General features: G+C 71.9%; 49 protein-coding genes (2 of these 49 only partly in view). 34 read left to right on the top strand and 15 right to left on the bottom strand.

Annotated elements, in window-relative coordinates:
- From AB0F88_RS05675 to AB0F88_RS05660, 4 genes are all read left to right on the top strand, one after another.
- Positions 1-244, top strand: partial view of an SDR family oxidoreductase gene (locus AB0F88_RS05675; RefSeq protein WP_362677710.1) — the end only. Its footprint begins 509 nt before the window's first position; the window shows 244 of its 753 coding nt (coding positions 510-753); its start codon lies off the left edge, out of view; the stop codon is at positions 242-244.
- Positions 245-253: 9 nt separating this feature from the next.
- Positions 254-664, top strand: a complete 411-nt coding sequence (locus tag AB0F88_RS05670; RefSeq protein ID WP_362677708.1) for a cupin domain-containing protein — start codon at positions 254-256, stop codon at positions 662-664.
- A gap of 131 nt (positions 665-795) precedes the next feature.
- Positions 796-1,815 (top strand): ferritin-like protein, encoded by a 1,020-nt coding sequence (locus tag AB0F88_RS05665; RefSeq protein WP_362677706.1) that lies wholly within the window; start codon positions 796-798, stop codon positions 1,813-1,815.
- Positions 1,816-2,066: 251 nt separating this feature from the next.
- Positions 2,067-2,900, top strand: coding sequence for a hypothetical protein (locus tag AB0F88_RS05660; protein WP_362677704.1), 834 nt, complete (start codon positions 2,067-2,069; stop codon positions 2,898-2,900).
- An 89-nt stretch (positions 2,901-2,989) separates the two neighbouring features.
- Here AB0F88_RS05660 and AB0F88_RS05655 read toward each other — a convergent pair whose 3' ends face one another.
- Together AB0F88_RS05655 and AB0F88_RS05650 are read right to left on the bottom strand one after the other, a co-directional pair.
- The gene (locus AB0F88_RS05655; protein WP_362677702.1) at positions 2,990-5,521 is read right to left on the bottom strand and encodes a M14 family zinc carboxypeptidase; all 2,532 of its coding nucleotides are present in this window, start codon (positions 5,519-5,521) and stop codon (positions 2,990-2,992) included.
- A gap of 196 nt (positions 5,522-5,717) precedes the next feature.
- Positions 5,718-6,479, bottom strand: coding sequence for an SDR family oxidoreductase (locus AB0F88_RS05650; RefSeq protein ID WP_362677700.1), 762 nt, complete (start codon positions 6,477-6,479; stop codon positions 5,718-5,720).
- A gap of 239 nt (positions 6,480-6,718) precedes the next feature.
- Between AB0F88_RS05650 and AB0F88_RS05645 the strand changes: the two genes are divergently transcribed.
- From AB0F88_RS05645 to AB0F88_RS05625, 5 genes are all read left to right on the top strand, one after another.
- Positions 6,719-8,623, top strand: a complete 1,905-nt coding sequence (locus AB0F88_RS05645) for an ABC transporter substrate-binding protein (RefSeq protein WP_362677698.1) — start codon at positions 6,719-6,721, stop codon at positions 8,621-8,623.
- Between the two features lie 6 nt (positions 8,624-8,629).
- Entirely contained in the window at positions 8,630-9,679 is a 1,050-nt protein-coding gene (locus AB0F88_RS05640; protein ID WP_362677696.1) for an ABC transporter permease, read from the top strand.
- Positions 9,680-9,786: 107 nt separating this feature from the next.
- Positions 9,787-10,692: an ABC transporter permease gene (locus tag AB0F88_RS05635; RefSeq protein WP_362677969.1), complete on the top strand. Its 906-nt coding sequence runs from the start codon at positions 9,787-9,789 to the stop codon at positions 10,690-10,692.
- Between the two features lie 99 nt (positions 10,693-10,791).
- Positions 10,792-11,805, top strand: coding sequence for an ABC transporter ATP-binding protein (locus tag AB0F88_RS05630; protein WP_362677694.1), 1,014 nt, complete (start codon positions 10,792-10,794; stop codon positions 11,803-11,805).
- On the top strand, positions 11,802-12,797 hold the full coding sequence (locus AB0F88_RS05625) for an ABC transporter ATP-binding protein (RefSeq protein WP_362677692.1): 996 nt from the start codon (positions 11,802-11,804) through the stop codon (positions 12,795-12,797). The genes AB0F88_RS05630 and AB0F88_RS05625 overlap by 4 nt, the downstream gene beginning before the upstream one ends.
- Before the next feature lie 72 nt (positions 12,798-12,869).
- On the opposite strand, the gene AB0F88_RS05620 is transcribed toward AB0F88_RS05625, so the two are convergent.
- Positions 12,870-14,168 carry a DUF2252 domain-containing protein gene (locus AB0F88_RS05620; protein WP_362677690.1) on the bottom strand — a complete coding sequence of 433 codons (1,299 nt, stop codon included), beginning with the start codon at positions 14,166-14,168 and terminating at the stop codon, positions 12,870-12,872.
- A gap of 326 nt (positions 14,169-14,494) precedes the next feature.
- Between AB0F88_RS05620 and AB0F88_RS05615 the strand changes: the two genes are divergently transcribed.
- Positions 14,495-15,238 (top strand): SDR family oxidoreductase, encoded by a 744-nt coding sequence (locus tag AB0F88_RS05615; RefSeq protein ID WP_362677688.1) that lies wholly within the window; start codon positions 14,495-14,497, stop codon positions 15,236-15,238.
- An 81-nt stretch (positions 15,239-15,319) separates the two neighbouring features.
- Here the strand turns inward: AB0F88_RS05615 and AB0F88_RS05610 are convergent, their stop codons facing one another.
- Together AB0F88_RS05610 and AB0F88_RS05605 are read right to left on the bottom strand one after the other, a co-directional pair.
- A complete protein-coding gene (locus AB0F88_RS05610; RefSeq protein ID WP_362677686.1) occupies positions 15,320-16,357 on the bottom strand; it encodes a 1-aminocyclopropane-1-carboxylate deaminase in 1,038 nt (345 codons plus the stop codon).
- Between the two features lie 2 nt (positions 16,358-16,359).
- Entirely contained in the window at positions 16,360-17,010 is a 651-nt protein-coding gene (locus AB0F88_RS05605) for a GntR family transcriptional regulator (RefSeq protein ID WP_362677684.1), read from the bottom strand.
- Between the two features lie 125 nt (positions 17,011-17,135).
- On the opposite strand from AB0F88_RS05605, the gene AB0F88_RS05600 reads away from it, so the two are divergent.
- The 3 genes from AB0F88_RS05600 to AB0F88_RS05590 all read left to right on the top strand — a co-directional run bounded on the left by AB0F88_RS05600 (position 17,136) and on the right by AB0F88_RS05590 (position 19,835).
- Positions 17,136-17,879 (top strand): alpha/beta hydrolase, encoded by a 744-nt coding sequence (locus AB0F88_RS05600; protein ID WP_362677682.1) that lies wholly within the window; start codon positions 17,136-17,138, stop codon positions 17,877-17,879.
- 32 nt (positions 17,880-17,911) lie between these two features.
- On the top strand, positions 17,912-18,721 hold the full coding sequence (locus tag AB0F88_RS05595; RefSeq protein ID WP_362677680.1) for an alpha/beta hydrolase: 810 nt from the start codon (positions 17,912-17,914) through the stop codon (positions 18,719-18,721).
- A gap of 322 nt (positions 18,722-19,043) precedes the next feature.
- Positions 19,044-19,835: an MBL fold metallo-hydrolase gene (locus AB0F88_RS05590; RefSeq protein ID WP_362677678.1), complete on the top strand. Its 792-nt coding sequence runs from the start codon at positions 19,044-19,046 to the stop codon at positions 19,833-19,835.
- Here AB0F88_RS05590 and AB0F88_RS05585 read toward each other — a convergent pair.
- From AB0F88_RS05585 to AB0F88_RS05575, 3 genes are all read right to left on the bottom strand, one after another.
- Complete coding sequence (locus AB0F88_RS05585) at positions 19,786-21,075, bottom strand: FAD-dependent monooxygenase (RefSeq protein WP_362677675.1); 1,290 nt, start codon at positions 21,073-21,075, stop codon at positions 19,786-19,788. The genes AB0F88_RS05590 and AB0F88_RS05585 overlap by 50 nt on opposite strands.
- A gap of 129 nt (positions 21,076-21,204) precedes the next feature.
- Positions 21,205-24,408, bottom strand: coding sequence for a BTAD domain-containing putative transcriptional regulator (locus tag AB0F88_RS05580; RefSeq protein WP_362677673.1), 3,204 nt, complete (start codon positions 24,406-24,408; stop codon positions 21,205-21,207).
- A 231-nt stretch (positions 24,409-24,639) separates the two neighbouring features.
- Entirely contained in the window at positions 24,640-24,993 is a 354-nt protein-coding gene (locus AB0F88_RS05575) for a hypothetical protein (RefSeq protein ID WP_362677671.1), read from the bottom strand.
- A 136-nt stretch (positions 24,994-25,129) separates the two neighbouring features.
- Between AB0F88_RS05575 and AB0F88_RS05570 the strand changes: the two genes are divergently transcribed.
- The 3 genes from AB0F88_RS05570 (at position 25,130) to AB0F88_RS05560 (ending at position 27,580) form a co-directional block, all read left to right on the top strand.
- On the top strand, positions 25,130-25,876 hold the full coding sequence (locus AB0F88_RS05570) for a GntR family transcriptional regulator (protein ID WP_362677669.1): 747 nt from the start codon (positions 25,130-25,132) through the stop codon (positions 25,874-25,876).
- 353 nt (positions 25,877-26,229) lie between these two features.
- Positions 26,230-26,862, top strand: coding sequence for a GNAT family N-acetyltransferase (locus tag AB0F88_RS05565; protein ID WP_362677667.1), 633 nt, complete (start codon positions 26,230-26,232; stop codon positions 26,860-26,862).
- Between the two features lie 43 nt (positions 26,863-26,905).
- A complete protein-coding gene (locus AB0F88_RS05560) occupies positions 26,906-27,580 on the top strand; it encodes a copper homeostasis protein CutC (protein WP_362677665.1) in 675 nt (224 codons plus the stop codon).
- 123 nt (positions 27,581-27,703) lie between these two features.
- Here AB0F88_RS05560 and AB0F88_RS05555 read toward each other — a convergent pair whose 3' ends face one another.
- The 3 genes from AB0F88_RS05555 to AB0F88_RS05545 all read right to left on the bottom strand — a co-directional run bounded on the left by AB0F88_RS05555 (position 27,704) and on the right by AB0F88_RS05545 (position 31,034).
- Positions 27,704-28,093 carry a VOC family protein gene (locus AB0F88_RS05555; RefSeq protein ID WP_362677663.1) on the bottom strand — a complete coding sequence of 130 codons (390 nt, stop codon included), beginning with the start codon at positions 28,091-28,093 and terminating at the stop codon, positions 27,704-27,706.
- Positions 28,094-28,305: 212 nt separating this feature from the next.
- Entirely contained in the window at positions 28,306-29,541 is a 1,236-nt protein-coding gene (locus AB0F88_RS05550; RefSeq protein WP_362677661.1) for an aldolase, read from the bottom strand.
- A 161-nt stretch (positions 29,542-29,702) separates the two neighbouring features.
- Complete coding sequence (locus AB0F88_RS05545; RefSeq protein ID WP_362677659.1) at positions 29,703-31,034, bottom strand: FAD-dependent oxidoreductase; 1,332 nt, start codon at positions 31,032-31,034, stop codon at positions 29,703-29,705.
- A gap of 327 nt (positions 31,035-31,361) precedes the next feature.
- Between AB0F88_RS05545 and AB0F88_RS05540 the strand changes: the two genes are divergently transcribed.
- The 7 genes from AB0F88_RS05540 (at position 31,362) to AB0F88_RS05510 (ending at position 44,464) form a co-directional block, all read left to right on the top strand.
- Complete coding sequence (locus AB0F88_RS05540) at positions 31,362-31,727, top strand: hypothetical protein (RefSeq protein WP_362677657.1); 366 nt, start codon at positions 31,362-31,364, stop codon at positions 31,725-31,727.
- Between the two features lie 101 nt (positions 31,728-31,828).
- Positions 31,829-32,749, top strand: a complete 921-nt coding sequence (locus AB0F88_RS05535; protein WP_362677655.1) for a pyridoxal-phosphate dependent enzyme — start codon at positions 31,829-31,831, stop codon at positions 32,747-32,749.
- A 34-nt stretch (positions 32,750-32,783) separates the two neighbouring features.
- Positions 32,784-33,710 (top strand): fatty acid desaturase, encoded by a 927-nt coding sequence (locus AB0F88_RS05530; RefSeq protein WP_362677653.1) that lies wholly within the window; start codon positions 32,784-32,786, stop codon positions 33,708-33,710.
- Positions 33,707-40,999, top strand: coding sequence for an amino acid adenylation domain-containing protein (locus AB0F88_RS05525; protein WP_362677651.1), 7,293 nt, complete (start codon positions 33,707-33,709; stop codon positions 40,997-40,999). The genes AB0F88_RS05530 and AB0F88_RS05525 overlap by 4 nt, the downstream gene beginning before the upstream one ends.
- A 217-nt stretch (positions 41,000-41,216) precedes the next feature.
- On the top strand, positions 41,217-41,651 hold the full coding sequence (locus AB0F88_RS05520; protein ID WP_362677649.1) for a hypothetical protein: 435 nt from the start codon (positions 41,217-41,219) through the stop codon (positions 41,649-41,651).
- A 405-nt stretch (positions 41,652-42,056) separates the two neighbouring features.
- Positions 42,057-42,623 (top strand): hypothetical protein, encoded by a 567-nt coding sequence (locus AB0F88_RS05515; protein ID WP_362677647.1) that lies wholly within the window; start codon positions 42,057-42,059, stop codon positions 42,621-42,623.
- A gap of 98 nt (positions 42,624-42,721) precedes the next feature.
- Positions 42,722-44,464 (top strand): proline--tRNA ligase, encoded by a 1,743-nt coding sequence (locus AB0F88_RS05510; protein WP_362677645.1) that lies wholly within the window; start codon positions 42,722-42,724, stop codon positions 44,462-44,464.
- 178 nt (positions 44,465-44,642) lie between these two features.
- Here AB0F88_RS05510 and AB0F88_RS05505 read toward each other — a convergent pair whose 3' ends face one another.
- From AB0F88_RS05505 to AB0F88_RS05490, 4 genes are all read right to left on the bottom strand, one after another.
- Positions 44,643-44,855 (bottom strand): DUF4236 domain-containing protein, encoded by a 213-nt coding sequence (locus AB0F88_RS05505; protein WP_362677643.1) that lies wholly within the window; start codon positions 44,853-44,855, stop codon positions 44,643-44,645.
- An 83-nt stretch (positions 44,856-44,938) separates the two neighbouring features.
- A complete protein-coding gene (locus AB0F88_RS05500) occupies positions 44,939-45,136 on the bottom strand; it encodes a DUF4236 domain-containing protein (RefSeq protein ID WP_329091724.1) in 198 nt (65 codons plus the stop codon).
- A gap of 190 nt (positions 45,137-45,326) precedes the next feature.
- A complete protein-coding gene (locus AB0F88_RS05495; RefSeq protein ID WP_362677640.1) occupies positions 45,327-45,803 on the bottom strand; it encodes a ferritin-like domain-containing protein in 477 nt (158 codons plus the stop codon).
- A gap of 20 nt (positions 45,804-45,823) precedes the next feature.
- Complete coding sequence (locus AB0F88_RS05490) at positions 45,824-46,327, bottom strand: hypothetical protein (RefSeq protein ID WP_362677638.1); 504 nt, start codon at positions 46,325-46,327, stop codon at positions 45,824-45,826.
- A gap of 191 nt (positions 46,328-46,518) precedes the next feature.
- On the opposite strand from AB0F88_RS05490, the gene rimP reads away from it, so the two are divergent.
- From rimP to AB0F88_RS05435, 11 genes are all read left to right on the top strand, one after another.
- The gene (gene rimP, locus AB0F88_RS05485) at positions 46,519-47,019 is read left to right on the top strand and encodes a ribosome maturation factor RimP (RefSeq protein ID WP_350972788.1); all 501 of its coding nucleotides are present in this window, start codon (positions 46,519-46,521) and stop codon (positions 47,017-47,019) included.
- 24 nt (positions 47,020-47,043) lie between these two features.
- Positions 47,044-48,039: a transcription termination factor NusA gene (gene nusA / locus AB0F88_RS05480; protein ID WP_350972934.1), complete on the top strand. Its 996-nt coding sequence runs from the start codon at positions 47,044-47,046 to the stop codon at positions 48,037-48,039.
- Positions 48,023-48,325, top strand: a complete 303-nt coding sequence (locus tag AB0F88_RS05475) for a YlxR family protein (RefSeq protein ID WP_362677636.1) — start codon at positions 48,023-48,025, stop codon at positions 48,323-48,325. The genes nusA and AB0F88_RS05475 overlap by 17 nt, the downstream gene beginning before the upstream one ends.
- 143 nt (positions 48,326-48,468) lie before the next feature.
- Positions 48,469-51,657: a translation initiation factor IF-2 gene (gene infB, locus AB0F88_RS05470; RefSeq protein WP_362677634.1), complete on the top strand. Its 3,189-nt coding sequence runs from the start codon at positions 48,469-48,471 to the stop codon at positions 51,655-51,657.
- Positions 51,658-51,778: 121 nt separating this feature from the next.
- Entirely contained in the window at positions 51,779-52,078 is a 300-nt protein-coding gene (locus AB0F88_RS05465) for a DUF503 domain-containing protein (protein ID WP_329091737.1), read from the top strand.
- A 69-nt stretch (positions 52,079-52,147) separates the two neighbouring features.
- The gene (gene rbfA / locus AB0F88_RS05460; protein WP_344745459.1) at positions 52,148-52,636 is read left to right on the top strand and encodes a 30S ribosome-binding factor RbfA; all 489 of its coding nucleotides are present in this window, start codon (positions 52,148-52,150) and stop codon (positions 52,634-52,636) included.
- On the top strand, positions 52,633-53,640 hold the full coding sequence (locus AB0F88_RS05455) for a bifunctional oligoribonuclease/PAP phosphatase NrnA (RefSeq protein ID WP_362677631.1): 1,008 nt from the start codon (positions 52,633-52,635) through the stop codon (positions 53,638-53,640). The genes rbfA and AB0F88_RS05455 overlap by 4 nt, the downstream gene beginning before the upstream one ends.
- A gap of 31 nt (positions 53,641-53,671) precedes the next feature.
- Positions 53,672-54,571, top strand: coding sequence for a tRNA pseudouridine(55) synthase TruB (gene truB / locus AB0F88_RS05450; protein WP_362677629.1), 900 nt, complete (start codon positions 53,672-53,674; stop codon positions 54,569-54,571).
- A gap of 220 nt (positions 54,572-54,791) precedes the next feature.
- Entirely contained in the window at positions 54,792-55,745 is a 954-nt protein-coding gene (locus tag AB0F88_RS05445; RefSeq protein WP_362677627.1) for a bifunctional riboflavin kinase/FAD synthetase, read from the top strand.
- A 310-nt stretch (positions 55,746-56,055) separates the two neighbouring features.
- Entirely contained in the window at positions 56,056-56,325 is a 270-nt protein-coding gene (gene rpsO / locus AB0F88_RS05440; protein ID WP_030904195.1) for a 30S ribosomal protein S15, read from the top strand.
- A 317-nt stretch (positions 56,326-56,642) separates the two neighbouring features.
- Positions 56,643-56,769: the beginning of a polyribonucleotide nucleotidyltransferase gene (locus AB0F88_RS05435; RefSeq protein WP_362677625.1), read on the top strand. 2,225 nt of this gene lie beyond the right edge of the window; only the first 127 of its 2,352 coding nucleotides appear in the window; the start codon lies at positions 56,643-56,645; the stop codon falls past the right edge of the window.

Below are 56,769 nucleotides of genomic sequence, written 5' to 3'. Positions count from 1 at the left end.
CAGGACCGCGGTGGGGACGCCGCTGAACGGCCGGGTCGAGATCGCCGGACCGACCCAGTACAGGATGGACGAGTTCTTCCGCAAGGCGCTGGCCGCCTGGGGCGACACCCGCGAGGTCGTCACCGACCCGCAGGCGCGCTACTTCGGCAGCGTGCTCGACGAGCGGTCGCTGGTGCCCGGTGACGGCGCGAAGCTCGGCACCATCACCTACAAAGACTGGCTCGACCAGTCCACCGCGAAGTAGGGCCGGGCGATGGACAAGCCGCGATCGACCGCGTGGCAGACGGCGCTGACCGTGCTGCAGGAGGCGCAGCCGCCGTTCATCCCCGAGGGCGCGCAAGCGATGACGGTGGTGATCGAGTACCCGCCCGGAGACCCGGGCGCGCCTCCGCACCGCCACCCCGGTCCCGCCTTCGGCGTCGTGCTCGAGGGCGAGATGCTGATGGAGCTGGAAGGGGAGCCCGAGCGGGTGATCCGGGCCGGCGAGGCGTTCTGGGAGCCGGGTGGCGACGTCATCCACTACCAGGACGGCAACAACCGCGATGACGTCCCCCTACGGTTCACGGTCACCATGCTGTGCGAGCCGGGCAAGCCCATGTTCACACCGGTGGAAGAGGCCGAGCTGGCCCAGCGCAAGGACCGCCGCGCGCCGCGCCCGTCCTGAACCCGCGAAGTACCGGCAGCGTGACGGCACCGGCCGCCGTCATCGTTGCCTGATCCCAGGATCGAACCAGGCCGCCGGCCCACCGGCCGGCGGTCCGATCCGCCATGCCAACAACCCGAGGTATGACACGAATGAACCACGAACAACCGGTTCGGATCGACACGCTCAGCAGCCTCCGCGAGCACCTGCAGTGGGCGGTCGAGTTGGAGCACGCCACACTGCCGCCGTACCTGACGGCGCTGTACTCGCTGGATCCGGAGCGTAACCCGGCGGCGGTGGAGGCGGTGAGCGGCGTCTTCGTGGAGGAGATGCTGCATCTGGCGCTGGCGGCGAACCTGCTCAACGCCGTCGGCGGCACGCCGCGCCTGGACATGCCGCAGATGCTGCCGCCGCACCCGCGCAAGCTGCCGCACAGCGATCTGGAGGTGTCGCTGGTGCCGTTCGGGCCGGAGGCGCTGGAGATGTTCCTGCGCTTGGAGCAGCCGGCGGCGCCGAGCGCGCCGCCGGAGGACGACGGTTACGAGACGATCGGGCAGTTCTACGCGGCGATCGAGCAGGGGTTGCGCTACCTGTGCGACACGCTCGGCGAGAAGGAGGTCTTCTGCGGCGACCCGGCCCGGCAGGTGAGCGGCGCCCGCTTCCGTCACACCGCCGGATCGCTGTTCGCCGTCGAGGACCTGGAGTCCGCGCTCGGCGCGCTCAAGGAGATCGTCGAGCAGGGGGAAGGCAACGCCTCCGGCGAGGTCTGGGACGGTGACCAGGACGTCTTCCACCCCGGGCGGGACGAGGTCGCCCACTACTACCGCTTCCAGGAGCTCAAGCTCGGCCGCCGCTACCAGCGGGGCGACACCCCGAAATCCGGGCCCACGGGGGAGGAGCTCGTGCTCGACCCGGCCGGTGTGCTCCCGATGACGCCCAACCCGCGGCCCGCCGAGCCGGGCACTGCCGTACGGGCTGCGCAGGATCTGTTCGACACCACCTACAGCACCCTGCTGAACCTGCTGGAGCAGGCATTCAACGGCGACCCGAGGCGGCTCGCGGACGCCACCCGCACCATGTTCACGCTCAGGGCCCACGCGCAGGCCCTGATGGCGCTGCCCGGCGGCGCCGGTCCCACCTTCGCCTACGTGCCGCGCGAAGCACGTAGCTGATCCATGGCGAAAGAAGGCACATCATGAACAAGCACATCCTCGAGCCCGCCGCCCGGGAGCCGGCGTAGGCCAGGACACCGACAGCCACCGCGAGTTCGCCGACGGGCCGTACCTGACGGCAAAGGCGATGGCCTGGTTCTGGGACGCCTGCACCACCGACCCCGCCCAGGGCGCCGAGATCACCGCCTCGCCGCTGCGCGCCTCTAGGTAAGGTGCCTTCTATTGATTTGGTGCTGACGTAGGAGATTTCCGTGGGCGTTTCCGTGGCGTATGTGACCTTTGCCGACCCCGACGGGGGCGACGACGAGAAGGAGGTCGCCGTCGCGGCGTGGGCCGAGGAGGGGATCGCCGGGCGGATCGTGCGGTGGGACGATCCCGAGGTCGACTGGGCCGCGTTCGACGCCGTCGTGGTCCGCACGCCCTGGGACTACGTGGAGCGGCGGGCGGAGTTCCTCGCGTGGGCCCATCGGACGGAGTCGGTCACGCGGCTGCTCAATCCGGCGGCCGTGCTGGAGCGCAACACCGACAAGACCTACCTGCGGGAGCTGGGCGTGCCGTCCATCCCGACCTACTGGGCCGGGCCGGGGGAGACCGTGGACTTTCCCGTCCTGGACGAGTACGTGGTCAAGCCCTCGATCTCGGCGGGAGCCCGCGACACGATCAGGACCGGGGACCGGAAGGAGGCCGAGGCCCACGCGGCCCGGCTGGTCGCCGGGGGGCGGACCGCGATGATCCAGCCGTACCTGGACATGGTCGAGACCGAGGGGGAGACCTCGCTGCTGTACTTCGGCGGCCGGTTCAGTCACGCCGTCCGGCGCAACGCGATGCTGGTGGAGAGCGCGAGCGGGCCGGGACAGGGGAACGACCACGGGGAGCTCCGCGTCCCCGAGCCCGACCAGCTCGCGCTGGCCGAGCGGGTGCTCGGCGAGTTCCCCGAGGTGCTCTACGCCCGGGTGGACCTGGTCCGCCTGGCCGACGGGAGTCCGGCTCTCATCGAGGTCGAGCTCACCGAGCCGTACCTGTTCCTGCGGTACGCGCCCGGCGCCGCCGCCAGCCTGGCCCGCGCCCTGGCCGAGGCGCTCTGAGCCTTCCCGCACGAAGAGCCTTCCCGCACGAAACGCGACGGCGCGCGTCCCGGGGAAGGAGACGCGCGCCGCACCGCTGACGGAAAGTGTTACTGCGGCATCACCACCGCGAGCGGGGAGACCCCGGCGGTGCGCAGGGCACCGGGGAGCTTCCTGGCCCAGGGGTGTTCGTGCAGGTCGAGCTCCTCGGGGTTGGCGACCGTGAACCGGACGGCTCCGCCGGTGGCGGGCTGCTCGGTCCAGGTGGCGCCGAAGCCCTTCAGCGCCGCGGCGACCTTGTCGCGGTCGGACGCGGGGACCGTGACGCGGATCGGCGACCCGGGGTCCGGGATGGCCGCGGCGGCCCGGGAGGCCTCGGGAGCGGGGGCGAGCGCCCGCGCCCGCGCGGAGGCGGACGGCAGGTCGGCGGTGATCGCGTTGGACACGATCTTCGCCGTGCCGTCGGTGAAGGCGCGGAAGTTCGGCTCGGCGGCGAACAGCACCGCGTGACCGTCGCCCACCGGCTCGTCGACCGCGGCCGCCGTCCCGCCGAGCTCCTCGGCACCCAGCGCGAAACCGGACTGGAACCAGTCGGGCGAGTTCGCGGCCGGGTAGGAGGACACCACGTGTGCGGGGTCGGCGGCGCGCATGACCAGGTCGTACGCGTAGAACTGCATGACGCTCGACCCGACGTCCCTGCTCAGCGGGCCGGCGGCCACGGTGGTCCTGAAGAGCGAGCCGGGGATGTCCGAGGTCGGCTCGGACAGCGTCACGCCGGAGAGACCGGCCAGGACGGCCAGCTGGGTGCCGCCCGCCCATCCGACATAGCGCCCGCCGCCGCTCACCCAGTCGCGCAGCGCCGCGCGCCCGGCGTCGCCGAGGGTGGTGTTCGCCGCGCTGGCCGAGCCGTCCGGCACGAGCACCACGTCCAGCCCGGTCAGCTTGCCCGCGGCGACGTCGGCCGGGGTGAGCACCGTGTAGGGCAGTTTCCAGTCGCGGTCGAGGCGGTGCCGGAGCCAGCCGGAGGACTCGGCGGCGTTCTGCGCCGTGCCGCCGGACAGCTGCAGGACCCCGATCTTTCGGGAGGTGGTCACCTTGGCCGGCGGGGCGTCCACCGGCCGGACCGGCGTCGCGAGGGGCAGCAGCACCTGGCCGGAGGACCCGCCCGAGACGTTGCCGAGCAGCGGCAGGCTCCACGCGGTCACGTCGTAGAAGTACGGGAACGGCGTGTAGGTGTCCTCGTTCAGCATGGCCTGGACCCAGTGCTTCTGGCCCTGGGCCATCGGGATCCAGTAGGTGCCCCTGGGCAGGGTGGTCCTCGCCTCGGGCCTGCCGTACGCCTTGAAGTCCTTGACCGTCAGCGGCAGGGTGAGCTTGAACACCTGGACGTCCATGCGCTGGAGCCGCCGCACGATCAGCTCGGTCTCCGCCTTCTTGGCCGGGTCGTCGGCGCGCAGGAAGTAGTGGCGCACCCTGCGGTCGGGAACCTGGGTGATGACCTCGTTGCCCGGGTTGTAGACCTGGTTCGGCTCCAGCTTGCCGTCGAGGCCCTGCTTGAGCGCGTCGGCGTACATGCGGTGCCAGGTGGTGAGGATCTCGGTCTTCTTGGCCGCCGCCGCGGAGAGCGAGACCCACTGGGTCAGCCACTGTTCGAAGGCGCGGGCGGCGATCGGGGAGGCGTTCCCCTTCTCGAACGTCATGCCCGCCGCGTTGAACCCGGTCGTCGGGACCGTGTCGCCGTAGCCCATGTAGAACATGTCATAGACGTCGCGGTTGAAGAACGGGATGCCGCGCCGGGTGAACTCGTCGATCATCGCGGCGCCGTAGGTGTTGTTGATCCAGTCGATCGTCGGCTCGGCGATGTCGTGGTAGAACGGGTCGGCGTTCGGCGGGAAGAAGTACTCGGTGCCGCCCATCTCGTGGGCGTCGATGAAGAGCTGCGGCGGATACTTGCGCATCAGCTCGATCTTGCCGTCGGTCTCCGGCTGGGTCCGCGCGAACCAGTCGCGGTTCATGTCGAACGAGTAGGCGTTGCGCCGGGTGTCGGCCTCGCGGCCGTCGGGGTTCTGCGTCGGCAGGATCACCACGACGGCGTTGTCCAGGATGCGCTTCGCCGCGCAGTCGTCCCGTCCGGCCAGGTCGTGCAGGGTCCTCAGCGCCGCGTCGGTGCCGCTCTCCTCGCCGCCGTGCACGTTTCCGGCGATCCACAGGATCGCGGGCGTGTTCCTGGCGAGGACCTTCGCCGCGGAGGCGGGGGTGAGGGGGTTGCGCAGCAGCTTGATCGAGGTCTCGATCGCGCGCAGGTTCCTGATGTTGTGCGAGGTGCCGACGATCGCGTACTTCAGCGGGCGTCCCTCGGCGCTCGTGGCCAGCGTGCCGGAGACGACCCGGTCACTGGCCTTGTCGATCGCGGTGAGCAGGGTGTCCGACTCGGCCGAGGTGACCTCTCGCTCGCCGAGCTCGAAGCCGAGAACGCTCTTCGGCGTCGGCACCTTGCCGTTGTACGCGGGGGGAGTCTGGGTAGCGTCACAGGTGGTCACGGAGGGTGCGGCCGGAGTGGGTTCCGCCTGGGCGGCTCCGGCAGGGAGGGCGATGGCGACGGCCAGTACGGCCGGTGCCATCACCTTGAAACGCTTCAGCATGAGGTAAAGCTGTCATCTGAAAGAAATGACGGCAAGGGGGGAAATTTTACGCTTGTGTTACGGGTGGAGCTTTTGAGGTTTTTGTTCTCTAAGGAGCTAATGAGAGCCTTGTAGATGAAAAGTCCTCTTCCGGCGGAGCGCCTCCCGGGCCGTCCGAGCCCCCTCCCGCCGGTGGGCCTCCCCGCCGCCGGGGCGCCTACGCGTGGCCGGAGATGCCGCCGTCGACCGGGATCACGGCCCCGGTGAGGTATGCGCCGGCGCGCGAGGACAGGAAGATCGCGGTGCCCGCCATGTCCTCGGGGCTGCCGATCCTGCCCATCGGGACGTGGGAGGCGACCGCCGCGCGCATCTCCGGGTCGTCGAGCGCGAAGGCCATCATCTTCGACTCGAACGGCCCAGGGGCGATCGCGTTGACGGTGATCGACTCCCTGGCGAGCCGCTGGGACAGGTGCCGGGTGAGCATGTGCACGGCCGCCTTGGCCGCCGAGTAGGCGTAGTTCTCCATCGTCGGCACCCGGAGACCGTCCACCGAGCCGATGTTGATCACCCTGGCCGGGTCCTCCGGGCTCGCGGCGGCGCGCAGCAGCGGCAGGAACCGCTGGGTCAGGTAGAACACGCCCTTGACGTTGATCCCCCAGAGCTTGTCGAAGGCCTGCTCGGGGTACTCCTCCAGCGGTGCGCCCCAGGTCGCCCCGGCGTTGTTCACCAGCACGTCGAGCCGGGACTCGCGCTCCGCCACGGCCTCGAACAGCGCGGACACCCCGTCCTCGGTGGACAGGTCGGCGGGTATCGCGGTGCACCCCAGCTCGGCTGCCGTCTTGCCGACCTCGGCCGCCTTCCGCGAGGAGATGTAAACCGTGGCCCCCGCGTCGACGAACCCGGCCGCGATCATCCGGCCGATTCCCCGGGACCCGCCCGTGACGACGACGGTCTTTCCTTCCACCGAGAACAGAGTCATGTTCTGTAGCATGCCGCACCCCCGGCGACCCCGTCCATACCAACCGGTTGGTTCCGCACGCTTAGCATCCCGTTTATTGCAGATAATCCTTTTTGTGATGTTTCGTGCCGGAAGACTTGAAAAATAATGTCGCCAAATAAAACGAGAGTGAAACAATCTTCCACCCCTCGTTGACACGCGCCGTTCGTATGGTGTGCCTTCGTTGTCAGGGAGTCACCGATCCGGAAGTGGGGTACGGCATGCTCAGAACGGGTGCGCGCCTGGCGGTGCTGGGCCTGGGACTGTCGATGGCGCTGTCGGCGACGACACTTCCCGTGGCGCACGCGTCACCTCCGGGACGTTCCGCGCCCCCCGCGCCTTCCGGGGCCCTCGCGCTCGCGGGGTCTCCCGCCCGGCACGTCCCGGCCGCGCGGGCGCCCCAGCCGGCGAAGAAGATCGTCCGGCTGGGCGCGATACAGAGCATGGACTCGATGAACCCGTTCCTGGCGGTCCGGCTGATCTCGACGTCGATCCACCGCTGGACGTACGGCTATCTCACGGTGCCCGACTCGAAGACCCTGAAGCCCGGCCCCGACCTCGCCGAATCGTGGAAGACGTCACCGGACAAGCTGACCTGGACCTTCACGATCCGGTCCGGGGCGACCTGGTCGGACGGCAGGCCGGTCACCGCGGGGGACGCCGCGTGGACCTTCAACAAGATCATGACGGACGACGCGGCCAAGACGGCGAACGGCCCCGCCGTCGAGAACTTCGACACCGTGACGGCGCCCGACGACCGGACCCTCGTCATCAAGACCAGGAAGCCGCAGGCCTCGATGCTGGAGCTGCCGATCCCGATCGTGCCCAAGCACGTGTGGGAGGGCGTGCCCGACATCGGCACCTTCGAGAACGAGACCTACCCCGCCGTCGGCGGCGGGCCCTACATCCCCGTCGAGCACAGCAAGAACAACTACGTGAAGCTCAAGGCCAACCCGTCGTACTGGCGCGGCGCACCCAAGATCGACGAGCTGCACGTCATCTTCTACGAGAACCCCGAGGCGGCCGTCGCCGGGCTGAGGAAGGGCGACATCGACTGGATCGGGCGGCTGGCGCCCCCGCAGTTCCAGGCCCTGGCGGGTGACCCCAACCTCGTGCAGTGGAACACCCAGGGCCGTCGCGCCGGCTACCTGCAGCTCAACCCGGGCGCCGAGACGGCGGGCGGCGAGCCGATCGGCGACGGGCACCCCGCGCTGAAGGACGCCAGGGTGCGCAGGGCGATCCATCACGCGATCGACAAGAAGACCCTCGTCGCGCAGGTGCAGAACGGGCTCGCCGTCCCGGCCGACGGCTCGATCATCCCGCCGATGTACCAGGAGTTCTTCTGGAGGGCCGAGGGCGACAAGGCCGTCACCTTCGACCAGGCCGAGGCCAACCGCATCCTCGACGAGGCCGGGTACGCCAAGGGCGCCGACGGGATCAGGACCATGCCCGGCGGAGGCCGCAAGCTGGAGATGCGCTTCAGCATCCACACCGAGGACCCCGTCGAGGACAAGCTCGCCCAGTTCGTCACCGGCTGGCTCAAGGACATCGGCATCCAGATCACCACCCGCAAGCTCGACGCCAACAAGTTCACCGAGGAGACGGGCGGCACCGCCCTCTACGACATCGCGATCAGCGGCTGGTCGGTCAACCCGGACCCCGAGGAGATCCTGGCCACCCACCTGTGCAGCCGCCGGCCCACCGCGAGCGGCGAGGGCGGCGGGACCGAGTCGTTCTTCTGCGACGAGGAGTTCGAGAGGCTCTACCAGGCGCAGCTGGCCGAACTCGACCGGGCCGCGCGCGTCGGCCTGATCAAGCAGATGCAGGAGCGGCTCTACACCGAGGCCCCCGTCATCGCGCTCTACTACCCCAACAACCTGGAGGTCTACCGCAAGGACCGGATCGCCTCCATCACCCCGATCCCGGAGGACAAGGGCATCCTGTACGGCGGGAGCGGCTACTGGCCCGTCTATTCCCTGCGGGCGGTGGAGCGCGCGGCCCCGGCCGGCGACGACTCCGCGGGGGGCGTCATCCTGGCCGTCGCGGCGGGTGCGGCCGTGCTCGCCGGGGCCGGGATCTTCCTCTTCACCAGGCGGCGCCGCGCCACCGCCGACGACCGCGAGTAGCGGCCGATGAGCACACCGCCGGGCGAGCTGACGAAGGCGTCGCCGAAGGACGGTCACGAGGAGGGCGGTGCCCGCCGGAGCGTGGCGCGCTACGCGCTGGTCAAGCTCGGCGGGGCGCTGCTCGGCATCGGGCTGGTGATCGTCGCGACGTTCTTCCTGTTCCGCCTGATCCCCGGCGACCCCACCATCGCCTACACCCGCGACGTGCCGGTCACCCCGGAGCAGCTCGCCCTGCTCAGGCGGCAGATGGGCCTGGACCGGCCGCTGGGCGAGCAGTTCGTGGACTTCGTGCTGCGGACCCTGCGGCTGGACCTCGGCACCTCGTACGAGTACCGCAGGCCGGTCGCCGAGCTCATCGGCGACCGGGTGGGCCCCACGCTGCTGCTGGTGGGCACCGGGCTGGCCGTCGCGGTCGGCCTGGGCATGTGGCAGGGCACCAGGGCCGCCTGGCACCACGGCGGCCGGTTCGACCGCTTCTCCACGGGGACCGCGCTGACCCTGTGGTCGGTGCCGACCTTCTGGCTGGGGCTGCTGCTGCTCATGGTCCTCGCGGCGGGGATGGGGCCGATCCCCGGGATGTTCCCCACCCGGGGCATGCAGGACGTCGACGCGCCGGACGGGCCGCTCTACCTCCTGCACGTCGCCCACCACCTGGTGCTGCCGTGCCTCACCCTGGTCGCCGTCGTCTACGCGCAGTACCTGCTGGTCATGCGCTCCTCGCTGCTCGACGAGATCGGCCAGGACTACGTGACCACCGCCCGCGCCAAGGGCCTGCGCGACGACGACGTCCGGCGCCGCCACGCGGTGCCGAACGCGCTGCTGCCGACGGTGACCCTGGTCTTCATGCAGATCGGCTTCGTGGTCGGCGGCGCGGTCTCGGTGGAGTTCGTCTACTCCTGGCCCGGCCTCGGCCTGCTGTTCGTCGAGGCGATCAAGGGACCCGACTACGCGGTCATGCAGGGGACCTTCATGCTCGTCTGCGTCGCGGTGATCGTCATGAACACGCTGGCCGACGTGGTCTACCACGTCCTGGATCCGAGGGTGAGGTCGGCGTGAGCACGAAGGAGGAGGACACGAGGCGGGAAGGTCCGGGGGAGAGGGAGGCGGCCGGCGGCGCCGCCGGAACCCCGAGCACGGCCGGCGGTGCGACCGGAACCCCGAGCGTGACCGGCGGTGCGACCGGGTCGCCGCGCGCGATCGCCAGGACGCGCCGTCGCGCCGCGCTCGTGCGGTTCCGCCGCGCGTACGCCGGGAACAGGGCCGGGCTGTACGGTGCGGCCATCCTGCTGGTCGCCGTCCTGGCGGCCCTCGTCACGCCGCTGGTCACCGACCCGTCCGGGATGGACGTGACCAGGGCGACGGGCGCCAAGATGGCGCCGCCGAGCGTGGACTTCCCGCTCGGCACCGACGAGTCCGGCCGCTCGGTCCTGCTCATGCTCCTGTGGGGCTCGCGGGTCTCGCTGCTCATCGGGTTCATGTCGGCACTGCTCAGCATGGTGATCGGTACGGTCTTCGGCATCGCGGCCGGGCACTTCCGCGGCTGGGCCTCGGCCGTGCTGATGCGCGTCACCGACTGGTTCCTGGTGCTGCCCGCCCTGGTCCTGGCCCTGGTCCTCGCGGCCGTCCTCGGCGGCGGCGCGTCCACGATCATCCTGGCGATCGGGGTGACCTCCTGGGCCTCCACGGCGAGGCTGATCCGGGCCCAGACGCTGGCGGTCGAGGCCAGGCCCTACATCGAGAGGTCCAGGGCGCTGGGCGCGGGACACTGGCACGTCATGACCCGGCACGTGCTGCCGAACGTCGCCCCGCTGGTCCTGGCCAACACCACCCTCACGGTGGCCAGCGCCATCGTCACCGAGTCCACCCTCGCCTTCCTGGGCGCCGACTCGGGCCAGGTGTCGTGGGGCGGCATGCTGCGCGGCTCCTACGACTGGGGGGCGGCCACCTCGGGCGCCTGGTGGTACGTGCTGCCGCCCGGCCTGTGCATCGTCCTGGTCGTCCTGGCGTTCACCCTCTGCGGGCGCGCCCTGGAGACCGTACTCAACCCACGCCTTCGGGGGGTCTCGTGACCGTACTCGATCCACACCCGGGGGAGGACTCGTGACCGTACTCGGCCCGCGGCCTCCGGGGACCCCCGCCGTGTCCGGCCCGAGCCCTCGGGAGGCCTCGTGACCCTGCTCGAACTGCGTGACGTGGCGGTGACCTACCGGAGCGCTACCGGGGACGTCCCCGCCGTGCGGGGCGTCTCGCTCGCCCTGGCGGAGGGCGAGGCCCTCGGCGTGGCGGGGGAGTCGGGGTCGGGCAAGTCGACGCTGGCCATGTCGCTGCTGCGGCTGCTGCCCAGGGACGCGCTGGTGTCCGGGGAGATCCTGCTGGACGGCGAGGACGTCCTCACGATGAGCTGGGGGCGGCTGCGCGCGGTCCGGTGGGCCTCGGCCTCCCTGGTCTTCCAGGGCGCCCAGCACGCCCTGAACCCGGTGCGCAGGATCGGCGAGCAGATCGCCGAGCCGCTGCGGGTGCACGGCATGGCGACCGGCGCGGCGGCGCGGCGCAGGACGGAGGAACTGCTGGAGCAGGTCGGCCTGCCCGCCTGGCGGGCGCGCGGCTACCCGCACGAGCTGTCCGGCGGGCAGCGCCAGCGCGTGATGATCGCGATGGCGCTCGCCTGCTCCCCGCGCCTGATCGTCGCCGACGAGCCGACCACCGCGCTGGACGTGATGATCCAGGCGCAGGTGCTCTCGCTGATCCGCTCGCTCATCGCCGAGCACGGGATCGGCCTGATCATGATCTCTCACGACCTGTCGGTCCTGGCCGCGACGTGCGACCGGCTGGCGGTCATGTACGCGGGCCGCGTGGTCGAGTCCGGTCCCTCGCGCGAGGTCTTCCGGGACGCCAGGCACCCCTACGGCAGGGCGCTGGCCGGGGCCTTCCCCACCGTCGGCGACCCCGCCTCCAGGATGGCGCCCAGCGGGCTGGGCGGCGACCCGCCCGACCCGGCCCACCTGCCCACGGGGTGCTCCTTCCATCCCCGCTGCCCGGTGTCGCTCGTCTCGTGCGCGTCGGAGCCGGTCGAGCTCTGGCCCGTGAGCCCTACCGGAGCGGAAAGCACGGAGACGGGCCGCGCCGGGGCGTCGCACACTGCCGCGTGCGTCCACGTCCGCGTCCCCGAGGAGACCCGATGACCCTGCTCGAAGCGCGGGACCTGCGGGTGGAGTTCGTCTCGCGCGGGCGCCGCGCCCGCGCGGTGGACGGGGTGAACCTCGTCGTGGGCCAGGGAGAGATCGTCGCGCTGGTCGGCGAGTCCGGCTGCGGCAAGACGACGCTGGCCCGCACCCTGCTCGGCCTGGAGCGGCCCGCCGCGGGGTCGGTCCTGTACGGCGGGGTCCCGCTGGCCTACTCCTCGCGCGCGCTGCGGGCCCACCGGCGCGAGGTGCAGCTCGTGCTCCAGGACCCCACGGGATCGCTCAACCCCCGGCACACCGTCTACGAGGCGGTGGCCGAGGGGCCGCGCATCCACCGCCTGCCCGCGGAGGAGGAACGGGTCGCGTCGGCGCTGTCGCGCGCCGGGCTGCGGCCCCCCGAGCGGTTCTTCAACCGCTACCCGCACGAGCTGTCCGGCGGCCAGCGCCAGCGCGTCGTCATCGCCGGGGCCCTCGCGCTCGACCCCCGGGTGCTGGTCGCCGACGAGCCGGTGGCCTCGCTGGACGCGTCGGTGCGCGGCGAGATCCTCGCGCTGCTGCTCCGCCTCCGCGACGAGCTGGGCCTGTCGGCGCTGGTCGTCACCCACGACCTCGGGCTGGCCTGGAACATCGCCGACCGCGTCGCGGTGATGTATCTCGGCAGGATCGTCGAGTCGGGACCGGTGGAGCGGATCCTCACCGCGCCGTCGCACCCGTACACCCAGGCGCTGCTGTCGGTCCTGCCGGAGTCGCCGTCGCCCGTGGTGCTGGGCGGCGAGCCGCCGGACCCGACCCGGATCCCGCGGGGCTGCCGCTTCCACCCGCGCTGCCAGGTCCTGGCCTCGGGCGCGGCGGCCGGGACGGGGGTCGACGGGCTGTGCGTGTCACGGCCGCTGCCCGTCCTGCCGTCCTCGGCCGCCGCCCAGGTCGCCTGCCACCACGCCGAGGCCCGCTCCGCCTCCGCCCGGGGCGAGGTCGAGGCGGAGCGGCGGTGAGCGGCGCAGGAACGGGTACGGACGGCGTGCCCGCGCCGGAGAGGGGTCTCGCGGAGGCCGGGGCGGCCGGGGTCAGAGGCCGGGCAGGCGGCCGTTCCTGAACAGGTCGACGAAGAGCCCGTGGTCGGCCCTGGCCCGTGCCCCGTAGGCGTGGGCGAAGTCGACGAGAGTGCGGGTGAAGCCCTCGGTGTCGCCGCCGATCACGGCCACGATCGCGTCCTCGGTGGAGAAGTCGACCAGGTCGTGGCTGGACTCGTCGTCGGCCACCGAGTGCATCCTGGCCACGGCCCGGCCCAGGTCGCGGACGACCGAGGCCAGCTCGTCCGGCTCGTTGACGTCGCCCCAGTTCAGATCGGCGGAGTAGGGGGAGACCTCGGCGACCAGCTGGCCGACGCCGTTCAGCGTGGTGTGGCCGAGCCACGGGTCGGCGTACGCCTGCAGGGCCCGCTGCGACTCGGCGGTGCGGTGGCCCTGGTGCTTGAAGTAGCCGTGCACCTTCTCGTCGGTGATGTGCCGCGCCACGGCCGGCACCTGGGCCTGCTTCATGTAGAGGATGACGTCGTTCTCCAGGGCCTGGGTGTGGCCCTCCAGGAGCATGTTGTACGAGGGCAGCCCGGCCGAGCCGATCCCGATGCCGGTGCGCAGCGCGAAGTCCTTGATCTTGTGCTCGATCCCGGAGACCGTGGGAAGGGTCGTCAGGTAGTCGCGGAAGGCCACCTCCACCGCCTCGCGGGTCTCCTGGTCCACCGGATGGCGGCCGTCCATGAGGGCGAACCTGCGGTCGAAGTTCTCGACGGTCGTCTCCAGGTCCAGCAGCGCCACCCGGGTGTTCAGCCGGGCGAGCTGCAGCACCCGGTGGAGCACGCCGCTCGTGGTGTCCAGGGTCAGCGAGCCGATCGCGTCGTCCCCGCCGTCCGAGATGCCGTGCAACTCGGAGAGATAGGAGTGGGCGAACTCGGTCACCAGCTCGCCGATGACGTCGTCCGACAGCGCCTTGGCGTACCCGATGAGCGCGACGCTGGCCGCGAACCGCCGCAGGTCCCAGATGTACGGGCCGACGTAGGCCTCGTCGAAGTCGTTGACGTTGAACACCAGGACGCCCGAGGCGTTCATGTAGGTGCCGAAGTTCTCGGCGTGCAGGTCACCGTGGATCCAGACGCGCCGCGTCTGCTCGTCCAGGAAGGCGTCGTCGGCGAACGCGCCGGTCATGTCCGCGTAGAACAGGCAGGCGCTGCCCCGGTAGAAGGCGAAGGGCGAGGCGGCCATCTTCCGGAACTTGCGCCGGAAGGCCGCGGGATCACGCTTGATGGAATCACCGAACTCGGTGATCAGGACGTCGAGAATGTGCGCCGAGCGCCCATCGGTGGTCATGGTGGGCAGGTTAGGTCGCGGGACAGGGACTCCGCCAGATCCACGGCATCACGGATGTGGAACGTACCAATGAGCCCGTTCTGTCCCGCTCCCGGTTCGGGGGCCGGCACGGCGTCGCGGAAGGACGGAAAGGCGTCGACAACCGCGCCGGCCGATCATAGGTTCGATGGTGGGGACCCGGGACCGCGGGAGGCGGAGGGGGCCGGAAGGGGAGCGGGCGCGAAGGCGCGGCGGGTGCGGCTGGTGCGGCGGGTGAGGGGCCCGGCGACGTGGACGCGGGGTCCGAAGGGCGGCTGGGAGCTCACGGGAGAGGCGCGGAGGTCGGCATGGCGGTGCTGGAGGGCAGGACGGCGGTGGTCACCGGGGGGTCGCGGGGCATCGGCCGGGCGATCGTGGAGCGTCTCGCCCGTGACGGGGCGGACGTCGTCTTCACCTACGCGAACGCCGCCGCGTCCGCGGGCGAGGTGGAGCAGGCGGTCAAGGAGGCGGGCGGGAGCGCCCGCGCCGTCCAGGCCGACCTCGGCAAGCGGGGCGCCGCGGAGTGGCTGATGGAGACCGCCGAGGAGATTCTCGGCGGCCTCGACATCCTGGTCAACAACGCCGCGCTGAGCTTCACCCCGATCTCCATCGCGGAGACCACCGAGAAGCTGTACGACCGCGCCATGGCGGTCAACGCCAAGGCCGCCTTCCTGACCATCCGCCACGCCGCCAGGCACATGCGCGACGGCGGCCGTATCGTCAACATCTCCACTCTCAACACCGTCCGTCCCGCGGCCGGCATCGCCCCCTACGCGGCGAGCAAGGGCGCCCTCGAACAGCTGACCGCGGTCGCGGCCCGCGAGCTCGGCGAGCGGGGCATCACCGTCAACACGGTCTCCCCGGGCGCCACGGACACCGACCTGCTGCGCGGCACCAACCCCGAGGCGGTGCTGGCCCAGGTGGCCGGCATGACCCCGCTCGCCCGCCTCGGCGAGCCCTCGGACATCGCGGACGTCGTGGCCTTTCTCGTAGGTCCCGACGGGCGCTGGATCACCGGCCAGAACCTCCAGGCGAACGGGGGCCTCAGCTGAGGCGCCCCCGGCGGCCGGCGGTCCTCGCCGGCCACGGCGCGGGCGGTTCCTGAGAGGTCGGGCCGTGAGCCGTGACCGGCGTCAGGTCAGCCTCCGGGTGCCGGTGAACAGGCCGCTGTAGGCGTTCAGCGCCGGCTGGCCGCCCAGGTGCGCGTACAGGACGGTGGCGTCGCGGGGGATCTCCCCGCCGGTGACGAGGTCGATCAGACCGGCCATCGACTTGCCCTCGTAGACCGGGTCGATGATCATTCCCTCGAGCTCGCCGGTGAGCCGGATCGCGTCCAGGGTCGACCGCACCGGGATCCCGTACAGGTCGCCGGCCCACCCGTCCAGGATCGTGATCTCGTCGTCCCGCAGGGACCGGCCGACGCCGATGAGCTCGGCCGTGGCCCTCGCTATCCGGGCGACCTGCTCGCGGGTCTCCTCGAGCTTCGCGCTCGCGTCGATCCCGATCACCCGGCGCGGCCGGCCGCCGACCTCCTCGAGCGCGGCGAAGCCGGCGATCATGCCGGCCTGCGTCGAGCCGGTGACCGCGCAGACCACGACGGTGTCGAAGAAGACGCCCAGCTCGCGCTCCTGCTCCGCCACCTCGTACGCCCAGTTCGCGAACCCGAGCCCGCCGAGCCGGTGGTCGGAGGCGCCCGCCGGGATCGGGTACGGCGTGCCGCCGCGCTCCCTCACGTCCTCGATCGCCCGGTTCCACGAGTCCTTGAAGCCGATGCCGAAGCCGGCCGGGTCGAGCCTGACCTCGGCGCCCATGATCCGGCTCAGCATGATGTTGCCGACCCGGTCGTTGACGGAGTCGGGCCAGTCGACCCAGTTCTCCTGCACCAGCACCGCCTTCAGCCCCAGCGAGGCGGCGACGGCGGCGACCTGGCGGGTGTGGTTGGACTGGTACCCGCCGATCGACACCAGCGTGTCCGCGCCCTGTGTGAGCGCGTCCGGGACGATGTACTCGAGCTTGCGGGTCTTGTTCCCGCCGTACGCGAGCCCTGAGTTGCAGTCCTCGCGCTTGGCCCAGACCGACGCCCCGCCGAGGTGCCGGGTGAGTCGCGGCAGCGGGTGGACGGGGCTCGGTCCGAAGGTCAGCGGGTGGCGGGGGAAGTCGGACAGGGTCATGCTCACTCCTCGGTGGCCGGCAGGGTGCGCCAGGTGTCGAAGGCGACCGCCGCCGCCTGGTCCGCGTCTCCGGCGGCGCACAGCCGGATCAGGTTGTCGTGCCGGGCGAGGGACGCGCGCCCGCCCAGCGACGAGAAGCGCAGCCGCTCGGCGCGGCGCAGTACCGGCGTGAACTGGTCGAGGACCGAGGTGAGGGCCCGGTTGGAGGCCACTCGGACGGGGATGCCGTGCAGTTCGTCGTCGGCGCGCAGGGCCGCCTCGACGTCGCCCTGCTCGATCGCCGCGCGGAACCGGTCGTTGGCCTGGCGCATCGTGTCGAGGTCGGCCTCGGTGAGGGCGCCCACCGCTTCACGGACGGCGAGTTCGTGCATCGCCGCCACCACGTCGCGGGCCTCGCGGACGTCGCGCAGGTTCAGCGAGCTCACCGTCGTGGAGCGTCCCGGCTGGGCCACGACCAGCCCGGCCTCCGCGAGACGCAGCAGCGCCTCGCGGACCGGGGTGCGGCTGACCCCGAGCCAGGCCGCCAGCTCGACGTCGCGCAACTGCTCGCCGGGCGCGAGGCTGCCGTCGACGATGGCGTCGCGCAGGCGTTGGTAGACGTTGTCGCGCAGCAGGTGCCGGTCGATGGCGGGGGTGTTCCGCGGGATGGGCATGCAATATATTGCACACACCGAGCGGAAAACTTCAACCGAGCCGCCGCGTTGACAGTGCTAGCAATATATTGCATATTTCATTCCGGAACGGCAGCCGCCGCTCCCCGTACCGAAGGGAAACCCCGATGAGCACCACGTCCCGCGAGCCCGTCGCGGCAGGAACCCCCACCGTCGTCCTGGTCCACGGCGCCTTCGCCGAGTCCGCGAGCTGGAACGGCGTGGTGGCCGACCTCAGACGCCGCGGCTACCCGGTCATCGCCGTCGCCAACCCGCTGCGCGGGCTGCGGGAGGACGCCGGGTACCTGCGCAGCGTGCTCGACAGCCTGACCGGTCCGATCGTGATCGCCGGCCACTCGTACGGCGGATCGGTGATGAGCGAGGCCGCCGACGGTGCCGACGGCGTCGTCGCGCTCGTCTACATCGCCAGCTTCAACCTCGAGGTCGGCGAGAGCACCGGCGACCTGGCGGCCAGGTTCCCCGGCGGCGAGCTCGGCCCCGCCCTCTACCCGGTGCCGTACCCGGTGGCCGGGGGCACGGGGACCGACCTGTACATCCGGCAGGACAGCTTCCGCGCGGTGTTCGCCGCCGACGTCGCCCCGGAGACGGCCGAGCTGATGGCGGCCACGCAGCGGCCCATCGAGGCGACCGCGCTGGCGGACAAGGCGACCAGGGCGGCCTGGAAGACCATCCCGTCCTGGACCATGGTCACCACCCAGGACCTGGCCATCCCCGCCGAATCCATGCGCTTCATGGCCAAGAGGGCGGGGTCGACGACCGTCGAGATCGACGCCTCCCACGCCGTCACCGTCTCCCGCCCGGACGCCGTCGCCGAGCTCATCGACGCCGCGGCCCGCGCCACCACCCGCTGATCACACCTCCGCAGAACGGAAGGAAAGTCCCCATGAATCTCAAGACGAACCTCAAGCGCGCGGCCGCCGCCTCCGGTGTGCTCGCCGCCGCGCTCCTCTCCAGCGGTGCCGCCACCGCCGACGCGGGTTCGATCAAGCCCACGGTCGTGCTGGTCCACGGGGCCTTCGCCGACTCCTCCAGCTGGAACGGGGTGATCGCCGACCTCAGGCGCAAGGGCTACCCGGTCATCGCCCCGGCCAACCCGCTCCGCGGCCTGCACCACGACGCGCAGTACCTCCGCAGCGTCCTGGACAGCGTGAACGGCCCGATCGTCCTCGCCGGCCATTCGTACGGAGGCACCGTGCTGAGCGAGGCCGCCGACGGTGACCGCGACGTGAAGGCCCTCGTCTACATCGCCAGCTTCCAGCCCGAGGTCGGCGAGAGCACCGCGGAGCTGGCTGCCAGGTTCCCCGGCGGCGAGCTCGGCGACGCCCTCAAAACCGTCCCGTTCCCCACCGCGGGCGGTGGCACGGCGGACGACCTGTACATCCTGCAGAACAAGTTCCGCGCGGTGTTCGCCGCCGACGTGCCGCGCCGGACCACCGACCTGATGGCCGTCACCCAGCGCCCCATCGCCGCCGGGGCCCTTGAGGACAAGGCCACCAAGACCGCGTGGAAGACCATCAAATCCTGGAGCATGGTCACCAGGCAGGACCTCGCGATCCCCGCCGAATCCATGCGCTTCATGGCCAAGAGGGCGAAGTCCACGATCGTCGAGATCGACGCCTCCCACGCCGTCACCGTCTCCGAACCCGGCGCGGTGGCCGGCCTCATCCACAAGGCCGCCCGCGTCACCACCTGACGCCGCGCGGTTGTGGAGCGGTCCACGCGGGCAGAGGGTCCGTGAGATCGACATGGGCCGGGGGCCTGACGGACCCGGACGCGGGAAGCGGTCATCGATCCGCGGCGGCACCTCTCGGGGAGCCCGCGGCGGATCCGACCCTGCCCGGTTCGCCGGCAGGCCCTCCCGGCCCATGCTTTGACCGACTCCGGCCGTGCCCTACGGCTTGCGCGGCGCGTGACCTGGCAAAGTGGACCTGGTCACGGGCGGGCCCGGTTGGACGGCCTTCGCAGAGCTTCTGGAACTCAGGCACGCCATCCTCTATCCGTAAGGGACCTTCCACATGTCTGCCACCAGCCCCGCCGGCGAGCGGTTCCCCGTCCGCGTCCTCGGAGGGCCGACCGCCCTCTTCGAGTACGGCGGTCTGCGTTTCCTCGTCGACCCGACCTTCGACGCCCCCGGCGACTACCAGACGCCGGGCGGCCCGCTCCTGGTCAAGACCGCCCCCTCCGCGGCCACCCCCGCCGAGCTGGGCCGTATCGACGTGGTCCTGCTCTCCCACGACGAGCACCCCGACAACCTCGACATCTCCGGCCGGACCCTGCTCGCCGACGTCCCCCTCACCCTCACCACCCCCGCGGGCGGCCGGCGGCTGGGAAAGGGAGCCAGGGGCCTGGCCGACTGGGAGGCGGTCGAGCTGGACCGCCCGGGCGGCGGCACCGTCACCGTCACTGCCGTGCCCGCCATCCACGGCCCCGGACCGCGTGAGGAGGTCGAGGCGATCCTCGGCCAGGTCGTCGGCTTCGTCCTGACCGGCGAAGGAGTGCCCACCGTCTACGTCAGTGGCGACAACGCCTCCCTCGGCCTGGTCAAGGAGATCGCCGCACGCTTCGCCCCCGTCGACACCGCCGTCCTCTTCGCCGGAGCTCCCCGCCTCCCCGTCGTCTTCGACGGCGAACCGATCGTCCTGGACAGCGCGCAGGCCGCCGAGGCCGCCAGGATCCTCGGCGCACGCCGGGTGGTCCCCGTCCACTACGACAGCTGGGCCCACTTCACCGAGGGCCGCGACGAGCTGGTCGCCGCCTTCACCGCCGCCGGCCTGGCCGACCGGCTGGACCTCGGAGACCGGGACTGACCGGTTCCCGGCCGCGGGTCTCACCCGCGCCGGCGGGACCTCGCTCGTAGTCCTTCAGGGCGATGGCGTCCGCCGTCCGCCGGATGCTCCTGGCGATCAGTCCCTTCCACGGTACGTAGGGCAGGAGCTTGTAGTTCTGGTTGACGAACCAGGCCATGAACCGGCTCTCGGGAACCATCCACCTGCCCACCCCGTCGCCCGACTTCTGGCATCCCGCCGCGTACGCGCGCATGGCCTCCTCGTAGCCAGCGAGGCCCGCGCGGTGGTCGCCGCCCGCGGCGGCCAGCTCCCCGGCGAGGACGTAGGCGCCGACCACGGCCAGGCCGGTGCCCATGCCCGACAGCGGCGAGGCGCAGCAGGCGGCGTCCCCGAGCAGCGTGACCCGGCCGGCCGACCAGCTGTCCATGTGGACCTGGCTGATCGAGTCGAAGTAGAAGTCCTGGGCGTCCCACATCGCGTCCAGCAGCCGGGGGGCCTCCCAGCCGACGCCGGCGAACGCCTCGGCGAGGAGTTTCTTCTGCTGCCCGATGTCGCGGCGGTCGTAGCTCAGCGGCGGGGAGCCGAAGTAGAACGCCGCCTTCGCCTCGGTGTTCCCCCGGGCGCTGTACATGCCGACGAGCTTGCCGGGGGTGTTGTAGAGCTGCCCGGCGTGGTCGAGCCCGAGGTGGTTGGCGGTGGTGAAGATCGCGCAGTACAGGCCCATCTCCTTCACGAACCGCGACTCCGGCCCGAACGCGAGCGCCCGGACGTTGGAGTGCAGCCCGTCGGCCCCGACGACCAGGTCGAACCGGCGCGGCTCACCACGCTCGAAGGTGACCCGCACGCCCTCGGCGTCCTCGGTAAGGGAGGTGATGGAGTCGTCGAAGACGTACTCGACGTGGTGGCGGGTGTGCTCGTACAGGATGCGCCCCAGGTCGCCGCGCAGGATCTCCAGGTCGCCGCTGAAGACGTCGGCGGGCATGCTGGAGACCTTCTTTCCCGCGCCGTTGACGTACGCCATCGCGCCCATGTTCGTCCGCTCGCGCCGGATGTCGTCCAGGATCCCCATCCGGGCCAGCACGGTGAGGTGTGCCTCGCCGCGGAAGTCGACCGCGTAGCCGCCGTCGCGGACGCCGGGCGCCCGTTCCACGATCGTGGGGGTGAAGCCGTGGCGGTGCAGCCAGTAGGCCAGCGCCGGACCGGCGACGCCGGCCCCCGAGATCAGGATGTCCTTGTTCTTGAGCCGCGGTGTGGTGTTCATGGGGCGAGCCTGTCCGGGGGCGCTCACCGCCCGATCACCGCGAGCTCACCACTTTCACCGAAGGCTCACCGTGAGCCGTGAGCCGTGAGCCGTGAGCGGTGAGCCGCGCACCCGCGCATCGCAGGCCGGTCAGCCGGGCAGGACCGGCCCGGGGCCGGCGAGGCCGTTGACCGGTGAGTTCCGGATGGAGGTCTCGGAGACACCGGCCAGGCGCAGCGCGTCCACCCCGGACAGCCGCGCCCCCTCGCGCCGGGCGGCCTCGTACGGCGTCTCGCCCAGCGCGGCCCGCGCGGCGGCGGCCGTACGGGACACGTCGGGGTCGTCCTCGCCGGCGGCTCCCCGCAGGGCGACGGCCGCGCCGAGCAGCAGGGCGGCGCCGGGGGCGTCCCCTTCGAGCAGGGCGATTCCCGCGAGGGCCTCGATCGGGCGGGCGCCCTCGGTGATCGCCCCCGTCTCGGCCGCCACCTCGGCGGCCCGCCGGTACAGGGCGCGGGCCTCGCCGAGATCGCCGGAGGCCTCGGCGATCCTGCCGAGCCCGAAGAGCGCGCTCGTCCGGTTGCCCGCGCTCCGCACCCAGTGCGTCTCGAACCGGTCGAGCGCCTGCTCGTACAGCAGGCGGGCCCCGGCCAGGTCGCCCTCCAGCCGCGCGATGTCGCCGAGGCCGCGCAGCGCCGCGGCCAGGTAGGTGGGGCTGCCCGCGTGGCGGGCGATCTCGGCGGCCCGCTCGTAGTCGGCGCGCGCCCGCCCGAGACCGGTGCCCTCGGGGTCCTTCCCGGTCCGGGCGGCCTGGACGCGGTAGTCGCCCCGGTTGCACAGCAGGTCCGGGATGTCCTCGCGGGCGCCGAGCCGCTCGGTGAGGGCGAGGGCCTCGTCGGTCAGGACGATCGCCTTCCCGGGATCGCCGCGCAGGGCCGCGAGACCGGCCAGCGCGTCCAGGGCGAGCGAGGTCCCCCACCGGTCGCCCAGCGAGCGGAAGGCGTCGGCGGCCGAGGTGAACTCGTCCTCGGCCCGCGCCAGGTCCCCGGCCGCGAGCTGCGGGTATCCCCACAGCAGGTGGACGACGGCCCTCTCCCAGGGGTCGTCCCCCGCCCGTCCGCGGTCGATCACCGCGAGGGCCACCCGCGAATCCTCCTCGCCGGAGTTGATCATCGGCCAGAGGAAGGTGACGATCGGGTGGCGGTGCGGCCGGCCGGGGTCGACGACGACCGCCTCGGCCGTCGCCCGGTGGCGCTTCCACGCCTCCCGGCCGCTGTCACCGGCCGCCGCCGCCAGGGCGCAGAGCACGTACCCGTCCCCGAGTCCCGGGGGCGGGCTGTCACCGATCATGTCCAGGAGCGCGACCGCCGGTGCCGTCGCCAGGGTCCGCATGCCGCGCATCCAGAAATACGGTGACAAGCAGGCGAACAGCGCGAGGGCGAGCTCGATCTCCTCCGCCTCGACGGCCCAGCGCAGCGCGGCCTGGAGGTCGGCGTGCTCCGCGACGAGGATCTCCAGCCACCGGAGCTGTTCGGCACGCCGCAGGTGGGGGTCCGCCTCCCGCGCCAGCTCCAGGAAGTGGTCCGCGTGCGCGCGCCGCAGGGCCTCGGCCTCCCCGGCCGCCTCCAGTTGCTCGGCGCAGTAGGCGTGGATCGTGTCGAGCATCCGGTAGCGCCCGCCGCCCACCTCCACCAGGGACTTGTCGGCCAGGGAGTCCAGCACGTCCTCGGCGTCGGGCACCCCGCAGACCCGCGCCGCGGCCTCGGCGGTCGCGCCGCCGGAGAAGACCGTCAGGCGCCTGGCCATCACCTGCTCGGCTCCGGACAGCAGTTCCCAGCTCCACGCCACGACCGCGCGCAGCGTCCGGTGCCTGGCGTCGGCCGTGCGGCTGCCCCTCGACAGCAGGCGGAAACGGTCGTCCAGGCGGGCGGCGAGCTCGGGGAGCTCGTACGTGCGGGCCCTGGCGGCCGCGAGCTCGATGGCGAGCGGCAGGCCGTCGAGGTCGCGGCAGATCCGCCGCACGGTCTCCGCTCCTGCCTCGTCCAGCGCGAAACCGGGGCGCACGGCCGAGGCCCGGTCGGCGAAGAGCCGCGCGGCGGGGGACGGGCCGAGCGGCCGGACCGGCCACAGGTTCTCGCCGGTGATGCCGAGCGGCTCCCGGCTCGTCGCCAGGACGCGCAGCTCCGGGCATCCGGCGAGCAGCCGCGCGACCAGGTCCGAGGCCGCCTCGACGACGTGTTCGCAGTTGTCGAGGACGAGCAGCAGCGGCCGCCCGGCCAGCGCCGCGACCAGCCGGGAGACGGGCTCCGTCTCCTCGGGCACGGTGAGCAGCCCGCTCTCGCGGAGACCGAGCGCGCCGAGCAGGGTCTGCGGCAGCTGCCGCCCGTCGCGCAGCGCCGCGAGTTCGACGAAGCAGACGTCCGGCAGCCCGCTCGCGACCTCGATCGACAACCTGGTCTTGCCCGCCCCGCCGGGGCCGAGCAGGGTGACCAGGCGCGCCGTTCCGAGCAGCCGGGTGACCTCGGCCAGGTCCTCGGCGCGGCCCACGAAGCTGGTCAGCTGCGCCGGCGGCGCGGGAGGTTCGTACGGCCGCTCGCCCCTGAGCAGTTCCCGGTGGACGGCCGCCAGCTCGGCCGAGGGATCCGCGCCGAGCTCGTCGGCGAGCAGCCGCCGCGTCTCCTCGAACGCGAGCAGGGCCTCCGCCTGCCTGCCGCCCGCGTGCAGGGCGCGCATGAGCAGGCTCCTGAGCCTTTCCCGCAGCGGGTGCCCGGCGATCAGCTCCTGCAGCTCGGGCACCGCGGCCCGGTGCTCGCCCCGCCGGAGGTCGGCCTCGATCCGGTCCTCCAGGGCGCCGAGCCTGCGCTCCTCCAGCCGCAGCACCAGGGCCTGTACGGAGGGGGCGTCCGCGGCGTCGGCGAGCGCGGGCCCCCGCCACAGGCCCAGGGCCTCCCGCAGCAGCGCGGCCGCCCCCGCCGGGTCTCCGCCGAGCAGTGCCCGGCGTCCCTCGTCGGACAGCCGCTCGAAGCGGCGGGCGTCGAGGTCGGCGGGATCGATCGCGAGCCGGTAGCCCGAGGGGACGGCCTCGATCTCGGCCCCGCGCCCCAGGACCTGGCGGAGCCGGGACACCTGTGACTGCAGCGCGTGCGCCGCCCCTCCCGGCGGCCTCGAGCCGTAGAGGTCGTCGATCAGGAGGTCGGCCGTCACCACCTCGCCGGCGCGGGCGAGCAGCAGGCCCAGGAGCGCCCGCCGGGCCGGCCCGCCGACGCGTACCTCGCCGCCGGTGTCATCGCCCGCGTTGCCGGCGTCGGCGGCGCCGTCGTGCCACGCCCGCGTGGTGCCCAGGATCCCGAACCGCATGAGGGTAATTGTCTTCCCTCGGCGGTCTCACGTCTTCCGTCCCCGGCGGGCCGCTCGCCGCCGGAGGCGGGGGGTGGGCAGGCGAGCGGTCACGCCTTGGCGGGTCCCGTCCCGTGGACGCGTTCCCGCGATGGGAATCGCGCCCTGGCGGGCGTGGGGGACCCGCCAGGACGCGTTCCGCCCCGGGCGCGGCGGCGGAGGACCCCGGCGAGGGATGGGGTCCTCGGCCTGCTAGTCGCGCTCGGAGTCTGTGGTGGTGAGGACGCGGGCCGGCTGGTCCGCGTCCTCCTCGGAGAGGTCGTCGTCGGGGGCGGGCCGCCGGTAGTGCCGTGAGATGAGGCGGGCCGCTCCCACCGGGTCGTCGGCCGGGTGGGACGACTCGACGCCGTCCTCGTTCCAGACGAACAGCCCGTTCTTGCACCAGACAGTCAGCTCGGTCAGCACCGAGAGCACCGACATGCCGTTTCCGTTGCTCTGGTAGGTGTGGGTGAATCCCTGGCGGTGCAACGCGTAACGCAGTAAACGTGTTGCCTCGCGGGGATCGCGCCAGGGCAGGTACGGCGTATCCGTGCGGACCGACAGCACCGGTCTCCACCCCCTCGCTGACCTTTCGATGGATTTGTACCAACGATTGGATGATGCGGGTCTTGGGAGGTTGGGTCAAGGGGCTGTTCCCCGCTAGAACCAGATCGTCTAGTTTTGTTGGCACAAAGGGGACTTAATGGCACGGTCAACGCTGTATCAACAGGTGGCCTCCGACCTACGGAGGATCATCTACTCCGGTGCGCTCGGACCGGGGGATCAGCTGCCGACCGAGGCGGAACTCATGCTCTCCCACCAGGTCAGTCGCAACACCGTGCGACTGGCCCTCGGCGAGCTCGTGAACGAGGGCCTGGTCACCCGCACCCCTCGCAGGGGCACCGTCGTCAGGGAACGCCGCCCGCTGCTCATGCACCCCCAGCGCGAGCTCCAGCCGCGGCGCGAGGAGACCCTGGAGGCCTTCGCCTGGGCCGTCTCCCGCGAGGGACGCGCGCCGAGCCAGGAGATCGAGGTCTCGATCGTGCAACCGGCCGAGGAGATCGCCAGCAGGCTGGAGCTGTCCGACGACGAGCTCGCCGTGGTCCGCCGCCGGCTGCGCTTCGTGGACGGCCAGCCGTACAACACCAACGACTCCTACTTCCCCCTGGCCCTGGTCGCCGACTCCGAGATCACCCGGCCCGGCGACATCGTGCGCGGGGCCAACAAGGTCCTGGAGGAACTCGGCCACCGGCAGGTGCGGGTGGTCGACGACATCTGGGCGCGGATGCCCAACAGCGCGGAGACCGAGCGGCTCCAGCTCCAGCTCGGCACCCCGGTCGTCGTCTACATCCGGGTCGGCTACGACGAGGACGACACCCCCGTACGCGTGGCGGTGTCGGTCCTGCCCGCCGACAAGCACCTGATCCGGTACGAGCTGGAAAGCCGTTGACGTCTCCGTGACCGCCCTGACGGGCCGGCCCCCGTTCCGCCCGCGCCGCGGGCGAGCACCGGGCCGCGTCCGCCGGGTGGCTAGACGCCGCTCTTCCCGCTTCTCCGTGCCTTTCGCCCCGGCGGGCCGCTCTTCCCGCTTCCTCGCGCCGTTCGCCCCGGCGGGCCGCTGTCCGCGTCTCCCGCCGGCGCCTTTCGCCCCGGCGCGCCCCGCCCTGCTGCCCCTCCCGATCGCGGTCTCACCGCTCGCCTCAGGCCCCTAGGCATCCGCCTAGCCCGGCATGGACGCCGTGCGCCATCACATGGACACGCTCCGTGCCAACTCGTGTACCGAAAGCAACGAAGGGATGAACCATGCACTCGAACACCGCCAGTCCCACCGCCACGCGCCCGTTCACGCTGCGCAGGGCCACCGAAGGTGACCTCGACGGGGTGCTCGCGCTCCTCGCCGAGACCGCCGGGTGGCTGAACCGCCGCGGCGTGCGGCAGTGGCCCGCCGACGGGTTCCCCGCCGGGCGCATCACCCCGCTGATCGGCGAGGGCGTCCTGTACCTGCTGGACAGGGAGGACGGGCCGGGCCGGACGGCCGGGCCGGACGGGCCCGTCGCCACCGTCGCCCTGGACGGCCACGCCGACCCCGAGTTCTGGACCCGGGGGGACGACCCCGGCTCGGCGCTCTACGTCCACAAGCTGGCCGTGGCGCGCGACCACGCGGGCACGGGGCTGGGGGAGGCGCTCCTGGACTGGGCGGGCCTGCGGGTCCTCGCCCTGGGAAAAAGATGGCTCCGGCTTGACTGCTCCAAGGACAACCCGGGGTTGCAGGGCTACTATCGGGGACAGCGTTTCACGCATCTCCGCACGGTCGACCTGCCGCATCGTGCCTCCGGTGCTCTGTTCCAGCGACCGGGAGGTCTGCGCGCTCGCGCGTCCGGCCTCGCGCTGCCCATCTCGGACCGGCGCGGGTCGTCCGTCCCCGAGCATGTCTGAACCACGGCGATCCCAGGACAAAGCCATCCGATAGCCTCCATTCATGACCGGATCCTTGCTTGAGGTGATCACGCTCGACGTGCGCGACGCCGTCGCCGCGGAGGCGGGCGGCGCCGATCGCCTGGAGGTCGTCGCCGACATGGCCTCCGACGGGCTCACCCCGGCGCCGGAAACGGTCGCGGCGATCTCCAAGGAGTGCGCGCTGCCGCAGATGGTGATGTTGCGCGGCGAGGCCTCGTTCCTGGCCACGCCCGAGTCGCTGAAGGCCCTGAGCCGCGATGCCAGGGCCCTCGCCGACGCGGGCGCGGCCGGGTTCGTGTTCGGTTTCCTCGACGAGGCGGGGGCGGTCGACCTGGCCGCCACCGAGGCGCTCATCCACGCGGTCGCGCCGCTGCCCTGGACCTTCCACCGGGCGGTGGACCACGCGGCCGACACCCAGGCGAGCTGGCGCGCCGTCCGCCTCCTGCCCAACCTCGCCACCGTGCTCACCTCGGGTGCGCCCGGTGGCGTGGCGGACGGGCTGCCGCTGCTCAAGACCCGGTGCGAGGCCGGGGACGGCCCGCTGATCATGGCCGGCGGCGGGCTCCGGCCCGGCCACGTCGGGGTGCTGATGGAGTACGGCGTGCGGGCCTTCCACGTCGGCAGCGCCGTGCGGGCGTCCTGGTCGGACCCGGTCGACGCCCGCCGGGTCCGCGAGTGGCGTGCCCTGATCGACTGAGGCCCGCCGAGGTCGACTGAGGCCCGCCGAGGCTCACCGAGGTCTTCCCGGCACCGAGGTCTTCCCGGCAACGTGACGGCTGCGGTGTGTGACGGGGTGCGGGTGCCCGCGCGTGGCCTGGTCCTACGGTGCCAGGGTGCGCAGGACGCAGAACTCGTTGCCCTCGGGGTCCGCCATGACCACCCAGTTCCGGTCCGAGCCCTGGCCCACATCCGTCCTGGTGGCGCCGAGGCCGAGCAATCTGGTCACCTCGTCCTCGGTGCTGCCGTCGATCGGGCTCACGTCGAGGTGGAGCCGGTTCTTCACGGTCCTGTCCTCGGGCACCCGGATGAACTGCAGGGTGGGCGGCATCTGGCGGGCCCGGACATCCTCGACGGTCGGCACCCAGGAGCCGATCTCGACCTTGCCCTCGCTCCTGTCGATCACCTTGAAGTCCAGGACCTCGCACCAGAAAACCGCGAGCCTCTCCGGATCGTGGCAGTCAACGGTCAACTCGGTGAACCTACTCGTCATGACTCTCCCGGATAGTGCGGACTGGGCTCAGATTATGCCGCCCGTCCGGCGGCTCCGAGATCGCCCTGACCGGGGACATCAGGCGGGCTCGACCCGGCACCGGACGCCACCCGGTCCACAACCCGAGGGCGGCGGACCCACCGGCGACGCCAGGGCGTTCGGCTCCGCCATCCGAGGCGTCCACGGCGGGGCCGAACGCGCCGGCGCCCTGCTCAAGAGACCGGCCGTTCCACGTGGTCGGTGTGGTCGGTGTGGTCGGTGCCCAGCGCCAGGTCGGCGCGGCGGAGGGCGGCGGCCATGGTCTTGACCGTGGCGGGCTCGTCCATCACGCCCTCCCCGGCGTCGCGCCGCTCCTCCCAGGCGCGCACCCGGCGGGCGTACTCCCCGTACCGGGACAGGTGGAAGGCGTACACCGCCGCGTACCGGCTGACCAGGTGGGAGGGGTGCATGTCCCAGCCCTGGTAGAAGCCGTGGTTCATGGAACGCCCGACCAGCTCCGCGTGGCGCCGCCACAGGGCACGCACGTCACGCCCGTCGTCCGAGGCGGGGGAGGCGGCCAGCGAGCCGTCCGACAGCTCGACCCCGGTCCCGGCGAAGACCGTCTGCATGACGTGCCTGGCGTAGTCGCAGACGGGATGGTCCAGCCGCTGCTCGTGCGGGGGAAGGCCACAGCTCGCCGTGTAGTCGAAGACGCCGAAGTGCGCCGCCGCGAGCCTCCCCCACAGGGAGGTCGTCAGGCCCGCGTGGAGCATCATCAGGGTCTGCGGCGCCTCCACCTGGAGCTCGAATCTCAGCGCGTTCGGGCCGAGGCCCAGCCCGTCCTCCAGCGCGTCGAGGAAGTCGACGAACTGGTGCATGTATCCCCTCATCAGCACCTTCGGGAAGGTGACGACGAACCCGTCGGGAAGGTTTCCGGCCCGATCGATCACGCCGGTGAGGAAACCGTCCAGGGTCCGCAGGGCGCGGACCGGGTCGCCGTCGGAGAACGACTTCACCCGCAGCCCCCAGCGCCGGGGGAGCGTCCCGGCCGCGTGCATGGCCGCGATCGCCTCGGCGGCGGCGGAGACGTGGCCGTCCTCCTCCTCGGGCCGCGTCCCGTAGCCGTCCTCGAAGTCGACCCGGAGGTCCTCGACGGGCTCCCGGGCGAGCTTGGCGGCCACCCTCCCGTGCACGGCCCCGGCGAGGTCCTCGCCCGCGGCGGGGGACACGCCGGGAGTGGTGCCGAGGATCGCGGCCAGGTCGCCTTCGGACAGGTGCCGCCGGAACAGCCCCAGCGCGGCGTCACCCCACTCCCGCGTCGTCCCGGCGTCGAACCGGTCGGCCGGGACGTAGACCGTGTGCACGGGCTGCCACTCGACCGGCCAGTACGGGTACAGCAGGATCTGATCGTCATGGGCCTCCTCGAAACCCGGGATCAGGGCGGACGGGTCGGCGAGCGTGACGCGCATGCTGGTGCTCCTCCTGGACGAGCTGGTTCGAACGGGGGCCGGTTCGGTCCGAACGGGGGCCGGTCCGGGCCGGGCGCGCGGGTCCGGACGGGCACGCCGGTGTGGACGCGTCCCGGTCACCGGCCGTCCCCGGCCCCCGGCGTCCGGCCGGTCCGGCCGGTTCAGCCGGTCCCCAGGTCGCTTCCCGGCAGTTGTTCCCGGTCGCAGGCGGTGAGCATGGCGGCGAGGCCGAGGAGCTTCACCCGCTCGCCCCGGTCGAGGGATCTGGCCAGGGCCTCCTCGGCCGCCTCGATGGACAGCCAGTGCTCGTAGGTGATCGGCGAGACTCCCCGGGCGGCGAGAAGGTCGTCCAGGTCCGCGCGGCGTACCGGATCGCGGCCGGCCAGGTCGGCGAGGAGGGTGCGGACCGTCTCCGCGGCGTCGGACTTGTTGGTGCCGATCACGCCGGTGGGGCCACGCTTGAGCCAGCCCGCCACGTACTCGCGGTCGCGGACCCGGCCGGCCTCGTTCGGCACGGTCATGGTGGTCTCGGAGAAGGGGACGCCGGGCAGCGGCACGCTCTGGTAGCCGACCGAGCGCAGCACCATGCCGGCCGGGAGGGTCTCGAACTCGCCGGTGCCGACGACCCGGCCGTCCACCAGCCGGGTGCGCTCCAGCCTGAGCGCCTCCACCCGCTCCTCGCCGAGGATCTCCACCGGGCGCATCCAGAACCGCACGTCCAGCCGCCGGGGGCGGCCCACGGGGGCGCGGGTGGTCCAGCTCCGCAGGACCTCGACGTTCCCCCGGACCTGCCGGGACGCCGTCGTGACGTCCGCCACGCACTCCTCGGGCCGCACGCGCACGTCCGCGTTGGTCAGCTCGCCCAGCTCCCTGAGCTCCTTCAACGTGAACTTGGCGTGCTCGGGTCCCCGGCGTCCGATCATGTGGATGGTCTTCACCTCGCTGGCGGCCAGCCGGGTCAGCACCTCCTCGGGCACGTCCGTGGCGCGCAGCTCCTCGGCGGTCTTGGCCAGTACGCGCACCACGTCGACCGCCACGTTGCCCACGCCGATCACCGCGACCTCGGGGCTGTCGAGGACGAAGCGGTCGGCGGGCATGTCGGGGTGGCCGCAGTACCAGTTGACGAAGTCGGTGGCGGCCACGCTGCCCGGCAGGTCCTCGCCGGGAATGCCCATCCGCCGGTCCACCATCGCGCCGGTGCAGTAGACCACGGCGTCGTAACAGTCGAGCAGGTCGGCGACGTCGACGTTCTTGCCCAGCTCGACCCCGCCGAGGAACCGGACCTCGGGAAGCTCCAGCACGCCGCGCAGGTAACCCGCTATCGACTTGATCGAGGTGTGGTCGGGGGCCACCCCGTAGCGCACCAGCCCGTACGGAGTCGGCAGCCGCTCCAGGACGTCCACCCTGAGCGGCACGGTGGCCTGTCTCGTCAGGGCCTCGGCGGTGTAGATCCCGGCGGGCCCTGACCCCACGATCGCGACTCGCAGTGACATGTCGCCTCCCCGGCGTTGGATGTCATGAACGCGATGCCCTGCTTGATTCTGTATCACCCCGGGGCAACCTGCCAGACTCACGCGCCGACATGATCGATTCACCCGCCGTTCCCGCCGGGGGAACGGCGGGCACGTGATCCAAATGTCATTCGGCGTCGGCTGGATCATCACGTTCGCGACCTTCCTCGTTCATCGGGCGAGAGCAGGATCGCTGCTGCGTCACCGCCTGTGATCACTCCTGTGTACATGGCCGGTGTCGCGTTACCGCTTGTGATCACTCCTGCGTACGCAGGCGGTCCAGTTCCGTGACGAGAGGCCGACCGCACCATGCTCTCCCCGGTTCGGGACGACGCCGTCCCCGCCGCACCTTTCGCCCTTCGTCCTTTCCCCTCCGATTCGGGAGACTTCTCCTCCGATTCGGGAGACTTCCTCTCCGATTCGCGAGGCGCGCGATGGATCCTGGAGGCCGTCGAGGCGAAAGCCCGCCAGGCCCCTGACACGCCCGCGGTTCTGGACGCCTCGGGGGTGCTGGGCCACGCCGGCCCGGTCGACCGGGCCTGCGCGCTCTCGGGACCCATCGACGCCGTGGCCCAGGAGTTCCCCGCCGGGACCGGGCACCTCGCGAACGAGGAGCGCTCGCCGGTGGGCGGAGGGGGAGCGGCACCCGCGCATCCGGCCCTCACCCCCTGCTGACGCCGGCGCTCCCGAGCGGGAACGGGACGTGGTCCCGGCCCTTCCCGCGATCAGGGCCCGCTCTCTTCCCTCCTGTACGAACCCCCTGTCCGAGGAGACGCATGTTCACGAGAACTCCGACGTACGCCGGCGCGCCCACGGACGCGTACGGCACCCCGCTGATCGACGCCACGGGCCTCGTCCCCGGAGCCCGCGTCCTGATCAAGGACGAGAGCCGGTACGCCTCCGGCAGCCACAAGGAGCCGGCGGCCCGCGCGGTGGTGGCCCGCGCCGCCGCCGACGGGTACCGGCGCGTGGTGATCGCGACCTGCGGCAACTACGGCCGCGCGATGGCGATGGCGTGCCACGCCGCCGGTATGGCCTGCACGGTCGTCCTGCCGGAGGGCTGGAGCGACGGCGGCGCGTGGATGCGCGACGCGGGGGCCCACGTCGTCGCGGTGCGCGGCGGCTACGAGGAGGCGGTGGACGCGTCCCGCGGGCTGGCCGAGGAGGAGGACGCGGTCGACGGCAACGTGGACGGTCCGTACGTGGACGCGGTGTTCGAGGGACACGGCGTGGTGGTGGCCGCGTTGCGTGAGGCGCTCGACGCGCCGCCCGCGGCGTTGTGGATTCCGGTGGGCAACGGCACCACGACCATCGCCGTCCATCGCCGGATGCGAGCGCTCGGCTGGCCCGGCGTGATCAACGGCGTGTGCTCCGCCGGCAACAACCCGGTGGTGACCAGCTGGCCGGGTGAGTACCGGACGCTGCCGCCGGACGCCGTCACGACATCCGATCACAACCAGCCGCTGGTCAACTGGCATGCCCTGCAGGGGCCCGAGGCGATGGCGGCCATCGCCGACACCGGCGGCGAGGTGTTCGGAGTGGGGGACGAGGAGTTGATCGAGGCCAGGGCCGCGCTCGTCCCGTACGGCGCGAACCCCACCGCGGCTGGGGCCGTCGCCCTCGCCGGGTTGCTCGCGCACGCCCGCGTGACGGGCTCGCTGTCCGGAACCCACGTCGTGTTGCTCAGCGGACGTTGACCGACCCCGACGACCGCACCTGATCGAGGAAATGATGACCGCAACCACCGAAGGCGGCCCCGCGCTGCTCTTCGCACGCACCAAGGTGAACCGGAACGACCAGCGGATCTTCGTCGCCAAGCTTGTCGCGCTGGCGATGCTGACCTCCGCAGGGGCGGTCCTCGCGCTGCGCCCGGAGCCGCCGTTGATCGTCCTCGGCGTGGTGATCCTCGCCGCCGCGTACACGCACGCCGTCGAGTTGCAGCACCAGTGCCTGCACCACTCGGCGTTCCGCGGGTCCTGGCCGCACCGGCTGACGGGCGTCCCGCTGGGCATTCCCCTGTTCGTCGTCTACAGCCACTACCGTCTGCGTCACCTGCAACATCATCGTCATCTCGGGACTCCCCAGGACACCGAGTTCTTCGGCTTCGACACGCGGACCCCGCTGACCGTGTCGCACCTGGTACGCGGGCTGTTCGACTACCGGCGGCTCGGCACGGTCCTGTGGGAGGTCGCGCTCGCCGCCACGGGACGCTGGACGTACGGGTTCGGGCCGGTCAGTCCCACCATGCGCCGCCGCATCGTCGTCGATCACCTCGTCATGGGCGGTGCCGTCCTGGTCGCGCTCTGCGTCACCGTGGCCGGGTACGGCGAGTACCCGCTGCGGCTGTGGGTGCTTCCGCTCCTCCTCGCCGTTCCGATGCACTTCCTCGTGGAACTGCCCGAGCACATCCTCTGCGACACCGAGAGCACCGACGTGCTGCGCAACACCCGGTCCATCAGGGGAAGCCGGCTGAGCACCTGGTTCACCAACGGCAACAACCTGCACATCGAGCACCACGCCGCGATGAGCGTGCCGATCAACCGGCTACCCCTGCGGCACGAGGAGACCCGGCTCCACGCCGTCCACGTCGAGCGCACCTACCTGGACTTCTACCGCACCCTCTGGGCGGCCCTCCGCAGGCGGGAGGGCAAGGCATGAGTGACATGCGCGTCGCCGGCCCGACGGCGGCGGAACGACCTTCCGATCTCGCCACCGCGTCGCAGGGCCCGCCCTTCGACGTGCTCGCCGCCATCGGGGAACAGGCGCGCAGAGCGCCCGACGCGCCGGCGCTGATCGACGCGACCGGCCAGGCGACGTACGCGGAACTGGTCGCCGAGGTGGACCGCATGGCCGGCGCGCTGGCCGGCTCCGGGGTCGAACCCGGCGATCTGGTCGGGCTGTGCCTGCCACGCGGACGAGCGGCGGTGACCGCGATGCTGGCGGTGCTGCGTGCCGGTGCCGGCTACGTGCCGCTCGATCCCGGCTATCCGGCGGCGCGGCTGGCCCTGATGCTGGAGGACACCCGGCCCCGGGTCGTGCTGGTGCCGATGGACGCCGACCCGCCCCTGCCCACCGGCACGCCGGTGCTGCGCCTGGGAGAGGCGGGCCCGGCCACCGCCCCGCCGCCGGTCGACGCCGCTTCCCCGGACGGCACCGCCTACGTCATCTTCACCTCCGGCTCCACCGGCCGTCCCAAGGGCGTCGTGGTGCCCCGGCGCGGCTGGTCGCACTTCTGCCGGGCCGCCCGGGACGAGTACGGCATCACGCGGGACGACCGCGTGCTCCAGTTCGCCTCGCTCAGCTTCGACGCGAGCGTTCAGGAGATCTTTCCCGCGCTGACCGCGGGCGCGGCCGTCCTCGTACGCGACGACGACATGATCAGCCGGCCCGACCTGTTCCTGGACCGCTGCGCCGACCTGGGCGTCACCGTGCTCCCCCTGGCCACGGCCTACTGGAGGGAGCTCGTCTCCTCGATCGACAGGGGAGAGGCGGCGCTGCCGGCGAGCGTTCGCATGGTGATCATCGGCGGGGAGGCCGCACACGCGCGGACCGTCGGGCGCTGGCACGCGAGCGTCCGCCGGCACGTGCGGCTGCTCAACACCTACGGCCCGACCGAGGCGATCGTCACGGCGACCGCCGCCGATCTGACGTCCTGGCGCGGCGACGACCCGGTGCCGATCGGCTTCCCGCTGCCGGGGGTGACCTGCCGGGTCGTCACGCCGCACGGCGCCGAGGCCGCCGACGGCCGGCCGGGCGAGCTGTACATCGGCGGCGCCGCCCTGGCCACCGGCTACCTGCACCGGCCCGAGCTGACCGCGGAGCGGTTCGTCTCCGGGCCGGGAGGAGCGCCCGAGTACCGCACCGGCGACCGCGTGCGACGGCTTCCCGACGGGACGCTGGAGTATCTGGGCCGGTTCGACCGGCAGGTGAAGATCCGCGGCTTCCGGGTGGAGCCCGCCGAGGTGGAGGCCGCGCTGCGCGGGATTCCCGGCATCGCCGACGCGGTGGTGCTGGTCGACGAGAGCGACGGGCAGGCGCGGCTGGTGGGCCACCTGGTCGCGGACGCCGGCGGCCCGGACGCGGCCGAGGTGCGGCGGCGCCTGCGTGAGGAGGTGCCGCACTATCTCGTGCCGGCCGTGATCTCCCTGCACGCCTCCTTCCCCCTCAACGTCCAGGGGAAGGTCGACAGGGCCGCGCTGGCGGCCGTACCGCTCGCCTCCGACGGCGTGGCGGGCCGGGAGGCCGGTCCGCGGGACACGGTCGAGGCACGCGTCCGCGCGCTGTGGGAGAGCCTGCTCGGCGTCACCGGCATCGGTCCCGCCGAGGACTTCTTCGCGCTCGGGGCCGACTCGCTCCACGCCATCCGCATGATCAGCAGGCTTCGCCACGAGTACGGGGCGGAGCTGGCGCTCAGCGAGCTGTACGCCGCCCCGACGTTCGCCGAAGTGGTGGCCGCGGTCCGTGCGGCCGAGGTGCCGCGGGATCCCCGCGCCGCCGTGGACACGCCGGAGCGGGCATCGGCCGAGGGTCCTCAGGTGCTGCCGCTCACGGGACTGCAGCGGACGTTCTGGATGACCGAGCAGTTGAGCGCCGAACTGCCGGCGTACACCCTCGGCATCCGGTACGGATGGGACGGCGCGGCACGGGCGGACCTGATCGAGGCGTGCCTGGCGGAGCTGGTCCGCCGGCACCCCGCGCTGCGGGCCCGCTTCCCGCTCCAGGACGGGGAACCCGTCATGGTCGTCGACCCCACGGGCACCGTGCCCCTGACAGAGATCGATCTGCGGGACCTGCCGCCGGAGGAGCGGGCGCCGGGCGCCGAGCGGGCGCGCCGCCAGGCCGTGCGGGAGCCGATGGACCTCGCGGAGGGCCCGCCGGCCCGCATGGTGCTGCTGCGAACCGGCGGCGACGACGAACTGTTCCTCGTCGTCCACCACCTCTGCTTCGACGGCTGGTCGGCCGGCGTGCTCGCGGACGAGCTGGCGGAGCTGTACCACGACCTGGCGGAAGGCCGCGAGCCGGTCGAGACCCCGCCGGACAGGCTGCCGGAGCTCGGTCTCCGCAAGGAGGCGAAGGCCGCCGACACCTCGCTCGCCGCCTACTGGCAGGACCGGTTCGCCGACGCCGACCTGGACATGGAGCTCCCGGCGGACCGGCCGGCCCCCGCCGTGCGGTCCTTCGCGGCCGAGCGGATCTCCCGCGAGCTCCCGCCCGCTCTGCTCGACCGGCTCCGCTCCTACGGGCGGGAACACCACGCCAGCCTCTTCATGGTGCTGCTGGCCGGAGTGCAGGCCGTGATCGGCAGGTACACCGGGCGCGATGACGTGACGGTGCTGGCACCGGTCGCCGGGCGCGACGACGTCGACCTGGAGAACCTGGTGGGCGCCGCCCTCAACATCCTGCCGCTGCGCGGTGACGTCGCGGGAGATCCCACCTTCGCCGACCTGCTCTCCCGCGTCGTGGAGTCCGTCGTACGGGACCTGGAGCACCAGGACCTGCCGCTGCCGGACATCATGGCGGCGATCGGCCAGGCGCGGGCGGGCACCACCCGGGCGGGCAAGGTCAACCGGCTCAGCGGAGTCAGCGTGACCGTGCACAACACCCCCGCCCCGCGCCGCCCGCTCATGAGGTACGCCGGTGACGAGCCGCCGGCCGCGATGATGGTGGATCTCGCGTTCGGCCTGCACTTCCCGCTGGACGGACCGGTCCTCACCGTCGACTACGCCACCGAGCTCTTCGACGCCGAACGCGTCGACGCCCTGGTCGACCACCTGCTCACCCTGCTGCGGGCGGCGGCCGAGGCGCCGGCCACGCCGGTGAGCCGGTTGCCCCTGCTCACCCCCGTCGAGCGGCACCGGATCCTGCGGGAGTGGAACGACGGCGCGATCCGGCCGCCGGTGGCGGACACCGTTCACGAGCTGTTCGAGCGATGCGCGGCGTCGGCCCCCGGCGCACCGGCGCTCACCTCCGGCACGGCGACCGTGAGCTACCGGGAGCTGAACGAGCGAGCGAACCGGCTCGCGCGGACGCTGCGCCGGCACGGAGTGCGCCCCGGTGTACGCGTGGCGATCTGTCTTGACCGGGGCGTCGAACTCTTCGCCGCGATGTGGGCCGTGCTCAAGGCGGGCGGCGCGTACGTCCCCCTCGACCCCGCCTACCCGACGGACCGGCTCGCCTACATGGTGGAGGACAGCGGCGCGACCGCGCTCGTCACCAGGATCGACCTGCCCGCCGCGCCCTCGCCGCAGGGCGTGGCGGTCGTCGCCCTGGACCGGGAGGCGGAGCGGATCCTCGCCGAGAGCGGCGAGGATCTGGAGGCGGCGGCGGGACCGGCCGACCCCGCCTACGTCATCTACACCTCCGGTTCCACGGGCCGGCCCAAGGGAGTGGTCGTCACCCACGCCAACCTCGTCCACGCGGTGGCCATGTGGCAGGACGCCTACGCCCTCGAGCCGGGCTGGACGTACCAGCAGGCCGCCAGTTTCTCCTTCGACATGTTCGTGGGCGAGACGTTGCGCGCGCTGTGCACCGGCGGCAGGCTCGTGGTCGTGCCGCGCGAGGTGCTGCTCGACCCGGCGGAGCTGTACGCGCTGATGCGCAGGGAGCGGGTCGACTCCACGGAGCTGGTGCCCGCCGTGCTGCGGAACCTGCTCGCGCATGTCGAGGCGGCCGGGGAGAGCCTGGACTTCGTCCGGCTGCTGATCGGCGGGGGTGAGAAGTGGCAGGTGCGGGAGTACCGGCAGGCGCGGCGGCTGGTGGGTCCCGGCAACCGGGTGGTGAACGCCTACGGCGTGACCGAGGTGACGGTGGACAACGTCTACTTCGACGGCGACACCGCCGGCCTCTCGCCCGACGCGCCGCTGCCGATCGGCCGGCCGTTCCCCGGCAACCGCGTCTACATCCTGGACGCGCACGGCGGGCCCCTCCCTCCCGGCGTGGTCGGCGAGTTGTATCTCGGCGGAGTGGGCGTCGCCCTCGGCTACCACGAGCGGCCCGAACTGACCGCCGAGCGGTTCGTCCCCGACCCGTTCGGCGACGGACCGGAGGCCCGGATGTACCGGACCGGGGACAGCGCCCGCTACCACCGGGACGGCAACGTCGACTTCCTCGGCCGCCTGGACGACCAGGTCAAGGTCAACGGCTACCGGATCGAGCTGGGCGAGGTGGAGACCGCACTCGCCGGGCTGCCGGAGGTGCTCGCCTCCGCCGCCGCGGTGCACCCGCTGCCCTCGGGGATCGCCCAGCTCGTGGGGTACGTGGTGCCGCGGCCGGGGGGTGAGGTCACCGAGGCCGCGGTCCGCGAGACCCTGTCCGCGAGCCTGCCGGTCCACATGGTGCCCACCCGGCTGGTCGTGCTGCCCCGGTTGCCTCTCACCCCCAACGGCAAACTCGACCGGCGGGCGCTGCCGGCGCCGCCGGTCTCGGAGGCGACCTCCGCCGGCACCGCCCCGAGGACGGCCACCGAGCGTCGCGTCGCGGCCGTCTGGGCGGAGACGCTGGGCATCGACGATTTCGGCATCGACGACTCCTTCTTCTCCCTGGGGGGCGACTCGTTCAGCGCGCTGCGGCTCGTCCGGCGCGTCGACCCCTCCCTGGCCCTGGTGGAGCTGTACCGGCAGCCCACCGTACGCGGCCTCGCGACCCTGCTCGACGAGCGGCCGGCGGAGCCCGACGCGGGACCGCGGCGACTGCTGCACCGGTTGACCTCGTCCGACGCCGATCAGGCGGCGGGTGGTGTGACGGTGGTGGCGATCCCTTACTCCGGCGGGAGCGCGATCTCCTACCGGCCCCTGGCGGAGGCGCTTCCCGCCCACTGGTCCCTCTACGCGGTCGAACTTCCCGGCCACGACCAGAGCCGGCCGGACGAGCCCCTGCTGCCCGCCGCCGAGGTGGCCGAACTCATGCTCGGCGAGCTCCGGTCGCTGTCCGGACCGGTGCTGCTGTACGGTCACTGCCTCGGCAGCGCGATCACGATCGAGGCCGCCCGGCGGGCCGAGGAGGCCGGCGTCGAGGTGGTCGGTGTCGGTCTCGGCGCGAGCTTCCCCACCGCCCGGCTGCCCGGACGGTTCTTCGACTGGTTCCACAGACTGGTCCCGACCGACCGGTTCACCTCCGACCGGGAGTACGCCTCCTTCCTCCGCGCGCGTGGCGGCTTCACCGATCTGGACAGCCCCGAGCAGGAACAGTTCGTGCTGCGCAACGTCCGGCACGACGCCCGGGACGCCGAGGAGTACTTCACCGCCGCCTACGAGGGCGCCGGGCAGGCGCGGCTGCGGGCACCGGTGCTCAGTGTCGTCGGCTCCCGGGACCGCGTCACGGAGCTGTACGAGGAACGCCACCACGAGTGGCGGCACTTCGCCGACGCCGTCGAGCTGGCGGTGCTGCCCCGGGCCGGTCACTTCTTCGTGAAGACCCACGCGGAGCCGCTGGCCCGGGCCCTGGTCGAGCACGCCGAACGCCGGCCGGGCGGGGACGCGCCGCGGCGGGAGGTCCGGCGGGAGCCTGTGGACCCGGCACCGGCCCGCGGCCGCGTACCCCGTCAGGCGGCGCCCGGCCTGTCCCGGTTCGCGCTGGTGGCGCTCGGCCAGTTCGTTTCGATGATCGGCAGCAGCCTCAGCACGCTCGTCCTGAGCATCTGGGTCTACCGGCAAACCGGCTCGATCACGGAGTTCACGCTGATCAACGCGATCGGCATCCTGCCGGGAATCGTCGCCGGGCCGGTGGCGGGCGCGGTGGCCGACCGATGGGATCGCCGGCGCGTCATGCTGATCAGCGACTCCGCGGCGGCCCTGGCGATGGGAGTCCTCGGCCTGCTGGTGTTCGCCGGCGGACTACGGATGTGGCACATCTACCTCGTCGTGTCGGTCACCTCGGTCGCCGGCGCCTTCCAGCGTCCGGCCTACGTGGCCGCGGTGGCGCAGCTGGTGCCGAAACGCTATCTGGGCCACGCCAACGGGATCACCCATCTCGGCATGGGCCTGGGAACGGTGATCGCACCGATGATCGGCGCGGGCCTGATCGGGGTCATCGGCATCGAGGGCGTCGTCGCGCTGGACGTGCTCAGTTTCCTCGTGGGGGCCTCGGCCCTGCTCGCGGTCCGGTTCCCCGACATGCTCTTCCGCCACCGCGACGAGAGCTTTCTCAAGGAGATCACGAACGGCTGGCGTTACATCGCCCGGCGACCGCCCCTGCTCCGCGCCATGCGGTTCTTCGTCGTCCACCACGTCCTTTACATGATCGGCTTCTCCGTCATCGTCCCGATGCTGCTGACCGAGCAGTCCACCGGGATGCTCGGCGTGACGCTGGCGGCGGGCGGTCTGGGAGCCCTGTGCGGCAGCCTGGTCATGGGCCTGTGGGGCGGCACTCCCCGCAGGGCCACCGGACTGATCGTCGCCCTGGGCGTGTCCGGCGTGGGAATGTTCGTCACCGGCATCGAGAACCCGTACCTCCCCGCGATCGGCCTGTTCACCATCTGGTTCTGTGACTCGATCGCCGAAGGGCACTGGCTGGCGCTGGTACAGGCGAAGGTCGGCCTGGAACTGCAGGGCCGGGTGCTGTCCCTCTTCATGATGACGATGATGATGACGATGCCGCTCGGTTACCTGGTCATGGGGCCCCTGGCCGAGCGTCACGTCCAGCCGCTGCTCGAACCCGGTGGAGCCCTCGCCGCTACGGTCGGCTCCGTGATCGGCACCGGGCCGGGCCGTGGCCTGGCGCTGCTGGTCGTCCTCAGCGGCCTGCTGCAACTGGTCTGGGTGATCCTCGGTTGGCGTGACCGCCGGCTGCGCTTCATGGAGGGGCAACTGCCGGACGCCGTGCCGCCCGCGGATCTCGGCGACCTGGACGACCTGCAGCGGGAGGCCGACGCCCAGTTCACCGCCCGGCCGGTGCGTGCCGCCTCCTCGGCCCGCGCCGGCGACGACCGGTCAGGCCGCCCCATGGCATGAGGCCAGGTGCCGGATCAGCACTTGCGGGGACAAGCCCGGCGGATCACAGTTGGTTCTCGTGAGTTCAGGAGCGGAGAAGCGCCGCAAAGCGAACGCCCGGCGTCCGAAGGACAGCCCGCTTCAGGACACGAGAGGACCGCGCCGGGCAGTACGCGCTCCCGGCTCCTCCGGCTCCCCGAGTGCTCCCGGTGCTCCCGGTGCGCCTGGCGTCCCCGGCATGCCCGGGACGTCCGGTGAGGACCGGCCTTCGTGCGGGCTCCGGTACGAGGCGTTCGGGCGGGTGATGGCCGCGCTGGCCGGGGAATCGGAGCTCATGGAGTCCTGCCGCGACCTGACCTGGTGGCGCGGGGCCGACCACGGCTGGCACATCGAGTGGCGCGACGGCCCCGGCGCGGCCGACATCGCGGCCGTCCTGGCCAGGCACGTCCGCGATCCGGGCTGCCCCGGCGCGCTGGTCACCCGCTCCGGTCCGGCCACGGCGGGCGACGCCACCCTGGACGTCATGGGCGTCCCGTTCGTCCTGCGCGCCGTCGACCCCGTGCACCGCGAGCGCTTCCGGGGCAGGGCCGGTCTGCGCCGCCTCGGCGAGGCGCTCGACACCACCCGCAGGACCACCTCCCGCCACCCCTGGGAGATCCTTCTCGGCGGCTGACGCCCCCGGAGCGGCCGAGCCGCCGGCGTCGCCCGGCGGGGGTCGTCGTCCAGGCGGCGGGCGAGGCCCGCTCATCCCGGCGGCGGCCGGTGCGGCGAACCGGCCGCCGGGCGTCCGGACGCCCGGCGGGAAAGGGGCGGACGGCCTCGCGGAGATCGGTCCGCTCCCCGGAGAAGGGGTCTGGAAGGACCGCGGCGACGGCTTGGTCAAACGCTTGTCCACTTTACTGTTATCAAGCGCTCGCTTGCTTTGTAAACTTGACGTGTTCGAGATGTTTTCCCAGGTCAGATACACTGCTGATAGCCACTAGCAAATGTGATCGGGGGATCAGTGGCTTTGGTAGAACGTAATTACACGCTTGACTTTGTCGCCGGAGACCGCCGGGATCGCGCCATTCTCCGGCACATGGTCCTCTCCCTTTTGATGGGGATGCTGCTCGGAGGCGTCGGAGCGCTGCTGGCCTACGGGCCCGAGTTGCTGTACGCGCTTTACAATCCGTACGCCTACCTCCTGTTCGTCGTCGTCATGGGGCGGACGGCGGTCGGCTTCGGCTGGGCGGTCCTCTCCAGCGTGTTGGCCGCGTTCGGCCCGATCCTCTCGCTGCTGGCCGCCACGATCTTCGAGAAGAACACCTGGCTCCTGAGCCTCGGCGGCGACGGCGCCTCGATGAACCTCCTGATCGCGAACCTCGTCGCCATCGGCGTCTTTTCCTACCTCGCCAAGCGCTACGACCGCTGGGGGGACATCGCGGCCGGGGGCGCGGCCGGGCTGGCCCTGTTCGACGGGATCGACAAGGCGATGCCCGGCGGCCCCGAGTACGTCTCCGGCTTCTGGCCGTGGGGCGTCGCGGTGGTGATCGCGATCGCGCTGGGAATGCTGACCTCGCTGGGACGCGGGTGCGACCGGGTCTGCTCCGCGCTGATCGCGCTGGTCCTCGGGGCCTCGTACTTCGTCTTCCTCACCGGGATCTGAGTCCTCACCGCCGGGTTCGGAAGCGGCCGACCGCCGACAATCGGCTTGCGGGACTCGATAGCCTGTAGGGCACCGAACCTCGCCAACTAGGAGTAGCCGTGCTGCTGCGCATGTCGTCGCTGTTTCTTCGAACGCTGAGGGACGACCCGGCAGATGCGGAAGTCCCGAGCCACAAGCTGCTCGTCCGCGCCGGTTACGTCCGCCGTGTCGCGCCCGGCGTCTACTCCTGGCTGCCGCTCGGCAAGACGGTCCTGGAGAACGTCACGCGCGTCGTGCGCGAGGAGATGAACCGCATGGGCGGCCAGGAGGTGCTCTTCCCCGCCCTCCTGCCCCGCGAGTACTACGAGGCGACCGGCCGCTGGACCGAGTACGGCGACACGCTCTTCCGCCTCAAGGACCGCAAGGGGGCCGACTACCTGCTCGGCCCCACCCACGAGGAGATGTTCACCGACATGGTCAAGGGGGAGTACGCCTCCTACAAGGACTATCCGGTGACCCTCTACCAGATCCAGACCAAGTACCGCGACGAGGCCCGCCCCCGGGCCGGCATCCTGCGCGGGCGCGAGTTCATCATGAAGGACTCCTACTCCTTCGACCTCGACGACGACGGCCTCAAGCGCTCCTACGAGCGCCACCGCGAGACCTACATCAAGACCTTCGACCGGCTCGGCATCACGTACAAGATCTGCTTCGCCACGTCCGGAGCGATGGGCGGCTCGGCCTCCGAGGAGTTCCTCGCCCCCGCCGCCACCGGCGAGGACACCTTCGTGGCCTGCCACAACTGCGGGTACGCGGCCAACGCGGAGGCCGTCGTCACCACCGCGCCGCCCGCGATCACCGGCGAGCGGCCCGCGATGCGGGTGCTCGACACCCCCGACACCCCGACCATCGAGTCACTGGTCGATCACGTCAACGAGCACCACGGCCTCGGCGTCACCGCCGCCCAGACGCTCAAGAACATCGTGGTCAAGGTGACCGTCCCCGGCTCGGGCAAGACCGAGACCCTGATCGTCGGCCTGCCCGGGGACCGCGAGGTCGACTTCAAGCGGCTGGAGGCCTCCCTCGCCCCCGGCGAGCCCGCCATCTTCGAGGCCGAGGACTTCGCGAAGCACCCCGGCCTGGTCCGCGGCTACATCGGTCCCCAGGTCCTCAAGGACCTCGGCATCCGCTACCTCGTCGACCCCCGCGTGGTCGCCGGCAGCGCCTGGGTGACCGGCGCCAACGAGCCCGGCAAGCACGCCGCCGACGTCGTCGCCGGCCGTGACTTCGTCGCCGACGGCACCATCGAGGCCGCCGAGGTCCGCGCGGGCGACGCCTGCCCGGTCTGCGGCTCCGGCCTGTCCATCGACCGCGGCATCGAGATCGGCCACATCTTCCAGCTCGGCCGCAAGTACGCCGACGCCGCGAAGCTCGACGCCCTCGGCCCCGACGGCAAGCCGGTCCGCGTCACCATGGGCTCCTACGGCATCGGTGTCTCCCGGGCCGTGGCGGTGCTGGCCGAGCAGAGGCACGACGAGCTCGGGCTGGTCTGGCCCCGCGAGGTCGCCCCCGCCGACGTCCACGTCGTGGGCACCGGCAAGGACGGCCAGGTCGAGGCCGCCACCCGGATCGCCGAGGAGCTGGAGGGCCGCGGGCTGCGCGTCCTGGTGGACGACCGCCCCGGCGTCTCGCCGGGGGTGAAGTTCAAGGACGCTGAGCTGCTCGGCATGCCGACGATCCTGATCGTCGGCCGGGGGCTCACCCAGGGCGTCGTGGAGCTGCGCGACCGCGCCACCGGCGTCAAGGAGGAGATCCCGCTCGCCGAGGCCGTGGAGCGCGTCGTGGCGGCCTGCCGGGGATGATCCTCCGGCCGTCGCGGCCCCGGAGACCGGCGGACGCCGGCGAGCGGTCCACCCCCGAGATCCGTCCCTGAAAGCCCCGAGATCCGCCCCTGAAAGGCGGGTCACCCGGAACGCGAGAGAGCGGCCCGCCCCTTTTCCAAAAGGGGCGGGCCGCTCTCTTCAGGTGTATGGCCCCGCGTCAGTAGTGGTAGTGCTGGTGACGCCGGGAGCTCCGGCCGATCGCCTTGCCCACGTGGAACCCGCCCGGCAGGTTGACGGTCACGTACTTGCGGCCGTCAGGAGTTCTGCTGACGTGGAATCGGCGACTGCCGAAGCTGTGGCCGACCCCTCGCGGGGACAGGTCGATCCTGAAAGGACCGACTTTGATCGACTTCCTGTATCCCCAGCCCATTGCCTTCTCCCCGGACTCCCCGAAATCTCGCGTCGTGTCATGAGAACGAGCGACGTTCGCGAACGGTTCCCGGGTAATGCCCATCAGCGACGGCTGCCGTTGCCACTGAGCGTCTTGCGCCAGTGGAAGCCGCCGGGAAGGTTGACGCTCAGAGTGCGGCGCCCATCGGCCGTCTTGGTGACCCTGAAGGCGCGGTTTCCCCAGCTGTGACCCACTCCACTCCGCGAAAGGTTAAGACGGAACGGACCGAACTTCATGGATTTCCGGTATCCCCAGCCCATTACTTCCTCCTTAGGCGTTTTTCGCGAGATTCAGCTACCCGGCAGACACGGTGCAAACATGTTTGAAAGCGGGTTCGAATCGTGGCTCGCGAATCCGGGGGCCTCCGGCAGAGATCGTTTTCCGCGCTGACCAGTCCGGTTCCCGTCCTTTCGCCGGGAGGCGGTCACCCGGGAAAAACGGCGGGAAAAGTCACTGGGACGGGGCCACTGCGGGGGTGGCGGCGGGTTCGGAGGCCGTCCGGGGCGGCATGCCGGGAAAGGCCTCGATCTCGGGGCGCAGGCTGTAGGAGCGGACGGCGCACTCCTGCATGGCCAGCGCGGCCATCTTGCGCAGGGCCGGGTCCGGGGACGCCGCCAGCTCCAGGTAGGCACCGGTCACCCCCCGCTCGACCAGCACGGCCAGCTCCACCGCCTGCGCCGCGCTCGACGGCGTGGCCGGGAGCTCGTAGACCGCCTTCGGCTCGGCGGGCGTGCCGCCCGCGGCGATGGTCATGGTGCGGAGCTGGTCGCGGCGGGCGCGGTGGGCGTTGTAGACGGTCGTCATCGCCACGCGGAGCCTGCCCGTGGTCCTGGCCGCGAGGACCCCGTAGGCGTACACGGCGGCGTGCTCGGCCGCCAGCGCCGCGCCGAGCCCCTGATCGGCCCCGGCCCCCCGGGCGCCTCTCACAGCGCCTCTCACAGCGCCTCTCACAGGGACCTCGACAGGGCCGCGGCGTGCGCGGCCTCGCAGGCGCCGATGGAGGCGAGCAACTGGGCCAGCGGTGGCGAGACCTTCTCGATCTGGCGGGTACGCAGCGCCGCGGCCCTGCGTTCCAGGTCCCGCAGGGTCCGTACCGAGGGGCTGCCGCCCTGGGGCGTGCTCCCGGAGGGCGAAGGGGCGGGCGCCGGGGTCGCGGCCGTGGCGGACACGGCGGCCGGAGCGGGCGGCGTGGGCGGGAGGCGGCGGCGGAGCTCGGCCAGATGGGCCTCGTGCCGCTGCCTGAAGGGCTCGAGCCGGGCCGAGGCCGCCGAGGCGTACAGGGCGACGGTCCGCTCCTTGCCCGCGATCAGCTCACGCAGGAGCAGGGTCTCGGGGTCGGGTGGCGCGGCCGCGGGAGGCACCCGCTCCTCGGCGGCGCATCCCGTGACCGTCACGGCCGCGACCCCGAGGGCGCCGCCCCTCAGCAGGGCGCGCCGGGAGACGGAACGCACGACGACCTCCGGTTCTGTGTCGGCAGCTGACGCACTTAGCATCGTACGGGCTTGGAATAATGGCACTCACCTCGCTTCTCGGACGGCTCCGCCACACCGAGTGGCGCTGTTTCCACGCCCTGGTGTGGATAGGCTGGTTAATCGCATGGGCGAGGTCCGCCCGGCTGAGATCGTGACAATGGGAGGTCGGCATGGGCAGCGCCACATCCCGCGACCGCCTGATAGAGCTTCTGGAACCTGTCGTCGGAGCCGAAGGGCTCGACTTGGAGGACGTCACGGTCACCCCCGCGGGCAAGCGGCGGCTGCTGCGTGTCGTGGTCGACCGTGACGGGGGCGTGAGCCTCGACGACGTCGCCGAGGTCAGCCACGCCGTCTCCGCGACGCTGGACGCCGACGAGGCGATGGGGGCCACCCCGTACGTGCTGGAGGTCTCCTCCCCGGGAGTCGACCGCCCCCTCACCGAGCCGCGCCACTGGCGCCGCGCGGTGAAGAGGCTGGTCAAGGCCGACCTGAGGGACGGCAGCGCCGTGGAGGGCCGGATCGTCGCCACCGACGAGACCGGCGTGGAGCTGGACGTCGACGGCGCGCCGCGCCGCATCGACTATGAGGACCTGACCCGAGGACGGGTGCAGGTGGAATTCCGCCGGCTCGACGACGCCGAAGACGACGGCGAAGACGGCGACGAGGGCTAAGGGGGAAGCCTCGTGGACATCGACATGAGCGTCCTGCGCAGCCTGGAGCGGGAGAAGGACATCTCCTTCGACCTGGTCGTCAAGGCGATCGAGGACGCGCTGCTGATCGCATATTTCCGGAGCGAGGGCGCGGCGGCCAAGGCGCGCGCCGAGCTCGACCGCAAGTCCGGGCACGTGACCATCTTCGCCGCCGAGCTCGACGACGAGAGCGGGGAGGTGCTCAGGGAGTTCGACGACACCCCGGGCAACTTCAGCCGCATCGCCGCGACCACCGCCAAGCAGGTCATCCTGCAGCAGCTGCGCGACGCCGAGGATGAGATCAACTTCGGTGAGTTCGCCAGCCGCGAGGGTGAGCTGGTGGCCGGAGTCATCCAGCAGGGCAAGGACCCGCGAGTGGTCCTGGTCGACCTGGGCAAGATCGAGGCGGTGCTGCCGCACAGCGAGCAGGTCCCGGGCGAGGAGTACGTCCACGGCGACCGCATCCGCTGCTACGTGGTGCAGGTCAAGAAGGGCCACAAGGGCCCCTCGGTGACCCTGTCGCGCACCCACCCCGGCCTGGTGAAGAAGCTCTTCGCGCTGGAGGTGCCCGAGATCGCCGACGGCACGGTCGAGATCGCCGCCGTCGCCCGCGAGGCCGGTCACCGCACCAAGCTCGCGGTCAGGTCGCGGCGCCCGGGAGTGAACGCCAAGGGCGCCTGCATCGGCCCGATGGGCTCGCGGGTACGCAACGTGATGACGGAGCTGCACGGCGAGAAGATCGACATCATCGACTGGTCGGAGGATCCCGCGGATTTCGTGGGGAATGCGCTGTCTCCGGCCCGCGTTTCCCACGTAGAGGTGATCGACTTCGACGGCCGCGCCGCGCGCGTGACCGTGCCGGACTACCAGCTCTCCCTCGCCATCGGCAAGGAGGGCCAGAACGCCCGGCTGGCCGCCCGCCTCACCGGCTGGCGGATCGACATCCGTCCCGACACCCAGCCGGGGGACGCGGCCGGTCCCGCAGATGCGCCCACACGGTAAGCTGGAATATGGTGGCCAGGCTGCCCCACTGAGAACATGTGTGGGGTGCCGGGTTCGCACGGTTTCCTCCGAGCTGCTCCGCCTGGTGGTGGTCGAGGGCGTTATCGTCCCTGACCTGCGAAGACGGCTCCAAGGTCGTGGTGCTTCACTGCATCCCACCTTGAGCTGTCTCGAACTCGCAGAGCGTCGCCGAGCGTTTCCGCGTGCTTTTCGCGTCGCGGAATCGCTCGACCTGTCGCGGCTGCGTGGCCACCTGGAAGAGCAACACGATGAAAGGATCGGGTGAAATGGTTACCGACTGTCATGTAGGACGCCGATTTGATGGGCTGGTCAGATAGCTATGAGCGCCTGATGAGCATGCGGCGATGAGTACGTCAACGTAACGACGGTCCGGCGGCACTGCCTCCCGGGCCGAGACAAGGGAGTGCAGTGGCGAAGGTCCGGGTATACGAGCTCGCCAAGGAGTTCGGTGTGGAGAGCAAGGTCGTCATGGCCAAGCTCCAGGAGATGGGCGAGTTCGTGCGTTCGGCGTCCTCGACTATCGAAGCACCGGTAGTCCGCAGGCTCACGGAAGCTTTGGGCGGCCCCAGTAAGGGCTCGTCCGACAGGGGCAGAGGCCCCAGGCCGCCTCAGGCGGCACCTCGGCCGGGAGACGGCCAGCCGAACGGCGCCTCCACGGCGTCGACATCAATCCCCAAGCCGGGACCGGCCCCCAGGCCGGGTCCTCGTCCGGGTCCCGCACCGGCTCGTCCCGCGGCCCCCGCGCCGCAGGCGGCCCCGCCGGTCGTCCCCCCGGCTCCGCCGGTCCAGCCCCCGCAGCCGCCGCGTCAGCAGCCGCCGCAGGTGCAGGCCCCGCGGTTCGAGGCACCCCGCACCGACAGCGCGCGTCCGGCGGCCTCCGGCCCCGGTCCCAAGCCGGGTCCCAGGCCCGCTCCGCGTCCGGGTCCCGCCCAGCGCCCCGAGGCGCGTCCCGAGGGCGGTCGTCCGGCGGGCGGTCCGGGTGGGGCGCCTTCGGGCCCCAGGCCCGGTGCCGGTGCCCCTGGCGCCGGTGCTCCCGGTGCCGGTGCGCCCAGGCCCGGCCCGCGTCCGGGCCCGCGTGGCCCGCGTCCCGGCAACAACCCGTTCTCGTCGAACGCCAGCGGCATGGGCCAGGCCCGTCCGCCGCGCGCCGGCGGCCCCGGTGGTCCCGGTGGCCCCGGCCGTGACGGCGCTCCCGGCGACAGGGGTCCGCGTCCCGGTCCCCGCGAGGACCGCGGTCCTCGTCAGGACCGCGACAACGCCGGTCCCCGTCCGCCCGGCGCCCGTTCCGGCCCGCCCGGATCCGGTGGCCCGCGTCCGGGTCCCGGTGCCGGTGGCCCGCGTCCCGGCGGCGGTGCGGGTGGCCCCGGCGGCCCGCGTCCCGGCGGTCCGCGTCCCAGCCCGATGATGATGCCCCAGGGCCGGCCCGCCGGTCCCGGCGGCGGTGGCGGCGCAGGCCGTCCCGGCGGCGGCGCGGGTGCCGGTCGTCCCGGTGGCGGCGCGGGCCGTCCCGGCGGTGGCGGCGGTCGTCCCGGTGGCGGCGGCGGTTTCGCCGGTCGTCCGGGTGGCGGTGGCGGCGCAGGCCGTCCCGGCACCGGAACCGGTGGTCCCGGTGGCGGTGGCGGCGGTTTCGCCGGCCGTCCCGGCGGCGGTGGCCGTGGTCGCGGTGGAGGCACCGCGGGCGCGTTCGGCCGTCCCGGAGGACGCCCGACCCGCGGTCGCAAGTCCAAGCGCCAGCGGCGTCAAGAGTTCGACAACATGCAGGCCCCGGCGATCGGCGGCGTGCAGGCTCCCCGCGGCAACGGGCAGACGATCCGCCTGTCGCGCGGCGCCTCCCTGTCGGACTTCGCCGACAAGATCGGCGCGATCCCGGCGTCCCTGGTGCAGATCATGCTGCACCTGGGCGAGATGGTGACCGCCACGCAGTCGGTCAACGAGGAGACGCTCCAGCTTCTGGCCGCCGAGCTCGACTACAACCTGCTTGTGGTCAGCCCGGAGGAGGAGGACCGCGAGCTCCTGGAGACCTTCGACATCGAGTTCGGCGAGGACGAGGGCGACGAGTCCGACCTGGTCGCGCGCCCGCCGGTGGTGACCGTCATGGGTCACGTCGACCACGGTAAGACCAAGCTGCTCGACGCCATCCGCAACACCAACGAGGTGGCGCGGGAGGCCGGTGGCATCACCCAGCACATCGGTGCCTACCAGATCGCCACCGTGCACGAGGGCGAAGACCGGAAGATCACCTTCATCGACACCCCGGGTCACGAGGCGTTCACCGCCATGCGTGCCCGAGGCGCCAAGGTGACCGACATCGCCGTCCTGGTCGTCGCGGCCGACGACGGTGTGAAGCCGCAGACCGTCGAGGCGCTCAACCACGCCCAGGCGGCCGACGTGCCGATCGTCGTCGCGGTCAACAAGGTCGACAAGGAGGGCGCCGACCCGGGCAAGGTCCGGGCCCAGCTCACCGAGTACGGCCTGGTCGCCGAGGAGTACGGCGGCACCACGATGTTCGTCGACATCTCCGCCAAGAACGGGATCGGCATCGAGCAGCTGCTCGAGGCCATCCTGCTCACCGCGGACGCCGAGCTCGACCTGCGGGCCAACGCCACGATGGACGCCCAGGGCGTCGCCATCGAGGCGCACCTCGACAAGGGCCGCGGCCCGGTCGCGACCGTGCTGGTCCAGCGCGGCACGCTCCGCGTCGGCGACTCGATCGTCTGTGGCGAGGCCTTCGGCCGCGTCCGGGCGATGCTCGACGACAAGGGCGAGGCGATCCCGGAGGCCGACCCGTCCCGTCCGGTGCAGGTGCTCGGTCTGACCGCGACGCCGGGAGCCGGTGACAACTTCATCGTCGTCACCGACGACCGGATGGCGCGCCAGATCGCCCAGCAGCGCGCCGCGCGCAAGCGCATCGCGGACATGGCCAAGTCCGGCCGTCGCCGCACCCTCGAAGAGCTCTTCAGCGAGATGGAGAAGGGCCAGGTCGACGAGCTCAAGCTCATCATCAAGGGTGACGTCTCCGGTTCCGTCGAGGCCCTGGAGGACGCGCTGCTCAAGATCGACGTCGGCGACGAGGTGCGCCTGCGGGTGCTCCACCGCGCCGTCGGTGCGATCACCGAGTACGACGTCAACCTGGCGGTCGCCGACGACAACGCCGTCATCATCGGCTTCAACGTGCGTCCCGAGGTCAGGGCGCGCGACCTGGCCGAGCGCGAGGGCGTCGACATCCGCTACTACTCGGTCATCTACCAGGCGATCGAGGAGATCGAGGCGGCCCTCAAGGGCATGCTCAAGCCGGAGTTCGAAGAGGTCCAGATGGGCACCGCCGAAGTCCGCGAGGTCTTCAAGGTGCCGAAGATCGGCAACATCGCCGGTGCTCTGGTCCGCTCGGGCACGATCGTCCGCAACAGCAAGGCCCGGATCATCCGCGGCGGGGTCGTCATCTCCGACAACCTCACCGTCTCCTCGCTGCGCCGTTTCAAGGACGACGCGACCGAGGTCCGTGAAGGGTTCGAGTGCGGTATCGGTGTCGGCTACAGCGACATCAAGATCGATGACGTCATCGAGACCTTCGAGATGCGGGAGAAGCCGCGAGCCTGATGCCCCGACAGGCGAAGGAACCGTTCCGCCGGCCGTGCCACCCGAGTGCCCCTCGGGTGCGCGGCCGGTGGGCGGGGCCCACGCCCCGTGGCACGGTGCCGACCGTGGCGAGTGACCCACTATGTATGTAGGTGCCCTGACATTGGACATCCTGCTCGGCGACGTTCACTCGCTGAAGCAGAAGCGCTCGGTGGTGCGTCCCATCGTCGCCGAGGTGCAGCGACGGTTCCCGGGTGTGGCCGTCGCGGAGACCGGCCATCTTGATCTGCATCGCCGTACCGAGATCGGGATCGCGGTCGTCTCCTCCACCGCCGCCAACTGCGGTGCGGTGCTGGACGACTGCGAGCGACTGATCGCCTTCCACCCGGAGATCGAGCTGCTGTCCGCCAGGCACCGGCTCTACAACGAGGACGAGGACTAGATACGGAGACGGCCGGTCGGCGAAGGCACCCCTACCGCCACCGGCCCTCTTCGTGAGAAGGGGGGAGCTATGGACGCCGCACGCGCACGCAAGATCGCCGATCGGATCCAGCAGATCGTGGCGGAGATGCTGGAGCGCCGGATTAAGGACCCCAGGCTGGGGTTCGTGACCGTGACGGACACGCGCATCACCAACGACCTGGGCGAGGCCACGGTGTTCTACACCGTGTTCGGCTCCGAGGCCGAGCGGGCCGACTCCGCCGTGGCCCTGGAGAGCGCCAAGGGGCTCATCCGCTCGGAGGTGGGCCGCCAGACGGGCCTGCGCCACACCCCGACGCTGACGTTCACCCACGACCCGCTTCCCGACACCGCCCGCCACCTGGAGGACCTGCTCGCCGAGGCGAAGGCCAGGGACGTGGAGATCGCCAAGCGGGCCGAGGGGGCCTCGCACGCCGGGGACGCCGACCCCTACCGCAAGCCCGAGGACCGGGAGGACGGCGACGACTCCGGGGACGAGGAAGACGAGTCCTCGGAACGCGCGGGACACTCCGCGACGTGACGCCCGACCTGCGCGACGACGACTCGGCGGGCCCGGTGTCCGGTCAGGACTGGGCCCGGGCCGTCGAGCTCATCTCCGCCGCGGACGAGGTCGCGCTGGCCTGCCACGTCTCGCCCGACGGCGACGCGCTCGGCTCCATGCTGGGCGTCGGGCTCGCGCTGCGCGCGGCGGGCAAGCGGGTCACCGCCTCGTTCGGTGACCGGCGTTTCACGGTGCCCAGGCTGCTGCGCTTCCTGCCGGGGCAGGATCTGCTCGCCGATCCCGCGCACTACCCGGCCGCGCCCGAGGTGATGGTCACCTTCGACGTTCCCACCGTCGGGCGTCTCGGCGTGCTGACCGGCAACACGGCCAAGGCACACGAGCTGGTCGTGCTGGACCACCACCCGTCCAACACCGGGTTCGGCACCCTCAACCTGGTCGACCCCGGCGCCGCGGCCACCGCCGTGCTCGCCGAGGAGCTGATCCACCGGCTCGGACTGCCGGTCGACAGGGACATCGCGACCTGCCTGTACGTCGGGCTCGTCACCGACACCGGCTCCTTCAGGCACTCCTCCACCACTCCCGACGCGCACGCCATGGCCGCCCGGCTGCTGGCCACCGGGCTCGACCCGGAGAAGATCGCCCGTGAGCTGTGGGACCGTTCCCCGTTCGGCTACCTGAAGGTGCTCGGCGCCGTGCTCGACAGGGTGCGGCTGGAGCCCGAGGTGGGCGGCGGCCTGGTGTGGACGTTCGTCACCCGCGCCGACCGCGCCGCGTACGGGCTGCCGTACGACGAGATCGAGGGGATCATCGACGTGATCCGGCGTACCGACCAGGCGGACGTCGCCGCCATCCTCAAGGAGGACGACGACGGCGTCTGGCAGGTCTCCATGCGCTCCAAGGGCGGGGTGGACGTCTCGCGCGTCAGCGCCGCGCTGGGGGGCGGCGGGCACGCCAAGGCGGCGGGTTTCACCTCCCACCAGCCCGTCGAGGAGACGATCGCGAGTCTCCGGGCCCTGCTGTAAAACCCTTTCCGGCACGCCTGTAAGGACCGAAATGAGTACGGCTCGCGCCAAGCGCACCCCGCCGCCGAGCGGGCTGATCATCGTCGACAAGCCCGCCGAGTGGACCTCGCACGACGTCGTGGCCAAGCTCCGCGGCATCGCGGGCACCCGCAAGGTCGGCCACGCCGGCACCCTCGACCCGATGGCCACCGGCGTGCTGGTGGTCGGCGTCGAGAAGGCCACCCGCCTGCTCGGCCACCTCGCGCTCACCGAGAAGGGCTACGACGCCACGATCCGCCTCGGCCAGACCACCAACACCGACGACGCCGAGGGTGAGATCATCGCCACCGCGTCGGCGGCACAGGTCGCCGAGGAGGAGATCAGGAAGGGCGTCGCGACGCTGACCGGCCCGATCATGCAGATCCCTCCGCAGGTCAGCGCCATCAAGGTGAACGGCGAGCGGGCCTACAAGCGGGCCAGGGCGGGCGAGGAGGTCGAGCTCAAGGCTCGCCCGGTGGCCGTGTCGGGGTTCGAGATCACCGCCGTACGCCGGCACGGCGACCTCGTCGACGTCGACGCCTCGGTGTCCTGTTCCAGCGGCACCTACATCCGCGCGCTCGCCCGCGACCTGGGCGCCGGCCTGGGGGTCGGCGGCCACCTGACCGCCCTGCGCCGTACCCGGGTGGGCCCCTACGACCTGTCGGCGGCCCACACCTTGGAGCGGCTCGCCGCCGAGTGCGTGATCCTGCCGATGGCCGACGCGGTCGCGGCGGCCTTTCCCCGCAGGGACGTGACCGCCGAGGAGGCGGCGTCCGTCGCGCACGGCGGGAGGCTGCCCGCGCTGGGCCTGGGAAGCGGGCCGATCGGGGTGTTCGGCCCCGACGGAACCCTGGTGGCGCTGGTCGAGGAGCACGGCCAGGTCGCCAAGTCCCTGGCGGTCTTCGTCTCCTGACGGGACGCCTGCCATCGCCTGTCCAGTTCGTCCTTTCCGGTCCTGCGAAGTCCTGCGAAGTCCTGCGAAGTCCTTCGAAGCTCGGTGAAGTCCTCCGAGGTACCGCGTGGCCGGCGGCGGGTCCCGGCCAAGGGGCTCCCCGATTGGGGAGAAGGACTCAGAGCATGGCAGTCTTTAGGGGTTCATCCGCTACGAGGGAACTACGAGGGAAGAGGCTGCGGTGCGAGGCTGGCACGGATTGGACGACGTGCCCGAAGACTGGGGCAGGTCCGTCATCACCATCGGCGTCTTCGACGGCGTTCATCGCGGGCACCAGCAGATGGTGACCCGTGCCGTCGAGATGGCCGGGCGTCTCGGGGTGTCCTCGGTGGTGGTGACCTTCGACCCGCATCCGGAGGAGGTCGTGCGGCCCGGCACGCACCCGCCGAGGCTGACGACGGCCAGGCACCGCACCGAGCTCCTCGCGGGGCTGGGCGTCGACGCGGTGTGCGTCCTGCCGTTCACGCTGGAGTTCTCCCGGATGAGCCCGGACGAGTTCGTGCAGACCGTGCTCGTCGACCGGTTGCACGCCGCCGGGGTCGTGGTGGGGGAGAACTTCCGCTTCGGGCACAAGGCCTCCGGTGACGTGGAGACGCTGCGCACCCTCGGGGAGAAGTACGACTTCGTGGCCGAGGCGGTCCCGCTGGTCAGCGAGGGGGAGACGATCTCCTCCACCCGGATCCGCGAGCAGATCGCCGCCGGGGACATGGAGGCGGTCACGCAGACGCTCGGCCGCCCGCACCGGGTCGAGGGCGTGGTCGTCCGCGGTTACCAGCGCGGGCGGCAACTCGGTTTCCCGACGGCCAACCTGGAGTCGCCGGAGTTCACCGCGATCCCCGCCGACGGCGTCTACGCCGGCTGGCTGCAGGGGGTCTCGACCGGGAACCTGCCCGCCGTCTACGGCGGCGAGCGCTGGCCCGCGGCGATCTCGGTGGGCACCAACCCGACCTTCGAGGGCGTGCCCCGCACGGTCGAGGCGTACGCGCTCGACCGCGACGACCTCGACCTCTACGGCGCGCACGTGGCCGTGGACTTCGGGCCGAGGCTGCGCGGCAACACCAGGTTCGACTCGATCGAGGCGCTCGTCGCGCAGATCCACGCCGACGTGGACGAGGTGCGGCGCTTGACGAGCTGACCTCTCCCGCCCGATACCGCCTGCTTCCGTCCTGCTGTCGTCCGGTCCCGCCTGACCCTCGTGTCACACGGACCTCGCGCCACGCGGCCCCTCCGGTCCCGCTTCCCCGGTCCAGCCGGGATTCCCGGGCAGGGCTCGCCGGGGCTTTCGTGCGATGTGCGAGGGCGTTGAAGCCGGTGGTAACCTGGCATGTCAGCTCTGTAACCGGTGGTCAATGATCCCGGTGCTGATCTCGCCACGGCGACTGTAGGCACGCACGGTCGTTCGGGGAGCCGGAATTGCGCGTGCCCGCAGAGGTTCAAGGAGAAAAGTGTCGCTCGACACCGCAGCAAAGAAGCAGATCATCGGTGACTACGCCAAGGGTGAGACCGACACCGGTTCCCCCGAGGTGCAGATCGCGCTGCTCAGCAAGCGCATCAGCGAGCTCACCGAGCACCTGAAGGTGCACAAGCACGACCACCACAGCCGTCGTGGCCTGCTGCTGCTCGTCGGCCGCCGTCGCCGGCTGCTGAAGTACCTGCAGAGCAAGGACATCGCGCGCTACCGCTCGCTCATCGAGCGGCTCGGCCTGCGCCGATAGTGTTGTGAGGGAGTGGCGTTCGCGCCGCTCCCTCATCTCATACGGGATGGTGTTGGCGCGTCGCGCCACGAAGACGCCGTCCCAGTGAGCAAACTGAATAGCCGAGACAGTGCCCCGCGTCCGCAAGCAAGCGCGCCCCACGGCGTCGGAGGGCCGGTCCTCGGTAGTGGCCCCCGGTCATCATGGCACAAGCCATACGGAACCGGGCGCTTCGATCGAAGACCGGCGCTGCACCTACGGGGAGCCGGCAACACGACGAACCAGGCGCGACACGTGCGTCTGGCCGGACGCGGGCGACCGAAACAAGGAGGTCCCCCGTGGAGGGTGTCCACAGCAGCGAAGCCGTCATCGACAACGGCTCATTCGGCACGCGTACCATCCGGTTCGAGACCGGGCGGCTCGCGCGCCAGGCGGCGGGTTCCGCCGTCGTCTATCTCGACGACG

It is taken from the genome of Streptosporangium sp. NPDC023963, from assembly GCF_040639135.1.
In the GTDB taxonomy this organism is placed as follows: Bacteria; Actinomycetota; Actinomycetes; order Streptosporangiales; family Streptosporangiaceae; genus Streptosporangium.
The sequence above is the reverse complement of the archived record's forward strand: the minus strand, read 5'-3'. Positions and strand labels throughout refer to the sequence as shown.

Bases quoted from the DNA above. Each gene is read 5' to 3' on its own strand.
- AB0F88_RS05605 (WP_362677684.1), bottom strand. From the start codon at position 17,010: ATGCCCATCCCGCGGAACACCCCCGCCATCGACCGGCACCTGCTGCGC.
- AB0F88_RS05620 (WP_362677690.1), bottom strand. From the start codon at position 14,168: ATGACCACCGATGGGCGCTCGGCGCACATTCTCGACGTCCTGATCACC.
- AB0F88_RS05465 (WP_329091737.1), top strand. From the start codon at position 51,779: ATGTATGTAGGTGCCCTGACATTGGACATCCTGCTCGGCGACGTTCAC.
- AB0F88_RS05555 (WP_362677663.1), bottom strand. From the start codon at position 28,093: ATGACGAGTAGGTTCACCGAGTTGACCGTTGACTGCCACGATCCGGAG.
- truB (WP_362677629.1), top strand. From the start codon at position 53,672: ATGAGTACGGCTCGCGCCAAGCGCACCCCGCCGCCGAGCGGGCTGATC.
- AB0F88_RS05590 (WP_362677678.1), top strand. From the start codon at position 19,044: ATGTCTGCCACCAGCCCCGCCGGCGAGCGGTTCCCCGTCCGCGTCCTC.
- AB0F88_RS05600 (WP_362677682.1), top strand. From the start codon at position 17,136: ATGAGCACCACGTCCCGCGAGCCCGTCGCGGCAGGAACCCCCACCGTC.
- AB0F88_RS05505 (WP_362677643.1), bottom strand. From the start codon at position 44,855: ATGGGCTGGGGATACAGGAAGTCGATCAAAGTCGGTCCTTTCAGGATC.
- AB0F88_RS05525 (WP_362677651.1), top strand. From the start codon at position 33,707: ATGAGTGACATGCGCGTCGCCGGCCCGACGGCGGCGGAACGACCTTCC.
- AB0F88_RS05545 (WP_362677659.1), bottom strand. From the start codon at position 31,034: ATGTCACTGCGAGTCGCGATCGTGGGGTCAGGGCCCGCCGGGATCTAC.
- AB0F88_RS05650 (WP_362677700.1), bottom strand. From the start codon at position 6,479: ATGACTCTGTTCTCGGTGGAAGGAAAGACCGTCGTCGTCACGGGCGGG.
- rbfA (WP_344745459.1), top strand. From the start codon at position 52,148: ATGGACGCCGCACGCGCACGCAAGATCGCCGATCGGATCCAGCAGATC.
- AB0F88_RS05580 (WP_362677673.1), bottom strand. From the start codon at position 24,408: ATGCGGTTCGGGATCCTGGGCACCACGCGGGCGTGGCACGACGGCGCC.
- AB0F88_RS05570 (WP_362677669.1), top strand. From the start codon at position 25,130: ATGGCACGGTCAACGCTGTATCAACAGGTGGCCTCCGACCTACGGAGG.
- AB0F88_RS05655 (WP_362677702.1), bottom strand. From the start codon at position 5,521: ATGCTGAAGCGTTTCAAGGTGATGGCACCGGCCGTACTGGCCGTCGCC.
- AB0F88_RS05645 (WP_362677698.1), top strand. From the start codon at position 6,719: ATGCTCAGAACGGGTGCGCGCCTGGCGGTGCTGGGCCTGGGACTGTCG.
- AB0F88_RS05530 (WP_362677653.1), top strand. From the start codon at position 32,784: ATGACCGCAACCACCGAAGGCGGCCCCGCGCTGCTCTTCGCACGCACC.
- AB0F88_RS05475 (WP_362677636.1), top strand. From the start codon at position 48,023: ATGCGCCCACACGGTAAGCTGGAATATGGTGGCCAGGCTGCCCCACTG.
- AB0F88_RS05625 (WP_362677692.1), top strand. From the start codon at position 11,802: ATGACCCTGCTCGAAGCGCGGGACCTGCGGGTGGAGTTCGTCTCGCGC.
- AB0F88_RS05560 (WP_362677665.1), top strand. From the start codon at position 26,906: ATGACCGGATCCTTGCTTGAGGTGATCACGCTCGACGTGCGCGACGCC.
- nusA (WP_350972934.1), top strand. From the start codon at position 47,044: ATGAGCGTCCTGCGCAGCCTGGAGCGGGAGAAGGACATCTCCTTCGAC.
- AB0F88_RS05585 (WP_362677675.1), bottom strand. From the start codon at position 21,075: ATGAACACCACACCGCGGCTCAAGAACAAGGACATCCTGATCTCGGGG.
- AB0F88_RS05540 (WP_362677657.1), top strand. From the start codon at position 31,362: ATGCTCTCCCCGGTTCGGGACGACGCCGTCCCCGCCGCACCTTTCGCC.
- AB0F88_RS05535 (WP_362677655.1), top strand. From the start codon at position 31,829: ATGTTCACGAGAACTCCGACGTACGCCGGCGCGCCCACGGACGCGTAC.
- AB0F88_RS05550 (WP_362677661.1), bottom strand. From the start codon at position 29,541: ATGCGCGTCACGCTCGCCGACCCGTCCGCCCTGATCCCGGGTTTCGAG.
- AB0F88_RS05520 (WP_362677649.1), top strand. From the start codon at position 41,217: ATGCCCGGGACGTCCGGTGAGGACCGGCCTTCGTGCGGGCTCCGGTAC.
- AB0F88_RS05610 (WP_362677686.1), bottom strand. From the start codon at position 16,357: ATGACCCTGTCCGACTTCCCCCGCCACCCGCTGACCTTCGGACCGAGC.
- AB0F88_RS05665 (WP_362677706.1), top strand. From the start codon at position 796: ATGAACCACGAACAACCGGTTCGGATCGACACGCTCAGCAGCCTCCGC.
- AB0F88_RS05565 (WP_362677667.1), top strand. From the start codon at position 26,230: ATGCACTCGAACACCGCCAGTCCCACCGCCACGCGCCCGTTCACGCTG.
- rimP (WP_350972788.1), top strand. From the start codon at position 46,519: ATGGGCAGCGCCACATCCCGCGACCGCCTGATAGAGCTTCTGGAACCT.
- AB0F88_RS05615 (WP_362677688.1), top strand. From the start codon at position 14,495: ATGGCGGTGCTGGAGGGCAGGACGGCGGTGGTCACCGGGGGGTCGCGG.
- AB0F88_RS05640 (WP_362677696.1), top strand. From the start codon at position 8,630: ATGAGCACACCGCCGGGCGAGCTGACGAAGGCGTCGCCGAAGGACGGT.
- AB0F88_RS05595 (WP_362677680.1), top strand. From the start codon at position 17,912: ATGAATCTCAAGACGAACCTCAAGCGCGCGGCCGCCGCCTCCGGTGTG.
- AB0F88_RS05500 (WP_329091724.1), bottom strand. From the start codon at position 45,136: ATGGGCTGGGGATACCGGAAATCCATGAAGTTCGGTCCGTTCCGTCTT.
- AB0F88_RS05670 (WP_362677708.1), top strand. From the start codon at position 254: ATGGACAAGCCGCGATCGACCGCGTGGCAGACGGCGCTGACCGTGCTG.
- AB0F88_RS05515 (WP_362677647.1), top strand. From the start codon at position 42,057: ATGGTCCTCTCCCTTTTGATGGGGATGCTGCTCGGAGGCGTCGGAGCG.